Source organism: Alcaligenes phenolicus (assembly GCF_032063905.1).
In the GTDB taxonomy this organism is placed as follows: Bacteria; Pseudomonadota; Gammaproteobacteria; order Burkholderiales; family Burkholderiaceae_B; genus Alcaligenes; species Alcaligenes phenolicus.
In genome coordinates this window covers 285,378-343,048 of the sequence record NZ_DAMBOE010000002.1, presented here as the reverse complement: position 1 = coordinate 343,048, position 57,671 = coordinate 285,378, and the positions used below count along the sequence as shown (strand labels likewise).

Sequence of the window (57,671 nt, the reverse complement as noted above, 5' to 3'; positions counted from 1 at the left end):
CGATACTAAGTCTGCTGCTGCGGCCAATGCTGCTCCGTCTGCTTCATCGGCAGCAGAGCAAGCGAAGGCACAGGCTGGCACTCCCGAAAACGCAGCCGATAAAACAGCAAGCGCTCCCAAGGCACCCGAGCCCTTGGCTCCCTGGTCAGTGCGAGTTGGTGCCGGTACGTTGAGCACCACAGTCGATGGCGAACCCTGGATCAATCTGCGTCACCAGGAATCCAGTTACCAGCCTGGACAATGGGCCAGCCGTGGTGAGTTGTTGGATCTGGTGCTGTCCGAGCCTCGCATCGCGCGCTTGCTGCGCAAAGTCGGCGTAGAAGAAAACGCTGACAAGGCCAAGGGTGGTGTCAAGATTGCCAAGAACAAGAAAACCCAGCCGCCCGAAATTGATATCAAAGCGCGCTGGGACCTGAAATTTAATGGTGCCTTGTCCGGCCAGGTGCGCGTCGACCGCGTGGCGGGGGATGTACAGGTTTTTGCTGAGCCGCCCATGTCGCTGGGGCTGGAAGATCTGAGTATCGTCATCAATGCGAAACCTACCTCGGCCACGAGCAGCCGTCTGGATGCCCAGATGGATGTGCGTACCAAGGAAATGGGTTACGTCACAGCCAAGGCACAGACTCCCCTTCACGGGCTGGCCTTGAATGAGAACGATCGCAAAACGGTCAGCATACAAGCCAATATTGACGACTTGAGCTGGACGCGCCTGTTCCTGGGCGATGCCATGGAGCTAGGCGGTCGCTTGAATGCAGACGTGAATATTGATGTGGGTGCGAAATGGGCCTGGACCAGCCGTGGCACGGTAAGGGGCCGCGAGTTGCGTTTCACGCGTCTGGATGACGGCATCCGTCTAATTGACGGTCAGCTGGATGCCCGTTTCGACGGTGACATCTTCCGCCTGGAGTCCTTGACGTTCCCGGCCCGCCCACGAGTAGAGCCGCAGGAATGGCGTACCGCAACCTGGCTGAAAGAGAGCCCGGACGCCAAGGACGGCAAGCTGACTGTGTCGGGGCAGTGGAACCTGAGCACTCAGCAAGGGGCCTTTGACGTGGATATTTTCCGCTTCCCGATTCTGCAGCGCTCCGACCGTTACGCCATGATGTCCGGCAATATCAATCTGGATATGGAATTGCCGCGTATTGCCATTACCGGCAAGGTTGTTGCTGATGCGGGCTGGTTCAACCTGGACATGTTGGGTGGTATTCCCACTGTTGATAGCGATGTGGTGATTGTGCGGGCAGGCGACGAGCCGGCTTCCGAGCCTTCCCAGGCCGCAACCGACATGAGCATGGAAATTGATGTGGATCTGGGGCCGCGTTTTTACCTGACGGGTTATGGCGTGAACTCCGGTCTGGTTGGCAGCCTGAGGGTCACCATGATTGGCGGCAAGTTGACCGGTATGGGTGCCTTGCGCACTCGTGGTGGGCGAATTGAGCTCTATGGTCAGAAGTTGCTGCTCAAGCGCGGAACCGTGACTTTCCAGGGTGACATTACTTCGCCTATCCTGGACATCGAAGCCTTGCGTACCGGTCAGGCAGTAGAGGCAGGTGTTAAGGTAGCCGGTACGGCTCGCAAGCCCAGAATCGATTTGGTGTCCTACCCGGAGGTCAGCGAAGTTGAAAAACTGTCCTGGCTCCTGCTGGGCCACGGGCCGGATGATTCTGGTGGTGACATGGCCTTGCTGCTCAGTGTAGGGACATCCTTCCTGGGCGATGGCGAGCCCTTCTACCGCAAGTTCGGGATCGATGAAGTGGCCATGCGCTCGGGTGACCTGGGCAGTGCCGGTAGCATTTTGCCGGTGGAAAGTGTGGTCAAATCCCTGAACAGCGGCACCAGCAACGAAGAGCGCAAGTTTATTGCGATCACCAAGGCACTGACGGCGGATATTTCCGTTAGCCTGGAGCAGGCCATGGCCGATACCGGAACGGTGGGTCGAGCCAGCTACCGCCTGGCACGAGGCCTGACGGCTGAGGTCAGCGCCGGTACGGTAAACGGTCTGGCCCTGATTTACCGCTGGTTTTCGAAGGATTGATGCGGGCTTGCCCGGCGCAAAGCGGGCAGAGAATTGTGGCGCAAATGACATATTTGCGCCGCAATTGGCTTGTGTGTGTATCTAAACGATAAAATAACCGGTTACTGATTTAAGGCGGCTAATTTCTTATGAGTATCAAAAGCGACCGTTGGATTCGGCGGGCTGCTGCCCAGGGCATGATCGAGCCTTTCGAGCCAGGCCAAGTGCGCAATGTAGACGGACAACGTATCGTCAGCTACGGCACCAGCAGCTATGGCTACGATGTGCGTTGTGCCAACGAATTCAAGATTTTCACCAACATCAACTCGACCATCGTGGACCCCAAGGCCTTCGATGAAAAATCCTTCGTGGATTTTGTCGGTGATGTGTGCATTATTCCGCCCAATTCTTTCGCGCTGGCCCGCACGGTTGAGTACTTCCGTATTCCTCGCAGTGTGTTGACCATGTGTCTGGGCAAAAGTACTTATGCCCGTTGCGGCATCATCGTGAACGTAACTCCGCTGGAACCCGAGTGGGAAGGCCACGTCACCCTGGAGTTTTCCAATACCACCCCGCTGCCAGCCAAGATTTACGCCGGTGAAGGGTGTGCACAGATGTTGTTCTTTGAAAGCGATGAAGTGTGCGAAGTGTCGTACCGCGACCGCGGCGGCAAATATCAAGGTCAGCTAGGCGTTACCCTGCCTCGTACCTAGGAGTTCTGGATGAAGTTTCGTTTTCCCATCGTCATCATCGACGAAGACTACCGTTCCGAAAATACGTCGGGCCTGGGCATTCGAGCCCTGGCCTCGGCGATAGAGGCCGAAGGCGTAGAGGTTCTCGGGGTCACCAGCTATGGTGACCTTAGTTCTTTTGCGCAACAGCAAAGCCGCGCGAGCGCCTTCATTTTGTCGATTGATGATGAGGAATTCGATGTGGATTCCCCGGAGGATGTCGCCAATGCGATCAAGAACCTGCGCTCCTTTATTGGCGAGCTGCGGTTCCGCAACGAGGACATCCCCATCTATCTGTACGGCGAGACACGCACCTCGCAGCATATCCCCAACGATATTTTGCGCGAGCTGCACGGCTTCATTCACATGTTCGAGGACACGCCCGAGTTCGTGGCGCGCCACATCATCCGTGAAGCACGCTCCTACCTGGAAAGCCTGGCGCCGCCGTTTTTCCGCGAGCTGGTCAAGTACGCGTCTGACGGTTCCTATTCCTGGCACTGCCCAGGGCATTCGGGGGGCGTAGCCTTTCTGAAAAGCCCGGTTGGCCAGATGTTTCACCAGTTTTTTGGTGAAAACATGCTGCGTGCCGACGTCTGTAATGCGGTCGATGAATTGGGCCAGCTGCTGGACCACACCGGCCCGGTGGCCGAGGCCGAGCGCAATGCTGCCCGCATCTTCCATGCCGACCACTGCTTTTTCGTGACGAACGGCACGTCCACGTCCAACAAGATCGTCTGGCACGCCAATGTGGCCAATAACGACGTAGTGGTGGTGGACCGTAATTGCCACAAGTCGATTCTGCACGCCATTACCATGACGGGCGCTATCCCGGTGTTTCTGCGCCCCACGCGCAACCACCTGGGTATTATTGGCCCCATTCCGCAAGACGAGTTCCTGCCGGAAAACATTGCGCGCAAGATCGAGGCCAACCCGTTTGCCAGCAAGGCCAAGAACAAGAAGCCCCGTATTCTGACGCTGACGCAAAGTACCTATGACGGCGTGATCTACAACGTGGAAATGATCAAGGAAACCCTGGACTCCAAGATCCCCACGCTGCACTTTGATGAAGCCTGGTTGCCGCATGCGGCGTTCCACGATTTCTATCACGACATGCACGCCATTGGTGCGGACCGTCCGCGCACCAAAGACACCATGATTTACGCCACGCACTCCACGCATAAAATGCTGGCAGGCTTGTCGCAGGCGTCCCAAATTACGGTGCAGGATGCGGAAAACCGCCCCTTGGACCGCAACGTGTTCAATGAAGCCTACTTGATGCACACCAGCACCAGCCCGCAGTACGCGATTATTGCGTCCTGTGATGTGGCGGCGGCCATGATGGAGCCGCCCGGCGGCACCGCATTGGTCGAGGAAAGCATTTGCGAGGCCATGGACTTCCGTCGCGCCATGCGCAAGGTGTCCAAGGAATACGGCGAGAACGACTGGTGGTTCAAGGTCTGGGGACCGGACAATCTGCCTGAAGAAGGCATAGGCGAGCGCGACGACTGGATTCTGCGCTCCGATGCGGAATGGCACGGCTTTGGCAAGTTGTCGACCAACTTCAACATGCTGGATCCGGTCAAAGCCACGGTAGTGACTCCCGGCCTGGATATTTCCGGCACCTTTGCCGAACAAGGCATTCCTGCCGCTCTGGTCTCCAAGTATCTGGCCGAGCATGGCGTGGTGGTCGAGAAAACCGGCCTGTACTCCTTCTTTATTCTGTTCACCATTGGCATCACCAAGGGCCGCTGGAATACCTTGCTGACCGCCTTGCAGCAGTTCAAGGACGATTACGACCGTAATCAGCCCATGTGGCGCATTTTGCCGGACTTTTGCAAGACTCAGCCTACCTACGAGCGCATGGGCTTGCGTGATCTGTGTCAGCAGATTCACCAGGCCTACCGCAAGTACGATCTGGCTCGCCTGACGACCGAGGTGTACCTGAGCGACATGATTCCCGCTCTGAAGCCTTCGGATGCTTATGCCAAGATGGCGCATGGCGATATTGAGCGCGTGGGTATTGACGAGCTGGAAGGCCGTGTGACGGGTGTATTGCTGACGCCTTACCCTCCAGGCATCCCTTTGCTGATTCCTGGCGAACGCTTTAACTCGCGCATTGTGGAGTACCTGCAATTTGCGCGCGAGTTCAATGCCCGCTTCCCTGGCTTTGAGACCTATGTGCATGGACTGGCGCAGGATATCGGCCCCGATGGACTGCCGCGCTACTACGTAGATTGTGTGCTTGAGTCTGAAACCAACGAGTAAACCCGCGTGATCCCTTTTTTTGATGTTGCCGTCATCGGCGCAGGTGCGGCCGGTATGATGGCTGCCAGTATCGCAGGCCAGCGTGGCTTGCGAGTGGTACTGATTGATCACGCTGAAAAGCTGGCCGAGAAAATCCGTATTTCCGGTGGAGGGCGCTGCAACTTCACCAATACGGGCACCTCGCCAGAGAATTTTCTGTCCAAGAACCCGCATTTTTGCCGTTCTGCCTTGGCGGGCTATACCCCCCAGGATTTTCTGCAACTGGTGCGAGAGTACCGCATCGGCTTTCATGAAAAGCACAAAGGCCAGTTGTTCTGTGATGACTCCAGCGAGTCCATCATCCAGATGCTGCGCCAGGAGTGTTTGAAAGGACAGGTGTCCTGGCGCATGCCCTGTTCGGTGCAGTCCATTGGCCGTACCGAGGAAGGCTTTGTGCTGCGCACCAGTCAGGGGGATTTGAATGCCTTGCAGGTGGTGATTGCCACGGGTGGCATGGCGATTCCGCAGCTGGGTTCCACGGACTATGCCTTGCGCGTGGCGCGTCACTTTGGGTTGAAAGTGATCGAACCGCATCCGGCTTTGGTGCCTTTGACCTTTGATGGTCGGGATTGGAAGCCATTTTCTGCCTTGAGCGGAATGGCTCTGGAAGTGGAAGTCAGCACAGGGCAAGGCAGGCAACGCCAGGCCTTTTTGGAAGATCTGCTGTTCACGCACCGTGGCTTGTCCGGGCCGGGCATCTTGCAGATTTCCAGCTACTGGCAGTCGGGCGATACCATTAGTGTGGACCTGGCTCCCGGTCAGGACATCGCGCAACAATTATTGGATCTGAAAGCGGGTAACCGTCAGCAACTGGTCACGGTCTTGTCGACTTTGTGGCCGCGCCGTCTGGTTGAGCAATGGCTGGATACCTCGGACTTGTTGCCCAAAGGCGTGGGGCAGCAACGTCTGGCCGATCTGCCGGATCGTGTATTGCGCACGGTGGGACAGGTGATTAATGGCTGGGAGTTGAAACCTAGTGGCACCGCAGGCTATAAAAAGGCGGAAGTGATGAGCGGCGGCGTGGATACGCGCGAGCTCAATCAGAAGAGCATGGAAGCACGTAAAGTACCTGGTCTGTACTTCATCGGTGAAGCGGTCGATGTCACCGGCTGGCTGGGCGGGTATAACTTCCAATGGGCCTGGGCGTCGGCAGCAGCGTGTGCACGTGCTTTGAAGACACAGGCAGAGCAAGGTTAAGTATGCGAGCGGGAAGGGCAGTGGGCATGGTCTGCTGCCGTTTCTGAAATCATCGGGATTGTTGGCTGGTCAGTCAGGGAGGCGATATGCAGCTGCCAGGAGATAGAAAGTACGTAGTAAGCCACGAGTGGGCCAAAGATGAAGACGGTGTTGTGCTGGTTGGCATTACCGACTTTGCTCAAGATCAGTTGGGCGACCTGGTGTTTGTGGGTGACTTCACCCCAGGGACGCGTCTGGCTGCGGGTGCTACAGCGGGTGTGGTGGAGTCGGTGAAGGCCGCCTCCGATATTTACGCGCCTGTAGCGGGCGAGCTGGTGGAGTTCAACCAGGCCTTGTCCGATGCACCGCATCTGATCAATGAAGCTCCATTTGATACCTGGATTTTCAAGCTCAAGGCTGACAATCCGGCTGATCTGCAAGGTTTGCTGGATGGCCCTGCTTATGCAGCGGTGGCTGAGTAAGCTCAGATATTGAGTTAGCAGGAATACGCCTTGGTCTTGCCTGATTTCGGCGGACTGATCGCAAAAAAGACCTGAATCCGTGTCATCGGATTCAGGCCTTTTATTTGGTTTCGAGTATACGCGGTTAAGCGTGCAGTGAGACGGATAGCTTGGGCCAAGTAGCCGGTTTTCTTAACTACGGCGGCGATACGTCACGTAGTCGTAAGTGAAACCGTTTTCCTCAGGCTGAGGCAGGCGCTCCACTTCTTGCCACTCACCGGCGGGCAGTTCCGGAAAGAAAGTATCTCCATCCACATCAGCCTTGATCTCGGTCGCAATCAGTTCTTGCGCCACAGGCAGGGCCAGACGGAAAAGCTGTTCGCCACCAATCACACAAGCGGTTTCAAAGCCGGGGCACGCCGCCAGGGCATCGTCCAGATTGCTGAATACCTGCGCACCTTCTGCCCGGTAATCCGCATTGCGGCTGATCACCAGATTCGGGCGGCCGGGCAAGGGACGGCCCAGCGACTCCCAGGTTTTACGGCCCATGATGATGGGCAAACCCATGGTCACGCGCTTGAAGTGCTGCAAATCGGAAGGCAGGCGCCAGGGCAGGTCGTTATCCTTGCCTATGCAGCGATTGGCAGCATAGGCAACGACCAGGCGAATAAAAGGGGTAGAGCTCATACGGCAACAGGCGCCTTGATATGGGGATGAGGATCGTAGTCGGTGATTTCGAAGTCTTCGTACTCGTAATCGAACAGACTGGCGGGTTTGCGCTTGATCGTCAGCTTGGGGTAGGGGCGAGGCTCGCGCGAGAGCTGTAGCTCTGCTTGTTCGAAGTGGTTGGAGTACAGGTGACAGTCACCACCAGTCCAGATGAAATCACCCACTTCCAGATCACATTGCTGCGCCATCATGTGAGTCAGCAAGGCGTAGCTGGCGATATTGAAGGGCACGCCCAGGAAAATATCGGCACTGCGCTGGTAGAGCTGGCAAGATAGCTTGCCGTCTGCCACATAAAACTGGAACAGGGCGTGGCATGGGGGCAGGGCCATCTGGCCCACATCCGCTACGTTCCAGGCCGAAACAATCAGGCGGCGTGAGTCGGGATTCTTGCGGATCTGTTCCACTAACTGGCTGATCTGGTCAATATGACGGCCATCGGGAGTGGGCCAGGAACGCCATTGCACACCATAGACCGGGCCCAGATTGCCGTCCTTGTCGGCCCATTCGTCCCAGATGGTTACGCCGCGCTCTTGCAGCCAGCGCACATTGGACTCACCACGCAAAAACCACAGCAACTCAATAAAGATGCTGCGGGTATGCAGTTTCTTGGTGGTGATCAGCGGGAAACCCTGCGACAGATCGAAGCGCATTTGGTGGCCAAATACCGAGTTCGTGCCGGTGCCGGTGCGGTCCCCTTTGGGAGTGCCTTGGGTGTAGACCAGGCGCAGCAGGTCTTCGTAGGGATACAGGGACATGGTGGCCTCAGGCTTGCTGAATGTCGACGGAATAGGTGATCTCGGCAGTTTTGCCCAGCATGGCCGAAGCGGAGCAGTACTTGTCGTGCGACAGTTGTACGGCACGCTCAACGGCGGCCTGGGGCAGATCCTTGCCAGTGACCACAAAAGTGAAGTGAATTTTGGTAAAGACTTTGGGGTCGGTGTCGGCGCGTTCGGCCGTCAGCTTGACCTGGCAGCCGGTAATGGCGTGCCGACCACGTTTGAGGATCAGCACCACGTCGTAGGCTGCGCAGCCACCGGCGCCGGTCAGCAGCATTTCCATGGGGCGTGGAGCCAGGTTATTGCCGCCACCTTCGGGTGCACCGTCCATGGCCGTCACATGACCACTGCCTGTACGGGCAACGAACAACATTCCGTCTTTGCCGCCCCAGTCGATTGTGCATTCCATATGAATTCCTTTGTTTGCAGTGCGAGCCAAGACTCGTCAGTAGATTGATAGCGGTGATTGTACTTTTTGATGAGGGCTGTGTCGCGCCTGGATAGAAACCAGGTTTAGCGTGATTTGATGCGGATTTTTGCAGCTTTATTGCTCATTGAAATGTGAAGCCCGGATGAGGTGCTTGTTACTTCTCAGGGCATCTGATTGTGGCGGATGTGGAACCCGTATAAGAAATTCCATATGGACAAATCAGAGCAGAACCACGCTCTTTGTAAGATTTAGACTGGTTTTGTTGTTTGTCCTAGGATAAACTGCTGTGCGGTACACGGCATTTTGAAACAGATATGTCACAGGGGTTTACCCTCGCCTATAATGGCTGTCGCCCGTATACCAAAAAATGTCGTGCTCGTATTTGTTCTGTCTCAATAAACCTTGCTTTCAATGGGGGCTTTATTCGGACGTCACAAGCGGGTGTTTTAACATGACGGCTCTCGCGACCTAGGCAGTCGCAGATTTTTTGCGTCCATGCTCTTTTGATCTGCGACGCGTCAAGGTGCCGCCGAGCTGCTTGGCAGCTTCACATTAACCAGGCCTGGATCATTGTGAATACCGTTTCAATACTGCTACTAGCTTTCATATTGTCCGTTACAGGACTCTTTGTTTTCATCTGGTCGTTACGCCGTAACTTCTTTGACCACAGTCCCGCTGCTTCGCGAGAGATCTTCTCCAAAGGCGAAATCGGGCAGGTAGATGACCCTTCCGCCACCCCTGAACAACGTCAGGCACTTCAAGAAGAAATGGGCCGCAAGGCAATTTCGGCTGAAGATCGTCAGGCGCTGAGCCTTGAATTGGCAGAACGCGTGGAAGCCGACCGCTCCTCCGCCAAGGTCACTTTCATTTTGCTGGCCTGTTCGGTCTTCTGGCTGATCTTTGCCTCGACGGCAGGTTTGATCAGCTCGATCAAGCTGCACGATCCCGAATTTCTGACGCAACACGCCTGGATGACCTTTGGTCGCATGCGTACGCTGCACCTGAACGGTGTGGCTTACGGCTGGGCTCCAATGGCCGCTTTCGGCGTTGCCATGTGGATGCTGCCTCGTTTGCTCAAGACTCCCCTGATCGGTGCGCGTTATGCCATCACGGGCGGGATCTTGTGGAACATTGGCCTGGCTATCGGTCTTACATGTATCGCGATGGGTATCACCGACGGTATGGAATGGCTGGAAATGCCTTGGCAGGTTGATATCCTGATGGTTATCGGTGGTGCTCTGGCTGCCCTGCCTTTGGTCTTCACCTTGCAAAACCGTCGTGCTCACCACTTGTATGTATCGGTGTGGTACATGGGCGCAGCCCTGTTCTGGTTCCCCATCCTGTTCCTGGTCGGCAACCTGCCTGCCGTGCACGTGGGTGTTGAACAAGCAACCATGAACTGGTGGTTTGGCCACAACGTGCTGGGTCTGTTCTACACCCCGATGGCTCTGGCTTCGGTGTACTACTTCCTGCCCAAGATCATCGGTCAGCCTATCAGCTCCTACAACCTGTCTCTGGTGGGTTTCTGGGGCCTGGCATTTTTCTACGGTCAGGTCGGTGGTCACCACCTGGTTGGTGGTCCCGTGCCGCAGTGGATGGTTACCCTGTCCATCGTGCAAAGCATGATGATGATCATCCCTGTGCTGGCTTTCTCGATCAACCAGCACTACACCATGAAGGGTCACTTCCGTACCCTGATTCACTCGCCTACCCTGCGCTTTATCGTGCTGGGCGGCATGATGTACACCGTCAGCTCCATTCAAGGTTCTTTTGAAGCGCTGCGCAGCATCAACACGATTACCCACTTCACGCACTTCACGGTTGCCCACGCTCACATCGGCTTGTACGGCTTCTTTACCATCGTGATGTTCGGTGCCATCTACTACGTGATGCCACGCGTCATGTCCTGGGAATGGCCTTACCCCAAACTGATCTCCCTGCACTTCTGGCTGGTTGTGATTGGTTTCTCCATCTACGCTATTGGTCTGAGCATTGGCGGTTGGCTGCAAGGTCTGGCCATGCTTGATCCTGCCAAAGCCTTCATGGAATCGGTGTTTGTCACGATGCCTTACCTGAAGTCGCGCTCGATTGGTGGTGGTTTGATGACTCTGGGTCACCTTGTGTTTGCCTTCCACTTTGTGGCAATGGCTTTGCGCTATGGCAGCCGTCGTATTGGTCCAGCCCTGTTTCACCAGCGCTCGGCAACTCGCAATGTAGTGGAGGCATGATTTAGTCATGGAAAGCGAATACAAACTATTGGGCGGCGCCATGGTGACGCTCGCCCTGGCCACATCGGCTCTGGTCGTTGTCCCTTACCTGCAAGTTAAAAAGGTGGAGCCTTCACCAGGCCTCAAGCCCTACACGGAAGTGCAACTGCGCGGCCGTCAGCAATACATTGATATGGGCTGTGTCTACTGTCACTCGCAGCAGCCACGCAGCCAGAACCAGGCTCCTGACTTCCAGCGTGGCTGGGGTCGTGCCTCGGTAGCAGGCGACTACTTCTACGACACACCTCACCTGCTCGGCACCATGCGTACCGGTCCTGACCTGCTCAATATTGGTGCACGTCAGCCTAGCGTGGACTGGCACCTGGGCCACTTGTATCAGCCTCGTGCTTATACCCCTGGCAGCAATATGCCTTCTTACCCCTTCATGTTCGAGCTCAAGGACAAGGCAGAGGACGGCGACAAGGTTGTCAATTTGCCTGGTGATTTCGCACCCGAAGGCAAGGTGGTTGTGGCCAAGCAAGAGGCCCTGGACCTGGTTGAATACCTGTTGGCGCTGGATCGTACGTATCCCGTAGCGCCAGCCAGCGTTATCAAATAAACAGGCATTGCTGAGCTAGCGCGCCCCGCAGGGCGGGGCGCCTCGGAGAATTAGAATGAGCGACAATCGTAAATATGAAGCACAGCTGCGTGAGCATTCCGATCCGGAAGAAAACGCAGCACCGATCCCTTGGGTGGTTCTGCTGATCATTGCAGGTCTGTTCCTGTGGGGCATCTACTATATTTTCAGCAGTGACCTGAGCCATGACGCAACCGTGGGCGACAACCGTATCGTTGCCGACTTCGAATTGCCGGAAGGCGCGGTAGATGGTCAGCAGCTGTTCGTAGCCCAATGTGCCGCCTGTCACCAGGCAACGGGTGCCGGTGTTCCAGGCGTGTTCCCTCCGCTGGTGGGTTCCGAATGGGTACTGCGCAAGCCTGAAGTTTTGGTCCAGATCATGCTGCACGGTATTACGGGTGAGATCACGGTCAAGGGTAATAAGTACAATGGTGCGATGCCCGAGTTCCGCGAGAAGTTCAATGACGAGGAAATGACGGCCGTTGTTAATTACCTGCGTACAGAATTGGGTGGCAATAGCGCCGATCCTGTGGACGTGGCCTTTGTCAAAGCCGAACGTGAAAAAACAGCTGATAAAACCGATCATTGGAATGGGGACGCTGATCTGGCTCCCATGGAAGAGTAAGACTGAAATGATGGGCCAGCGATGAGACTATTTATAAGTATTCTCCTGGTCTTCGCCCTGGGTATTGGGGCACTGGCCCATTTGACGCAAGGGTTCTCCGCCCTGACAGCCGAGACGGCCCGTCGCAACGATGTTGCCGCCTCGCCGCGTCTGATCTCCGATGTCGAAGTACTGCTCCCTGCCGGGGGCAGTACCCAGCTAAGCTCTCTGCTGCAAAACGATGGCCGTATTACCATCGTCAATTTCATCTATACCCGCTGTGTCACGCTATGTCTGGCGATGGGCTCGGAGTATCAGCAACTGCAAAAAGCCATTGTGGACGAGGGCCTGCAGGACCGTATCCGCCTGCTGAGCATCAGTTTTGATCCCACCGATTCGCCCGATCACCTGCGCCGCTATAGCAAAACCATGAAGGCCAACCCGGACGTCTGGCAATTTGTCACCATGATGCCCGGCGAGCAGCGTCAGCGTGTGCTGGATGATTTTGGTATCGTCGTCATTCCCGCCCCTTTTGATGAGTACGAGCACAACGCGGCCTATCACGTTGTCAGTGCCGAACCGCGCCTGGGTCGTATCGTGGATTACGGTGAACCTATGTTGGCCCTGGCGTATGCCAAGCGTGCCCTCGAGGATCTGGATAAGAAGGGAGCGATGTAATGTCCTTAAAACGTGTCGTCGAATCCCCTAAAGTCCGTCCTTATTTTGGTAGTGCCCTGGCATTAGTGGCAGCTTTGCTGTTTGCTGCCGCAGCCTTCTGGGATCGCCCCCTGACAGCCTCCATGAGTCTGCATATGCTTGTGCATATTCCCTTGTTGGTCCTGTCGGGCATTAGCTTGCAACTGGCCTTGCGCTACCAGGGAGTTGGCCGTTCGGCTGCCATGCAGTCTTTACTACGCCCGTATTACGCCCTGAATGAGTATGGTTTGCCTGGTCTGATCATGGTCAGTTTTGCGGCGGCTTACTGGATGGTTCCCAAAGCACTGGACGATGTGTTGGTATCGCCTCCCATGGCTACTGCCAAATATATCGGTCTGGTCTTGATGGGCATGTTGTTCATGGAGTCCTGGCGCCGCGCTCATCTGGTGTTTCGTCTGTTCTTCTTTGGTAACTTCAGTTGGATGATGGCCATTGTTGGCTTGCTGTATTACGACAATCCGGTTCGGCTCTGTAATTTCTATCTGCAGTCTGACCAAGAGATTGCCGGCATAGGCCTGGTTATCATGGCTTGTGTGCTGCCATTGCTTTGGCTCTTGTCTGAGAGCAAGGCAGTAATCGCCTTTTTGCGGCAATAATACCCATCCATTTTGTTTTGCAGGTGTCCTCATGAGCCATACCGTTTCCAACAGCGATACCCGTCTGTACCGACGCAACAGCTTTTTTGACCAGATTCTGAGCGAGACGAATCGGGCCCTGGAAGTATTGGGACGTTCGGCACGCGCGTCGCGCCCGAATCCCGCTGGCAAGGAAGTGTCCGAGATCACGGCGGACGAAGCCCGCCATGCTGCCGGCTTGATGCGTGTGAACCATGTGGGCGAGATTTGCGCCCAGGCCTTGTATCGTAGCCAGGCCATGCTGTGCAAAGATCCCCAGGCAACTGAAGTACTGCTGCAAGCCGCCCAGGAAGAAGTCGACCACCTGGCGTGGTGCGATGATCGTTTGCGTGAACTGGACAGCCGTCCCAGCGTGTTCAACCCTTTGTGGTACGCCGGTTCCTTTGCCTTGGGCTTGCTCGCCAGCCGGGCAGGGGTACCGTATAACCTGGGCTTTATGGCCGAGACCGAGCGTCAGGTTGAGGAGCACCTGGAAAGCCATCTGGAGTCCTTGCCTGCTACAGACAATCGCTCGCGTCGGATCGTAGAAAAAATGCGCGATGACGAGATTGAGCATCGTCGTACCGCCGAGAATCATGGGGCTGTGGGTTTGCCTCCACCTGTCAAAACCTTGATGCGCATGATGTCCAAAGTCATGACGACAACGGCGTATCGCTTGTAAAAGGGGTTCTGGGCCTAGTCACTTCTTCGTGAGTGCTGAGCTTTCAGGGATGCAAGCAGTAATAACGGGTCAATTACTGACCCGTTTTTCTTTGTGGGTTTGGAGCTTGTTTGGCGGCTTAGGGTTAACGACTAGATACCTGGACTGTTATTTGCGTTAGGAAATTGATGCATTAATGCGACAAGATACGCATCTAAGGGTTTTCCAGAGCATTTATCTTGCATTGCACCATTTTTGTGGGTAGACTTTAGTTATTGGATGTTGAAAAGAAAGCGGGAAAAACAAGCGTAATAACCCTTAGCTTTCTGGCTCGATACTTTATCTAGTAGCCCAACTTGCCACGATTGTCTCCTCCACCCTCCTCCTTTGGTGGATTTGCCCGAGATCGCTAGATCTCGGGTTTTTTTTTGCCCGTCTCCTTTGTTTGTGAATGTCCTGCCTTGAAGGGCCAGCGTTTACGGGGCTTCTGGCCTTGTTGATGCCCGTGCGGCTTGCCGTCGCTGTTTTGGCTTCACATGAAAAAAAATACTGCACAGTCTGAATAAGAAAAGCCTTGCCCATCATTGTGGATGGACAAGGCTTTTTTATCGCCAAGGCTGAGCGAACTTACTTCTGTGGAACCGTGGCCACATGCAGCAGGTTGGTGCGACCGCTGGTGCCAAAAGGAACACCGGCAATCATCACGATGGTATCGCCCGCCTGAGCGAACTCATGCTGCGCTGCCATATCGGTAGCGTGGTCGATCATCTCGCCCAGATCGCTGACGTCCTCGCAAGGCACGGCATGAACACCCCAGGCCAGGCTCAGACGGCGTGCGGTTTCCACACGGGGTGTCAGTGCCAGGATAGGGGCGATGGGCCGTTCACGGCTGGCACGCAAGGCGCTAAAGCCAGTCGTGGTGTAGGCCACGTTCGTTGCCGGTTCCAGAATGCTGGCCACGCGACGCAGAGCGCAGCAGATCGCGTCTGCGGTGCTGGCTTCAGCGGTGCTGTGGTTGGCTTCCAGAATAGTGCGCCAGCTAGGATCGTTTTCGATTTCCTTGATGATGCTGTCCATGATGGACACCGCTTCCAGTGGAAACTGGCCGGAGGCCGATTCGGCGGACAGCATGACGGCATCTGCACCCGAATAGATGGCGGTAGCCACGTCGGAAGCTTCAGCACGTGTAGGCACAGGCGAGGTAATCATGGATTCCAGCATCTGTGTGGCAACGACCACCGGACGGCCTGCCGCACGGGCAGTACGCACGATTTGACGCTGCAACACAGGCACGCGCTGGGGTGGGACTTCCACGCCCAGGTCGCCACGTGCCACCATCACGCCGTCACACAGCTGGACGATTTCTTCCAGATGTTCCAGCGCTTGTGGTTTTTCCAGCTTGGCCATGATCCAGGCCTTCTCCCCGATCAGCTCGCGGGCTTCACGGATGTCGCCAGGACGTTGCACAAAGGACAGCGCAACCCAATCCACGCCCAATTCCAGTCCAAACTTCAGATCGATCAGGTCTTTTTCGGTCAAGGGCGAGATAGGCAGTACCACGCCGGGTACGTTCACGCCCTTGCGGTCGGACAGCGGGCCGCCGACCATGACCGTGGTTTCTGCAAAATCCGGACCGAAGCTGTCCACACGCAGACGCAGCTTGCCGTCATCGAGCAGCAGGTCTGTCCCATCTTCCAGTGCAGCGAAGATTTCGGGGTGAGGCAGGTAGGCACGCTGGCTGGTCCCCTCAGTGGGGTCCAGATCCAGACGGAATTTCTGGCCGGTTTCCAATGTCACGCGGCCATCTTGCATTTTGCCAACGCGCAGCTTGGGCCCTTGCAGGTCCATCAGAATACCGATACTGCGACCGGTTTCCTTTTCAATCTGACGAATGGTGTGATAGCGCGCGGCATGGTCTTCATGTGTGCCGTGGCTGAAGTTCAGGCGGAACACATCAGCGCCGGCCTCGAACAGTTCACGAATGCGTTCTGGCGTAGAACTGGCAGGACCCAGGGTAGCCAGAATGCGGGAATGACGTTGACGTTTCATGGGTTGTTGTCCTTAGGGGGATCGATAGCTCAAAGAGCAGCGATACCGGCGCGGGCGATCTGAGCGTCTTCAGGTGCCTTTACGCCGGACACGCCGACTGCACCAATGACTTGACCGTCCACCACAATCGGCTCGCCGCCTTCCAGTGGCGTGATGGGCATGGACAGAGCGGCAAAGCGACCATTGTTGACCATGTCTTCAAAAACCTTGCTGGGCTTGCCACCGCCCAGCACGCAGGTGTGTGCCTTGGCGGGAGCAACCTGGGCGCTCATCAAGGGAGCGCCGTCCATGCGTTGCATCCAGAGCGCGTGACCGCCTGCATCGCAAATGGCGATGCTGACAGCCCAGTTGTTCTTCAGCGCTTCTTGCTCGGCAGCAGCGGCAATTTTTTTAACATCGGCCAGGGTCAGTACTTTCGTGTCTCTCATGTCCAGTCCTTTAAGAAAAGCGTTAATCGCTAGGGGTTAAAACCAGAATTGCACGGAAATCGTTGACGTTGGTCAGGGTAGGGCCCGTAACCAAAGCGTCATCCAAGGCTTCAAAGAAGCCATGACCATCATTATTGTCCAGACTGGCCCTTGGGCGTATACCTTGTTGCCAGGCACGCTCCAAAGTGTCCGGACCGCAGAAGGCTCCGGCAATTTCTTCCTGGCCGTCCACACCGTCGGTATCGCCGGCCAAACCGTAGATACCGGGTGCCCCGTTCAAGGCAATGGCGGTGGACAACAGAAATTCCACATTGCGACCGCCACGGCCCTGGCCGCGCAAGGTCACGGTGGTTTCTCCGCCCGAGAGCAGCACGCAGGGGGCCTGGGCAGGCTGGCCATGCTGGGCAACGCTCAAGGCGATACCGGCCATGACTTTGCCTACATCGCGGGCTTCGCCTTCAATGCTGTCGCCCAGCAAGACGGGACGCACCCCACGGGCTTCAGCGACACGAGCTGCAGCCAGCAGGGCCAGTTGGGGTGTGGCGACCAGATGGGTGGTGACATGAGCCAGGCGTGGATCGTGAGGCTTGATGGTTTCGCCATCGCCGCTCTCCAGCAGGGCGCGGGCTGCGGCAGGAATTTCGATGCCGTAGCGGGTAATGATTTCCAGCGCTTGCTCGCATGTGGTGGGATCTGCCACCGTGGGGCCAGAAGCGATGTCCATGGGCTTGTCGCCGGGAACATCGGAAATCAACAGGTTCAGGACACGAGCAGGGGCACAAGCCGCTGCCAGACGGCCGCCTTTGATGGCGGACAGGTGGCGGCGTACCGTGTTCATCTCACCAATCGAAGCGCCCGATTTCAGCAGCGCTTTGTTGATGGCTTGTTTATCCGCCAGGGTGACACCTTCTCCGGCCAAAGGCAGCAGGGACGAGCCGCCACCGGAAATCAGGCAAATCACCAGATCGTCTTCGTTCAGATCGCTGACCGTGCGCAAAATTTCGCGGGCCGCGTCTTCACCGGCTTGATCGGGGACCGGGTGGGAGGCTTCCAGAATCTTGATGTGATCACAAGGCACGCCGTAGCCATAGCGGGTGACGACCACGCCGCTGATGGGGCCTTTGTCCCAGTGACGCTCCAGTGCCTGGGCCATCGCTGCCGATGCCTTGCCTGCGCCAATCACAATGGTGCGGCCTTTGGGCGCATCGGGCAGATAAGGTGGGATGCAATGTTCAGGCTGAGCCGCGTTGACGGCAGCTTGAAACATTTTGCTGAGTAAGTCTTGTGGCTCGATCTTCATGGGTCAATCCTAATGCAGAGGGACGGTAAGAAACCATCTTACTGCGCTACAACAGGCCTTCACATCCCCGCTTTGACTAGCCGTTCTCCGAGGGAGAGTTCGCTGTTTTGGGGAGGTTTGGCGGTAAAAAAAGCGGGCCGCAGCCCGCTTGCTGGATGCCCCGACCGTGGTGGCTTGATACATGGAAGAAACCAGCCCGGACAGGAGCATCCTTGCACCGATCTTATTGACCAATCTCGTAGTTGGCCATGATTTCCAGGGCACGGACCATGGCGGAGTGGTCTTGTGCTGCGCCACCGTGGGCGGCGCAGGTGTTGAACAGTTCCTGTGCCGTTGCGGTGTTGGGCAGAGCCACGCCCAGCTGACGTGCCGTGGTCAGGGCCAGGTTCAAGTCTTTCTGGTGCAGTTCGATGCGGAAGCCAGGATCAAACGTGCGCTTGACCATGCGCTCACCGTGAACTTCCAGAATACGGGAGTTCGCGAAACCGCCCATCAGGGCTTCACGTACCTTGCCTGCATCGGCACCGGCCTTGGAGGCCAGCAACAGGGCTTCGCCCACGGCTTCAATGGTCAAAGCCACAATGATCTGGTTGGCCACTTTGGTGATTTGACCGTCGCCGTAGCCGCCGACCAGGGTGATGTTCTTGCCCATCAGTTCAAACAGGGGCTTGACCTTGTCGAAGGCTTCTTGCTTGCCGCCGACCATGATGGTCAGCGAGCCAGCCTTGGCACCGACTTCGCCACCGGACACAGGAGCGTCCAGGTATTCGCAGCCCAGCTTGACGATGCGCTCGGCAAAGTCTTTGGTGGCCACGGGGGAGATGGAGCTCATGTCCACCACGATCTTGCCAGCGGTCAGACCGGCGGCAATGCCGTCTTCGCCAAACAGCGCATCTTCCACGTGCGGGGTGTCGGGCACCATGGTGATGATGATGTCAGCCTGACGGGTCACTTCGGTGCCGTTGGCGCAAACGGTTGCGCCGGCTTCTTTCACGCTTTTGGGGAAGTCGCCACGGGTGTAGGCAAACAGCTCATGACCACCCTTGATCAGGTTGACGGCCATGGGTGCACCCATGATGCCCAAACCAATAAAACCGATTTTAGCCATTGTGTAATCTCCTAATAATTATCTGCAGGTATTCGACGATCAGGCGGTGACTTCAGTCAGTTCAGTCATCCAGCCCAGGCCATCCTTGGTCACGCCGGCGGGTTTGTACTCGCCGCCGATCCAGCCCTGGTAGCCAATGCTGTCGATGTACTTGAACAGCCAGGCGTAGTTGATCTCGCCTGTGCCCGGTTCGTTGCGGCCTGGGTTATCCGCGATCTGGATGTGTGCAATCTTGTCCAGGTGCTTTTTCATGGTGGCAGCCAGCTCGCCTTCCATGCGCTGGGCGTGGTAGACGTCGTACTGGATGAACAGATTATCCGAACCCACGTCCTGCAACAGTGCCGCGGCCTGTTCGGTGCGGTTCAGGTAGAAACCTGGAATGTCGAAGGTATTGATAGGTTCAACCAGCAGGCGCAGACCAGCGTCTTTCAGCTTGGCGGCAGCAAACTGCAGATTGCTGACCAAGGTCTTGTGAGCCAGTTCACGGTCTGCGCCCTCGGCCAGCTTGCCCGCCAGGCAGTTGACTTGCTTGCAGCCCAGCGCAGTGGCGTATTCAATGGCACGGCCTATGCCGTCCTGAAATTCACCCACGCGCTCGGGCAGGATTGCAATGCCGCGCTCGCCGCCGTCCCAGTCGCCCGCAGGCAGGTTGTGCAACACTTGAGTCAGACCGTGTTGTTGCAGTTTGTCAGCCAGTTGCTGTTTGTCGTAGGCGTAGGGGAACAGGTACTCCACTCCCTTGAAACCGGCTTCGGCCGCTGCCTGGAAGCGATCCAGGAAGTCGTGCTCGTTAAACAGCATGGTCAGGTTGGCGGCAAATTTTGGCATAGTGCTACTCCGTTTTTTAAATCAGCAATCAGTCCATCAGCGAGATGGCGGTGGGGGCGTCAATACCCGCTTCGGCCAGGGACTCGAATTCCGTCACATTGTGCAGTTCGGTGCCCATGGCAATGTTGGTGACGCGCTCCAGGATCAGTTCGATCACAACCGGCACGCTGAACTCTTTCATCCATGCACGAGCCTGTTCAATGGCAGGCTGGATGTCTTCGGGTTTGTGTACGCGGATGGCCTTGCAACCCAGACCTTCCACCACGGTAATGTGATCGACACCATAACCTTCGGTTTCTGGGGCGTTGATGTTGTCAAAGGCCAGCTGTACACAATAGTCCATCTCAAAGCCGCGCTGTGCCTGACGGATCAGACCCAGGTAGGCGTTGTTGACCAGAATGTGCAGGTAAGGCAGCTTGAATTGTGCGCCTACGGCCAGCTCTTCAATCATGAACTGGAAGTCGTAGTCGCCCGAAATGGCTACCACTTCGCGACCGGGGTCAGCAGCAACGACACCCAGGGCGGCAGGAATCGTCCAGCCCAATGGGCCTGCCTGACCGCAGTTGATCCAGTGACGTGGCTTGTACACGTGCAGGAACTGGGCAGCAGCAATCTGCGACAGACCAATGGTGCTGACGTAGGTGGTCGAAGGACCAAAGGCGCGGTTCATTTCTTCGTAAACGCGCTGAGGCTTCAGGGGTACGTTGTCGAAATTGGTCTTGCGCTGCAAGGTGGCCTTGCGCTTCTGGCAGTCGGCTACCCAGGCGTCGCGGTCGCGCAGCTTGCCAGCAGCCTTGTATTCCTTGGCGACTTCAATGAATAGTTTCAATGCAGCGCCAGCGTCCGAGGCAATACCCAGATCAGGGCCAAATACACGGCCGATCTGTGTAGGCTCGATGTCCACGTGCACGAACTTGCGGCCTTCGGTGTAGACGTCCACGGAACCGGTGTGGCGGTTAGCCCAGCGGTTACCGATACCGAATACAAAGTCCGATGCCAGCAAGGTCTGGTTGCCGTAGCGGTGCGAGGTTTGCAGGCCAACCATGCCAGCCATCAAGGGGTGATCGTCGGCCACGGTGCCCCAGCCCATCAGGGTCGGGATAACAGGCACGTTGACCAGCTCGGCAAACTCCTGCAGCAGCTCGGATGCGTTGGCGTTGATCACGCCGCCACCGGATACGATCAGCGGACGCTCGGAAGCGTTCAGCAGTTCGATGGCTTTTTCAGCCTGGGCACGGGTGGCGGCAGGCTTGTAAGCTTCCAGCGGGGAGTAGGTGTCCAGATCAAATTCGATCTCGGCCATCTGTACGTCGATAGGCATATCGATCAGTACAGGACCAGGACGGCCAGAGCGCATGATGTGGAAAGCCTGCTGGAACACGCGTGGGATCAGATCGGGTTCGCGCACGGTGACGGCCCATTTGGTCACGGGCTTGGCAATGGATTCAATGTCCACGGCCTGGAAGTCTTCCTTGTACAGGCGGGCACGCGGGGCCTGACCGGTAATGCACAGAATTGGGATCGAGTCAGCCGATGCGGAGTACAGACCGGTGATCATGTCTGTGCCAGCGGGGCCGGAAGTACCGATACATACGCCGATATTGCCGGGATTGGCACGGGTAAAACCTTCGGCCATGTGGGAAGCGCCTTCCACGTGACGGGCGAGAATGTGATCAAAGCCACCTTCCTTGCGCAGTGCGGAGTAGAAGGGGTTGATTGCGGCGCCAGGCACGCCAAATACGGTGCTCACGCCTTCTTTACGTAAAATCGCGGCGGCGGCGTCCACTGCTCTCATTCGAGCCATTGATATCTCCTAGATCATCGTTTGACGAAATTCACAACTCGATAATAAGGAGTGATAGCCCTGCCTAGAAATGGTGGTACGATTGTTTCTATCGATACTTGGAGTATTGAATGAGCCGTTATACCGAAATTCGAAGTTTTGCGCTGGTCGCTGAAAAAGGCAGTTTTGCGGCTGCTTCCGTGATCGAAGGCGTTACCCCGGTGGTGATGGGTAGGCGCCTGGATGCCTTGGAGCAGAGACTGGGGGTGCGTTTGATGCACCGGTCCACGCGCGGGCTGACGTTGACTGATCTTGGCGAGCAGTTTCTGGAGCAGTGCAAACAAATTCTGAAGGACTTTGAAGAGGCCGAAGCCAGCATCAGCGCCCAGCGTAAAGTGGTGCGCGGGCACCTGGTGGTATCGGCTCCGGCCGCTTTTGGGCGCCGTCATGTGGCACCGCATGCCTTGTCCTTCAAGAAGCGTTACCCCGAGCTGAAACTGTCTTTTAACTTCACCGACAGCGTGGTGGATCTGGTGCGCGAAGGTTATGACATGGCCTTGCGTATTGGCGAGGTTACCGACCCTAACTATGTGGCGGTACGTCTGTATCCGAATCGCCGTGTGGTGTGTGGAACGCCTGAGTATTTCGAGCGTCACGGGGTGCCGCGCGTACCGGAAGATCTGGCTCGTCATAACTGCCTGGCCTTCAACTTGCAGGGTGGGCAGCAACGCGGCTGGACCTTTTTGCGTGATGGTCGACCTTTGGCGGTGCGCGTTGATGGTGATCTGGACTGCAATGACGGTGAACTGCTCTTCAATTGGGTCAAGCAAGGTTGGGGGATAGGCTGGCGATCGACCTGGGAGATTCAGCCCGAGCTCAAGCGGGGCGAGCTGGTGACGGTGCTGAACGAGTTCGAGATTCCCAGCTATGACATTCAGGCGGTGTATCAGCAGCAGCGCTATCTGCCGGCCAAGGTGCGGCGCTTTATTGATTATTTGCGTGCCATCTACAACACGCCGGGCTACTGGGACGGTGAGGTGCAGTTCTAGGATTTTTACGCTTTGGAATGAAAAAAACCGCTTCGAAAAGCGGTTTTTTTTGCTGCGTACGACTTAGAAATGCCATTCCAGCTGTACGGTTGGAGCGCTGGTTTTGATACCGGGTTTCAGGCTGCCGTCTGCCTTGTAGCGGTTACCGAACTTGTTGTACCAGTACTCGTAGCCAATCCCCACCCACAAGGTGTTCTTCTTGTCGAAGGCCACTTTACCCACGTCGGCCATCAGGGATGTACGGACCAGTACTTCAGACTTGGTGCTGATGCCCGCGTAGTCATCACCTTTGGGGCCGGCGTAGTTGGCAAAGCCCTGGAACTTCAAAGGCACTGAACCCAGATCAAAGGGCAGATTCCAGTTCAGGCTGGCTAAAAACTGGGTGTCGAAAGAGCGGCGGCTGTCCGGGCAGGCGGGAGCACCCAGACCGCAGTGGTTCCACTCCTTACCCACCATCAGGCTCAGGTCCACAAAGCCTCGGGGTACATCGAATTTGAAGGTTGGGCCCAGTACCAGCAGGCGTTTGCGCGGTGCAAAGGCGGTGTTTTTGGTGTTCAGGTCAAAGCCCGCTGTGATGGCTACATCTTTTACGGGGCCGAAGCTCAGATCCTTGTCGAACACCTTGCCCATGGAGAGCTGGTGACGATAGGTGGCGTAGAACTCGGTGGCGCCATTGCTGCCATTCCCGTTGGAGGGATCGTAGCGGTCCGACTGCAGGATATCCAGGTTGAAGAAGTTCTGGCCCAGGCTGTAGCCGTTGACGTGTGTCAGGCTCAGGATGTGCTTCTGGATAGTCCGATCGTTCATCGGCTCGGTGTACTGCGTGCTGAAGCGGTAGCCTAAAAAGGTGTCGCTCCAGTCAGCTGCCAAGGCGGGGCTGGACAGCAGGGCGGCGGCCAGCGGGGCGCATGCCCAGCGAGCAGGGTGTAGCTTTTTCATAGTGTCTCCTCTTTGTTTGAGCACAAGCAGGTCCCTGGGATCTGATGTCCCTTATGGCCTGCGGCTTTAGTTTTCTTTGAGTGGGTGTTACTGACCTTGCTTAGATTAATTATGGGAAGTCGATACTTTTATGAAGGTACTGCTGAAATTTGAACAGCCGCCCGTTTCAGGCAGGGCGGCTGTTCAAAAGGGGGGCTTAGCCGTTTTGCGAGGCCAGCTGGGTGCTGCTTTCTTCTGTTTCTTTTTGAACGCTTGCCTGTTTGCGAGCCTGGGTTGCAGCGGTGGACTCAACGGTGTGACCTTGATCGACGTATTTTTCCATGCCGTTGAAAAACAGGTTCAGCAAGATGGCAGATACGGCAGCCAACAAGATTCCGCTGTGCAGCAGGGGGGCCAGAGCAGGGGGCATCTTGTCCAGCAGGTGCTCGGCAACCAGGGGAATCATGCCAAAGCCCAGGCTGATGGCCACGATGTAGGGGTTGTAAGGGTTGCGGTTCAGATTGGCAGACATCAGGATCTTGATGCCGGTAGCGGCCACCATGCCAAACATCACGATGCCGGCACCACCCAGAACATAGTTGGGGATGGAAGCCACGATGAAAGCCATTTTGGGGAACAGGCCCAGCATGATCAGGAAGGCACCGCCCATGACACATACCCAGCGGCTGCGCACGCCGGTCACGCTGACCAGGCCCACGTTCTGCGAGAAAGAGCTGTGCGGGAAGGTGTTCATGATGCCGCCCACCAGGGTGCCCAGGCCGTCGGTGCGCAAACCACGTACCAGCGCTTCACGGTCAGTCGGACGGCCACAGATGGAGCCCAGTGCCAGGAACATGCCCAGCGATTCAACCATGATCACGACCATGATCAGGGACAGAACAGCGGCTGCACCCAGCAAGGCCCAGCTAAAGGTGGGAACGCCAAAGTGGAAGGGGGTGACGATTGCAAACCAGCTGGTCTGATCCAGGCCTTCAAAGGTGATGCGACCCATGGCCAAAGAGACGAAGAAACCGACCAGCAGGCCAATCAGCACCGCCACGTTTGCCAGGAAACCGCGGGCGAATTTGGTGATCAGCAAGATGACGGTCAGCACCATCAGGGCAATGCCCAGATTTTCCAGCGAACCGTATTCGGGGTTGGGGATGGACAGGCCGGTGGCCGGATCTGTAATCGTGGGAGCGCCGCCACCAATCCAGTTCAGACCTACACGCATCAGTGTCACACCAATAACGGTGATGATGATGCCGGTCACGACCGGGGGGAACAGGCCCATCAGACGGCTAAATACCGGAGCAATCAGAATACTGAAGATACCGGCCAGGATGGTGGCGCCAAAAATACCGGGCAGGCCCAGTTGCGGGTCCAGGCCGATGGCGATCATGGGGCTGACCGCCGCAAAAGACACACCCATCATGACGGGCAACTTGATGCCGAAGATACCAAGGCCTCGGGCCTGGATAATGGTAATCACGCCACAGCACAGCAGGTCAGCATTAATCAGGAATGCGATCTGTTCTTTGGTCAGGCCCAAGGCTGCACCAATGATCAGGGGGACAGCAACTGCGCCCGCGTACATCACCATGACGTGTTGCAAACCAAGGGTTGCCAGGCGCCCCGTTGGTAGGCGTTCGTCTACACCGTCACAAGCAGCAGGCGTAGACACTTCTGGGTTGGCGGACATCCGGGTCTCCTTATTAATACGTTATGCGCAGCCGATGCCTGGGCCGCGTAAGCATAAAGTTATCGGATGGGCCGTATCACTGGAAGGCAGTACGGCTTGATAAGTAGAATACGTAAAAGCGTATGGCAGGCGGATCCCCACAGGGGGGAAAGGATATAAGCCCTGTAGATGGGGGGCTGTGTTCAGGCTACGGCCTAGCAGATTCCTGCTTTTTTCATGCGTTTTTCAATGCTAGGGGTATTGCCCACCTAGTCCATCCTGAAAATCTATGTTAGCAGCCTCCAAACTACCTTTTTGTTCAGGTGTGAAGGACTGCCAAGTATCTGATAGATATAAAAAAAGCGGCCCTGTGGCCGCTTTTTCATGGGTCTGATTTACTTGTCCGACCACAGGACGCCGGCCGTGGCCCAGTCTTCGCGTTTGACGTCGGTAAAGACCACATCAACGGCGTCCGGGGTACAGCCAAGCACACGACAGGCTTCTTTGGTCAGGGCCTGGGCGAGTTCACGCTTGATTTCCACGGGACGGCCGTCGAATAGTTGTACGTTAATAGAAGGCATAAAAGCTCCGTAGGGGTGGAAAGGGTGTTAGCGGCAAAAATCCGGCTCGCTCTGATAGAGCTTGCGTAGCAAGGCTGGCCATTCTAACAAGCCCTCTGGCTCGCCCCCCGGTAAAAGCTGGCGATGTGTCAAATCCAGCACATCCGTCGGGGGCAGGTGCAGTTGCGGGCTGGCAGCCATGGCCGAGAGCTGAATGCGACAGGCGCGCTCCAAGGCATCCATCAGGACATAAGCTTCGGCAACAGTACGGCCACAGGTCAGGGCACCGTGATTGCGCAAGAGCAGGGCGGGATAGGAGCCTAATTGCTTGAGCAGGGTTTCCTGTTCCTGGGGCGGGAAGGCCAGACCGGCATAGTCGTGATAGCCAATATCCTGCCAGAACCGCATGGCGTGTTGCGACAGGGGCAGCAATCCACAGGACAGGGCCGAGACCGCAATCGAGGCATCTGTATGTAAATGAATGACACAGTGTGCATCGGCACGGGCGCGGTGGACGGCACCATGTATGGCAAAACCGCTGGGGTTGGCTCGACGGCCTGTGCCATCCACGACCTGGCCCTGGGTATCAATCAAGAGCAGATTGGAGGCGCAGATTTCATCAAAGCGCAAACCAAAGGGATTGATCAGGAAAATGCCGTCGTGGCCGGGCAGGCGCAGGGAAATATGGGTGTAGATGATATCGTCCCAGCCCTGGCGGGCCGCCAGCCGGTAGGCGGCGGCCAGATTGACACGGGCGCGCCAGTGCTCGGGATCAATATCGGCCGGACGATGGGCGTAAATGGCCGCTATGTCAGGCGTGATGGGACAGGAATGGCTCACGCTGCTGTGGTTTCCAGTTCAGCAATGATGGCTTTTTCTTCCAGCTGAATCACATCACAGTTGTCGCCGGGACCTTTGCGGTCAATCACGATGAAGTCGGCCACTTGATTCAGTGCCATCAAAGGGTGATGCCAAACGCCAGTTGCGTAGTTCACGCCCTGGTCGCCGCGGGCCAGGAACAGGCGCAGATCGCTTGCCTTGGGAGTTGGGCCAGCAGGGGCGACAATCACCAGATAGGGCTGGCCGGACTGGGGAATGAAGGCCTGGCTCCCTTTGGGGTGGCGCTCCATCATCTCTACGGTAAAGGGCAGGGTGCGCGGCTGACCACGGAAAATGGACACAATCGCTTGACCGTCTGCGCCGGGCTCGATCTTGGCCAGGTCGTGGTAGCGCTCGGTATTGCCTTCATTGATGGTGAAGTGCTGAACCGTGTCGGAGGCCTCGATGACATCACCAAAGGGGGCGAAGGCTTCGGCTGTCAGGGTTTCCAACTTCAATGTGATTGTCATGGCAGAGGTCCTTGATAAGGCAGACCCGCGTGGGGCTGAAAGCAGCCGCGCCACGAAGGGTCACAGGAAACAAAGGGCAGCGTGCCCGCAGGCTGGCGCTACCCCGTGAACTGGATGGGTCAACAAGACCCGGCAGGCAGCAAAATCAGCCCAGCAGCGCATCCAGACGGAAACGGGCAATCTTGCCGATTTCGGTCAGACAAGCTTGAAACTCGGTTTCAGCACTGTTGTTCAGGCGAGCTTCTACTGTATCCATGATTTGGTAACGGCTCAAACCCTTGACGGCAATGACGAAGGGAAAACCGAAGCGCTCACGGTATTGGGCATTCAGGCCACGCAGACGGGCCAGCTCTTGGGCCGAACACTGATCCAGGCCGGCACCACGTTGTTCGCCTGTCGAGGCGGTGGTCAGAGTCCCTTGCTCGGCTTCTTTACCAGCCAGCTCGGGGTGAGCACAGATCAGGCTCTTTTGTTCTTCGTGCGATGCTTCTTGGACCACTTGCACCATGCAGGCGTGCAACTGATCCACGCTTTCAAAGGGACGCTGGTTCCAGCTACGCTCAGGGACCCAAGGGGAGTGTTCAAAAATACCTTCGAGCTTTTCCACGAATTGGCTCTGATCCAGGCTGGAGAGTTCGGTGAGCGCCTGTGTGGTGGTAAGGGTTTGAGTAGTCATGTGTCAGTCCGATTATCTAAGCGTAAATAGTGCGAGCCGAGGCGGCTCCAGGACCAGGCCTGGGGGCCGTTTTATCAAGGGTAGTGGGTGGGCGTTTACACGGGATGTTTGATTTATTCAAACCCTTATAAACCACCGCCTGTGGGCTATGATTTTCTTATATGGGACCAGTTTAAGTTTTCTGTTTATAAATAAAATAGAATTAGGCGTATAAATGATATATGCCATCTCGTATTGTGCATGTATGTCATTATCATGCTGGAAAAAAGCGTAAGAAGGAGAGAATAAGATGGCCGCCCGACGTGGGGATAACCCGCTTGATACCTATCTCTTGAGGGTATTTTGCTTACTCGTTACCGAGCGCAGCGTCTCGCGTACCGCGTTCAAAATGAACCAGTCGCAGCCTGCTATCAGTGCGGCCTTACGACGCTTGCGTGACATTATTGGCGATCCTTTGCTGGTGCGTGAAAAAGGGGGCATGGTGCCCACCGAGCGCGCCATTGGCCTGCTGGCCCACGCTAAAGGAGCCCTGGCCGAGATCGACTGTATGGTTAATGCGCCCGACAGTTTCGACCCTCAGGTAAGTCGCAGTGAGTTTCATATCGGAGCGCCAGATTACCTGGCGCCTGTCTTTATTGGCGGAGTGGTCGAGCGCATGCGTCGCGAGGCACCGGGGGCACGCTTGAATCTGCATTCTCTGGATGCCAGCTTTGATTTTGAGCGTTCTTTGGCGGAAGGCGACCTGGATATGGTTATTGGGAACTGGCCCGAACCGCCCGATCGCATGCACCTGTCCGTGCTGCTGGAAGATCAGATTGTCTGCCTGGTAGCGGCAACGCACCCCTTGGCTCGCAAGGGGCTGACCATGGATGATTACGTGCGGGCGCGCCATGTGGTGCCCATGCCGTATTCCATCAACCAGCGCGGTGTCATCGATACGACCTTGGCGACCTTACGTATTCAGCGTGATGAAAGCGTGGCGGTGCAGTCCTTCTCGGCGGCACCGTATTTGCTACAGAATACAGACCTGATTTTTACGACTTCGCGTCATTTCGCCGAGTTTTATTGTCGACTATTGCCCCTGGCGATTCTGGAGGCCCCGCTGGAGTTTCCGCCCATGCGCTTTTATCAGCTCTGGCATGAACGTAACCGGCATTCGCCCAGCCATCGCTGGTTACGGCGACTCCTGACCGAGTGCGGCAATCAGCTGGCCTCGACAGAACCGTTGCCGCAACCCGATTCCTGAGCCCCAATCCCGCAAAATACTTGCTTTCGGGCTCGCGCTCGGGCAAATTAGCGAGCTACTCCTGCCTACACGAAAGTGATACGGGACTTGACGGAAATTGTTGCATTTAATGCGACTGGTCACGGACACAAGCCGGAAGGCAGGTTGATAATGTGCAGTTCCTAACCTAGCAGGTGTTTTGCGGTGTCTTTACCTCAGATGGGGGAATCTCTTACCTGGTTGTATATCTGTGTCGTGGCTTTTATGGTCGGCGGGCTGATCGTGGCCTCCGAACGTTGGCATGGCCGTCTGACCGGGGACAGCGACCTTAGTAAACCCCAAGCGTCCCATTCTCGTCCTACCCCGCGTGTGGGTGGTCTGGCCGTGGTGGCAGGCAGTTTGGCTGGCTTGTTGGTCCTTGGGCCCAGCAATATGACACTGACCTGGCTGTGGCCGGTCTTGTTTCTGGCTGCCATGCCGGTATTTGTGGCGGGTCTGGTCGAGGACATCACCAAGGACGTAGGTTCCCTGAAGCGCTTGCTGGCCGCTTTCCTGTCGGCCGCGATTGCCTGGTGGTTGCTGGGCGGCGTGTCGCGTGTAGGGGTGAGCTGGGCTGATTGGGTCCTGGGTTTCTGGCCCATTTCGCTGCTCTTTACCATGATTGCGGTAGGCGGCTGCACCCATGCCCTGAATATTATTGACGGTATGAACGGTCTGGCCGGCATGATCGCCACCTTGATGGCGTTGTCGCTGGCCCTGGTAGCCTTGCAGGTGCAAGATATTCCAATTTTCCTGATTGCCGCCTCGCTGGCGTCGGCCACCCTGGGCTTTCTGGTATGGAATTTTCCTTTCGGACGGGTCTTTCTAGGGGATGGTGGCGCGTATTTCCTGGGCTTCATGCTGGCTGAGCTGGCTGTGCAACTGGTGGTACGTAACCCCAGTGTGTCGCCGTTTTATGCCCTGGCCGTGCTGTTTTACCCTGTTTTTGAAACCATGTTTTCGATCTGGCGTCGCCGTTTCAAACGCGGTGTGCCTGTGGATCAGCCGGACGCGCTGCACCTGCATCAACTGGTGTTCCGTCGTCTGGTGCGTTCCACGTTCAGTCGTGACAGTGGCGGAGCCTTGCCCGCGTTTTGTAATGCCATGACCTCGCCGTACCTGTGGGTACTGGCCTTGATCGGTTTGGTGCCGGCCACGATCTGGTGGGACAATACCTGGGCTTTGTGTGCCAGCATGCTGGCCTTCTCACTGGTTTATATCTGGCTCTATTCCCGTCTGGTTTCGTGGCGTCGCCCTTCCTGGCTGCTGCTGCCCTCAGTACGGCGGCGGATAGATCGGGACTGATACTGTCAGGCGTTCAAGATTATTCCTTGCGCATAGCGCTAACTGGAGAATGAAGTTGCAACTTGAGAATGTGAAACTGGCCGTCATCGGCTTGGGATATGTCGGTTTGCCTTTGGCTGTAGAGTTTGGCAAAAAGCGTTCCGTTATTGGTTTTGACATTAACGCGCGTCGTGTCGCCGAACTCAAGGAAGGGGTAGACCGCACGTTGGAGGTCGAGAGCGAAGAGCTGGCCCAGGCCAGTGGCTTGAGCTACTCCTGCGAGGCGGATGAACTGGCACAGGCCAATGTCTTCATCGTGACCGTGCCCACGCCTATCGATGAATTCAAGCAGCCTGATCTGACACCCCTGGTCCGAGCTTCCGAGACTATCGGTAAAGTGCTCAAGCGTGGTGACATCGTGGTTTACGAGTCCACGGTTTACCCCGGCGCGACCGAAGAAGTGTGTGTGCCTGTGCTGGAGCAAGTGTCTGGTCTGCGCTTCAACGAAGATTTCTACGCCGGCTACAGCCCGGAGCGTATCAATCCGGGTGACAAGGAACACCGCGTTTCCACCATCAAGAAAGTCACTTCCGGCTCGACCCCCGAAGTCGCTGAACTGGTGGATGCCCTGTACCGCGAGATCATTGTGGTGGGCACGTTCAAGGCCAGCTCCATTCGCGTGGCGGAAGCGGCCAAGGTGATCGAGAACACCCAGCGCGACGTGAACATCGCCCTGATCAACGAATTGGCCCTGATCTTCAACCGCCTGGGCATTGACACCCTGGACGTACTGGAAGCGGCGGGCACCAAGTGGAACTTCCTGCCTTTCCGTCCCGGTCTGGTTGGTGGTCACTGCATTGGCGTGGACCCCTACTATCTGACCCACAAGGCGCAAGCCATTGGTTACCACCCCGAGATCATTCTCGCTGGCCGTCGTCTGAACGACTCCATGGGCGGTTACGTAGCCTCCCAACTGGTTAAAGCCATGACCAAGCGCCGCATTCAGGTGCAAGGTTCGCGCGTTCTGCTGCTGGGTCTGGCCTTTAAAGAAAACTGCCCGGACCTGCGTAACACCCGTATTGTCGATATCGTGCATGAACTCAAGCAATACGATGTTCATGTAGACGTGTACGACCCCTGGGTTGACCCCAAAGAAGCGCAGCACGAATACGGCATTACGCCTGTCGAGACTCCCAAAGCGGGCGAGTACGACGGCGTCATCGTGGCCGTGGCTCACAAGCAGTTCAAGGAACTGGGTGTGGAAGGTGTGCGCCAATGGGGCAAGCCCGAGCATGTGCTCTACGACTTGAAGTATGTGTTTGATCGCGAACAATCCGATCTGCGTCTTTAATTTTGGAAAGTATTATGAGCGCTGCATTTGAACAGGCGAGCCAGCAACTGCGTAATCAGCCTAAAACCTGGCTGGTTACGGGTTGTGCCGGCTTTATCGGTTCCAACCTGCTGGAAGCCCTGCTGAAAATGGATCAGCAGGTGGTGGGTCTGGATAACTTTGCAACCGGCCATCAATACAATCTGGACGAAGTGCGCGATCAGGTTGGTGGCGAGCGCTGGGCTCGCTTTCGCTTTATTGAAGGCGATATCCGCAATCTGGATACCTGTCGCGAAGCGGTTAAAGGCGTGGACTATGTGCTGCACCAGGCCGCTTTGGGGTCGGTGCCTCGTTCCTTGAACGATCCGCTGACTTCCAACGAAGTCAACGTGAACGGCGCCTTGAACGTGATGGTGGCTGCGCGTGACGAACAGGTTAAAGCCTTTGTTTATGCGGCTTCCAGCTCCACCTATGGCGACCATCCCGGTTTGCCCAAGGTGGAGGATACGATTGGTCGTCCACTGTCTCCCTACGCCGTCACCAAGTTCGTGAACGAGCTGTATGCGGACGTGTTTGCCCGTGCCTATGGCTTTTCCAGCGTGGGCCTGCGTTACTTCAATGTATTTGGCAAACGTCAGGACCCTAACGGTGCTTACGCTGCGGTGATCCCCAAATGGGTATCGGCCATGATCCAGAACCAGGATGTGCAAATCAATGGGGATGGCCAAACCAGCCGTGACTTCTGCTTTATCGACAACGTTATTCAGATGAATATCCTGGCCGCCGTACAGCAAAAACCTGCTGTGGCTGAGGTCTATAACGTGGCCGTCAATGCTCGTACCAGTTTGAATGAGCTGTTCGAGCACTTGAAGCAGACCTTGGGTGCAAATGGTGTGCACTACACCAAGCAGCCCATCTATGCGGATTTCCGCGCGGGCGATGTGCTGCACTCTCAAGCCGATATCACTAAGGCTCGCACCCAATTGGGTTACGAGCCGACTCACACGATTTTGCAGGGCCTGAATACGGCCATGCCCTGGTACGTGGCGTTTCTGAGTTGATCTGGGCCGGCCTGAAAGCACGTCTGTCTAGTCTGCATGACGACCACCGTCGCATCGCCCTGGGGGCGATGCGGGTGGCGTTTTTTCTATTGCTGGGCAAGGCAGCGGGCGCTTTCAAAGAAATGGCGGTGGCGTATCGCTACGGTGTGAGCGATGTAGTCGATGCCTATCAGTTCACGATGGTCATGGCCAATTGGCTGCCAGTGACAATCGTCGGCTCCATGTCCGTTGTGCTGATTCCCGTTCTGGTGCGCTTGCATCGTCTGGAACCGGCAGCGCGCAGCCGTTTTCTGGGTGAACTCAAGGCCTGGTGCATTGTGCTGGGCTGCGTGCTGGGTGCATTGATCTGGATTAGCTGGCCCTGGGTGCTGCAATGGACGGGACAGGGTTTAAGCCCTGCAGTCCATGAAATGAGCCAGGAACTGCTGTTTGCCTTTGCGCCGGCGGCGGTTCTGACCCTGATGATTGGCCTGAGTGCCGCCCGTTTGCGGGCGCATGAGCGCCATATCAACACCTTGCTGGAAAGTGTTCCTGCCTTTGTCATCCTGATCTGGGTGCTGGCCGCAGGGGCCAATGCCGGCATTGGCCCCTTGTTGTGGGGCACCTTGCTGGGTATGACGATCCAGGCCGTGTGGCTGATGATTCTGGCTTCTCGGGCTGATCAGATCTGGGCTCGTCCCACGATCAGCTTGCGTGCCGAACAGTGGCCGGATTTGCTCAAGGCCGCCACCATCATGCTGGTGGGGCAGGTTGCCATGAGCTTTGTCGGCCCTATCGACCAATATACGGCGGCCAATCTGGGTGCCAATGCCAACGCGACCTTGGGTTATGCCACGCGCTTGCTGGCCCTGGTTCTAGGTGTGGGGGCGGCCTCTGTAGGCCGTGCTGCCTTGCCTGTGCTGGCTGATATTCAAAGCCGGGGCGATAACGCCCGTGCTCGTTCCATGGCCTTGAAATGGTCGGTCATGATGTTGGCGGCTGGTGGAGTGGCGGCAGCCATCGGTGTCCTGCTGGCTCCTTGGGGCGTGGCTCTGCTGTTTGAGCGTGGGGCATTCACGGCGCAGGATACGGCCACTGTCGCCCAAGTCTTTAGTTGGGGACTGGTGCAACTGCCTTTTTATTTTGGGGTGCTGATTCTGGTGCAGTTACTGGCCAGTCAGAACCGGTATAAATCCATGGCAATTATTGCCGTGATCAATTTTTTGGTGAAAGCGGCGCTTAACCCGATTCTGGCGGCGCGCATGGGCCCGTCGGGCATCATGCTGGCGACCAGCCTGATGTATGCGGCCTCTTTCACTTGTTATTTCATCTTGGCCTTGAGGCCAGCCAGTGCCTTCGCGTCTGGTTCGCAGGAATAGGAAAACGTGCACAGTCATTCGGTAGTTCGCCCTCATATCATGTTGCTTATCCACTCTTTGGGTGGGGGCGGGGCAGAACGTGTGGCAGTCGATTTAAGCGCAGCCTGGGTGGCACGCGGCTATCGAGTGTCTCTGGTGACTCAGGCCGGTCGTGAAAAAGATGCGTATACCGTGGCAGAGGGCGTAGAGCGCCACGTGCTGGGGACCGCAGGCAGCAGTCGTGGCCGCCTGGACGCCTTGTGGAAGAACTGGCGACGCGTCAGCCGCTTGCGCTCCCTGATACGCAAGAACAAGCCTGATGTGGTGCTGGGCATGATGACGACTTCCTCGGTGCTGGCCATTTCCGCCGCCAAGGGCTTGCCCTGCAAGGTCATTGCGACCGAGCATACACATCCGCCTTCTCAGTCCTTGTCCTCTTTCTGGCAGAAAGCCCGTTTGCGTACCTATCCGCAAGCTCATGCCGTGATCGCGTTGACCGCAGGTACTGCAGACTGGTTGCGCGAGCATGTGCCCGGCAGCCAGGTTCAGGTAATTCCTAATGCCGTACGTTGGCCTATGGATAGTGCCGAACCTGTCGTGCCGGTGCCCGAACTGCCAGAAGGCCGCAAACGTTTGCTGGCTGTGGGGCGACTGCACCCGGTTAAAGGGTTTGACACCCTGATCGAATCCTTTGCCATGTTGTCCAACTATTTCCCGGACTGGGACTTGGTGATTCTGGGCGAAGGCGAGCAGCGTGCTCCTCTGGAAGCACGAATTGAAGAGCTGGAGCTGCAAGAGCGGATTCAGTTGCCCGGCCGTGTCGGCAATATGGCGGACTGGTACCAGCAGTCTGATCTGTATGTACTCAGCTCCCGCATGGAGGGCTTGTCCAACAGCCTGCTGGAAGCCATGGCCAGTGGTTTGACCGCTGTTGCCTTTGATTGCGATACCGGCCCGCGCGAGATCATCCGCGCCAATATTGACGGCGTCTTGGTACGCCCGATTGAAGACGTGGAGGCCTTGGCGGCCCATTTGTCCGACTTGATGTCCAACGAAGACAAGCGCCAGCGATTGGCGCGCCGTGCCACGGATGTGCGCGACCGCTTTTCCTCGGCCCGAGTGCTGGCGCTGTGGCAGCAAGTGTTGGAACAGTGCTTGCGTCGGACTTAAAATGGCGCTTTGCTTAGTGCCAGCAGGTCCAAGCTACCCGGTCGATGAGCCCATGGAGGCCCAGTGAATATTCTGTTTTTCGTCAGCTCCCTGAACGCAGGCGGCGCCGAGCGCGTCGCTTCCACCCTGGCCAATGCCTGGGGTTTGCGGGGCGATCAGGTCACCCTGGTGCCTACTTATAGTGGAGGAGGCAGCGCCTTTTACCCTATTGACTCCAAGGTGGAGCTGGTGTGGCTGGCCCATCGCATGCGCGGTAGCTGGCTGCCCAAACCCTTGGCCAAGCTGCGTGCCATGCGCAAGCTGGTGCATGAAAAACAGCCTGATGTCATCGTGTCTTTTCTGACCAATGTGAATATCAATGTGTTGCTGGGGCTGGGCGGCATGGGCGTCCCTATTGTGGTGGGTGAGCGCACCAACCCGGCCTTTAGCAGCAGCGCAGGCAAGCTGTTGCAAAGCTTGCGTCGCCGTCTGTACCCCAAGGCGCAGGTAGTGACTGTGCAGACCCGAGCCAGTGTGGCTGCCTTCCAAGCCATGGTGCCAGGCATGAAACAGGTCATGGTTGTGCCCAACCCCTTGCCGCAGGCTTTGAATGCCGTGCAGCGCGAGGTGCGGGTGGAGGAGAACCGTCACTGCACTTTGATGGCCATGGGGCGTCTGGTGCCTTCCAAGCGCTTTGATGTCCTGATCCGCGTATTTTCAGGCCTGGCCGCCGATTATCCGGAATGGAAGTTGAAAATCTGGGGTGATGGCCCGCAGCGTGCCCAATTGGTGCAGCAGATTGCCATGTCCGGAGCCGCTGACCGTATTGAGCTGGCTGGAAAAACTGCCCAGCCCTGGCAGGAAATGGCGCGCTCCCATGCTTTTGTCATGACCTCGGAAGTAGAGGGTTTTCCGAATGTGTTGCTGGAAGCCATGGCCATGGGTCTGCCCGCTGTAACGGTGGATTGCCCCAGCGGCCCGCGCGAGATCAGCTCCGATGGCAAGGACGCCCTGCTGGTTCCTGTGGGAGATGAAGGCGCCCTGACTGCCGCCCTGGCCGACCTGATGGGGGACGGCGTCTTTCGGGGCGTCTTGGGCCGTCGTGCCGCTGCGGCGGTGCGTCAGCGTTATGAACTAGAGCAGGTTTTGCTTAACTGGGACCAGGTCTTTCAGGCCGCCCGTGGCGGTATCGAAGAGGGAGCCAAAGCATGAGTGCAATGCAGCCAAGGTCGTTCAATCAGGAAACAGACGCCGTGGATGACAAGCTGGAGAAAGTAACGCCGCCCTTGCGAGTCGTGCATATTATTGCGGGACTGGGGCAGGGTGGGGCAGAAACCGTCTTGTTCCGCTTGGTGACGGCGCCCGGTCAAGAGACCGAACATATTGTGATTTCTCTGGGCGAGGAAGATGTTTTCGGGCCGCAACTACGGGCTGCAGACATTCCTTTGTACTGCCTGCACATGCACTCGCCGCTGGGTTTTTTGAAAGGCCTGCGGTCGCTGACGCGCTTGCTGCGCGATTTGCAGCCCGATGTGGTGCAGACCTGGATGTATCACTCCGATCTGATCGGTGGTGCCGCAGCGCGACTGGTCGGCATTCCGGCTGTGTCCTGGGGTATTCGTAACTCCGGCGCGAATCTGTATCAAGGCAGCCCGAAAGCTCGTATGGTGGCCTGGCTGTGCGCCCGCCTGTCACGCTTTATTCCCAATTTGATTGTGTCCTGCGCAGAAAATGCCGCCCGACGTCACAAGCAGTGGGGTTATCGTGCGGACATCATGAAAGTGATTCCCAATGGCTACGATCTAAGCCGTTGGCATCCTGACCCACAGGCACGTGAAGAAGTGCGCGAAGAATTGGGCCTGTCACTGGATACGCCTGTCATTGGCAGTGTGGCCCGCTGGAATCCGCTGAAGGATCATCCCAATCTGCTGGCCGCCTTAGCTCGCAGCCTGCACCGTCATCCGGGCTTGCGTTGCCTTCTGATTGGCGACGGTATGGACAGCAGTAACGAAACTTTGATGCGCTTGCTGGATCAGCATCAGTTGCGTGAGAGCGTCATCCTGATGGGACGCCGTAGCGATGTCCCCCGCCTGATGAATGCGCTGGACGTGCATGTCTTGTCCAGCTCGGCAGAAGGCTTTCCCAACGTGGTCTGCGAAGCAATGGCTGCGGGGGTGTCCAATGTGGTCACCGATGTGGGTGATGCTGCCTTGATCGTCGGTAATGAGGGCTGGATTGTGCCCCCCAGCAATGCCGAAGCCTTGGCCGGCGCGATCAATAGCGCGGTTGATGAACTGGGTGCGCCTTCCTGGCAGGCTCGTCATGAGCATGCGCGTGAGCGGGTTGCCCGCCTGTTCTCCCTGGAAGGCATGGTCAAGAATTACACGCAGGCCTGGAAGACCTTGACGGCGCAGTATCCCCCCAAGCGCAAGCGCAGCCGCCAGGCCTTGAGTGCCTTGACGGACGATGCCAGCAAGAAAACGCGCATGCTGATGTTCGTGGTGAATAACCCCGCTTTTTTCCTGTCGCATCGTTTGCCTTTGGCGCAAGCCGCTCAACGTGAGGGTTATGACGTGCATGTCGCCACCATGGATGGCCCGGCGGTTGCAGAGATCGAGCGTCACGGCCTGCATCACCATGCTTTGCCCATGACACGCAGCGGGACCAATCCCTTGCAAGAGCTGCAAACTATTTGGGCCCTGTGGCGTTTGTTTCGCCGTGAGCGTCCGGAGCTGGTGCATGCGGTCACCATCAAGCCGGTTCTGTACGGCGGGATTGCAGCGCGACTGGCCGGTGTGCCTGGTTTTCTGGCCGCTGTATCCGGGCTGGGCTATGTATTTACCAAGCGCGACAAGTCCTTTGATCCGGTGCGCTGGATTGCCCTGCAGCTTTACCGCATTGCCTTGGGACATCCGAATAGCCGCGTGATTTTCCAGAACAGCAATGACCGTGATGTCTTGCTGGAAGACCGTGTTGTCAAACGCGATCAGTGTGTCCTGATTCGTGGCTCAGGCGTGGACTTGAACGAGTTTCAAGCTTTGCCAGAGCCTGAAGGCCCACCCGTCGCCCTGATGGTATCGCGCCTGTTGGTGGATAAAGGTGTGCGTGAGTTTGTTGAAGCCGCACGCATCAGTGCTGCTCAAGGTAGCCCGGTTAAATGGGTACTGGCTGGCAGTCCCGACCCCGGTAATCCGGCCAGTATCAGCGATCAGGAGTGGCAGAGCTGGCAAAAGCAGGGCGTGGTGAAGTGTCTGGGCGAACGTAGCGATATTGCGCAGCTTTACGCTCAATCACATATTGCCGTGCTGCCGTCCTACCGTGAGGGCCTGCCTAAGTCCTTGGTAGAAGCCGCTGCTTGTGGGCGGGCGGTGGTCACGACTGACGTACCCGGTTGCCGTGATGCCATCGAACCTGGCGTGACAGGTGTGCTGGTGCCAGTACGTAATGCACAGGCCTTGGCGGCGGCTGTGATGGACTTGGGTGAAGATACGACCAAGCGAAAAACCATGGGGGCGGAAAGCCGCCGCTTGGCTGAGGAGGCTTTTGATATAGGCCGCATCAGCGAGGCTCATCTGGATCTGTATCAGTATTTGAGCCGTTAAGGCTTTGACTGCCTTGGTCTTGAACCAAGGCATAAGAAATGGGCTGAATTGTCTGCTGTAACTTGGGTTTGAATCCAGGATTTCAGAGGCAGTTCAGCCCGTTTTTTATACTTTACTAGAGCCTGGAGCAGGGATGCCGGGCTCTAGTGAATCAACGCTGCTTTAGAAAGGCAATGCCGCATCCGGCTTCAAGGCCAGCAGTGCCGCTCGGAATTCTCCCTGGATCCGCTCCAGCGCATCTTGGGACTGGGCCTCAAAACGCAGCACAATCACCGGAGTGGTATTGGAGGCGCGAGCCAGACCGAAGCCGTCCGGATACTCTGCACGTACACCATCAATCGTGTTGAGCTGATTGGAACTGGGGAAACGGCCTTCTTTTTGCAGGCGGGCAATCAAGGCATGAGGCTCGCCTTCGGCCAGCGGCAGTTTCAGTTCCGGCGTGGACAGGTCTTGCGGCAAGGCTTCCAACTCTGCCGTCGGGTTGTCACCGCGCGAGAGAATCGCCAGCAGACGTGCGCCTGTGTACAAGCCATCATCAAAGCCGTACCAGCCTTCCTTGAAGAACACGTGGCCGCTCATTTCGCCAGCTAAAGGGGCACCCGTTTCGGCCAGTTTGGCCTTGATCAGCGAATGGCCGGTCTGCCACATCAAGGGCTCACCCCCGGCCTTGGCAATTTCCAGGGCAACGTGGCGGCTGCATTTCACGTCAAAAATAATCGTGGAGCCGGGCTCGCGCTGCAAAATATCGCGCGCGTACAGAATCAGCTGACGATCTGGCCAGATGATCTGACCCGATCGAGTCACCACACCCAGACGGTCGGCATCGCCGTCAAAGGCAAGACCCACTTCGCAGTCCGTGTTTTGAACATGGGCGATCAGGTCTTGCAGGTTGTGCGGCTCGGCCGGGTCCGGGTGGTGATTGGGGAAGCTGCCATCCACATCCTCAAACAGCATGTCCACTTCGCAACCCAGGGCCTTGAACAGGCGGGCGGCCACTACGCCACCCACGCCGTTGCCGCAGTCCAGGGCAATTTTCATGGGACGGGCCAGTTTGACACGTTCAGCGATAGTGCTGACGTACTGGTCCAGCAAGTCCCTTTTCTCGCCGGTACCTGCTTGAGCCGCAGGCTCAATACCGGCTTGCATGCGTTTCATCAGGCCCTGGATATCCTGGCCGTGCAAGGTCTTGCCGGCCATCATCATCTTGAAGCCGTTGTAGTTGGACGGATTATGGCTACCTGTGATGGCTACGCCCGAGCCGGTTTCCAGTACATTGGCCGCAAAATAGACGACGGGAGTAGGAACCATACCCAGATCGACTGTGTTGATTCCGCCTGCCTGGATCCCTTGTTGCAGGGCACGAGACAGAGCAGGGCTGCTGTGGCGGCCGTCGTAACCCACTACCAGGGTTTGCACGCTTTGTTCACGGGCCAAGGCCGCCAGGGCCAGACCTAATTGGTAGGCGAAGTCGGGATTCAGTTGCTCGGGAACGGTGCCCCGAATATCGTAGGCTTTGAATACAGCGGTCGGTAGAGCGGGAATGTGGGTCACTGTCGCGTCCTGAACGAATACACAAAGAAAGAAGTTTAGCGCGAATGCCACCGGCTTTCGTGAGTTACCATTAAGAGCTGTAGCGCGACAGCAAGAGCGCCTGATTGTTTTTCTTGAGTGGCTTGGGTCATGACTTTTCTGAACGAACTTGAACAGCGTATTGGTCAGCAGCATGTGCTGACAGGACAATCCATGCAGCAGTACCTGGAGGATTGGCGTGGACGCTATACCGGTACTGCCTTGGCGGTGGCCCGGCCTGCAACGACGGAAGAAGTGGCCCAGGTCGTGCGTCTATGTGCCGAGCATCGCGTGCCTATTGTCCCTCAAGGCGGCAATACCGGTTTGTGCGGGGGCGCAACGCCGGACAATAGCGCCACTGCGCTGGTGCTGTCTCTGGAGCGCCTGAACAAGATTCGCAGCGTGGATACCGACAACGACACCATGGTGGTGGAAGCTGGCTGCATTTTGCAAAATGTGCAGCAGGCCGCCCGTGATCATCAGCGTCTGTTTCCCTTGAGCCTGGCCGCAGAAGGCAGCTGCACGATTGGTGGCAATCTGGCTACCAATGCAGGCGGCACGCAGGTTCTGCGTTACGGCAATGCTCGCGACCTGACCCTGGGCCTGGAAGTGGTGACTGCCCAGGGCGAAATCTTGCATGGCCTGCTTGGTCTGCGCAAAGACAATACCGGTTACGACCTGCGCAACCTGTTTATTGGTAGCGAAGGCACCCTGGGTATCATCACCGCCGCGACCATCAAGCTCTATCCCCAGCCTGTAGCAGCGTGCACCGCCTTGCTGGCATTGAATACGATTGAAGATGCCGTTCAGGTGCTGGCATTGGCCCGTCAGGGTCTGGCGGCGTCCTTGACCGGCTTTGAGCTGATTGCAGGCAATTGTCTGCAAGCCGTGCTGCATTGCTACCCCGATCAACGCATGCCTTTCCAGGGCCCGGCTGAAAAAGCAGCCTGGTATGCCTTGCTGGAGCTGTCTGATAGCGAAAGCCTGGAGCATGCTCGCGAGCGTTTTGAGAGCGTGATCGGTCAGGCTCTGGAGCAAGATCTGGTGCAAGACGCCGTTATCGCCGAGACCATCGCACAAAGCAAGGCGCTCTGGCATTTGCGTGAAAGCATTCCACTGGCAGAGAAAGCCTATGGGAAAAGCATCAAGCATGATGTGTCCATCCCTGTGTCCGTGATGTCCCAGTTTGTGCACGAGACGGACAAGGCTTTGCAAGAAGCCTTCCCTGGTTTGGAGAATGTGACATTCGGGCACTTGGGTGATGGCAACCTGCACTACAACGTCGCGCGCGGCACCGCCTTCACGGAGGAAGAGCTGCTGAAGCGTCAGGACGAGATCTATGCACTGGTCCATGACAGCGTGCACCGTTTCCATGGCTCCATCAGTGCCGAACATGGCGTAGGCCAGCTCAAGCGCCAACTGCTGCCCCGTTATAAAGACCCGGTTTCCCTGGCCTTGATGAAGCAGATCAAGACGGCGCTGGATCCTTTGGGGATCATGAACCCCGGTAAAGTATTGCCCGACTGATTGAAGCTACTTGGTGTGTAGATGTTTTTTCGTCCTTATATCGTTGCCAGTGCCGTTTTTTTTACTGTTTTGGGAATCGTCGCGGCAGTGACGATGGGTTCAGCAACGGACCTGTCACTCAGTGCCTATTTCTATGACCCACAAGTCCAGGACTTTTCCTGGCGATTGCAGCCTTTTGTCGATTTATTCGGGCGCAGGCTGGTGTGGTTCGTTCCCTTTGGCGGCGCAGTGATATGGATGATCGTGGCCTGGCGGCAGCCCAAGGGCTCCCGCCGCCAACTGGCTTGGGCGGGGGCGGCTTTCTTTATGGGTAGTGGCCCTTTAATGGTAGGCGTACTGAAACATCTGACCGCCATGCCACGCCCCTTTAATCTGGCCATGTTTGGCGGTACAGAATCCATGCCCACCTACTTCTGGGCGCACTCCTGGGCTGAAGCAGGCAATGCCTTGCCCAGTGCTCATGCCGCATCCGGCTTTGTGCTCCTGTCCCTGTTCTTTGTGGGCGTCATGACAGGCTGCCGAAAATTGGCCGCCGGGGGCTTTGTGCTGGGTATCAGCGCCGGTTTGCTGTTCGGCTTTCTACGCATCATGCAGGGCTACCATTTTCTTAGCCAGGTGCTGGCTTCAGGCGCTGTTCTGGGGCTGTATGGCTGCGTGCTGTTTTATATCCTCTGGTCTTGGGCCAGACATAAGCAATTGCCTGCCTAGGGCTCTCTGAGTTTGCAAAAAGGGACTTCAAGTCCCTTTTTTGTTTTTGCGAGCCTGTTTCTATAGGTTTTACGTAACAACACCCCGAAGCCAGGTAGCGGCTGCGGGGTGTTGTTCACAAGCAAGCGTCTCTCGCCAATCAGACCTTCGCAGGTTTGGGTGCCTTGAACTTAAGGCACGGCAGGCAATACTCGACCAGCGCATTCACCAAAAGACAGGGTCGGGTAGCCATCTTGACGGCACAGGCCCTTCAAGATGATCTCGTCCTGATCTTCCAGGAATTTGCGCTGTTCGCCCCAAGGCAGATCAATGGGGTTCTTGCCGCCCTGGTTCATTTCCAGCAAGGAGCCTTCCTGACCTTTGGCCGGGCCGGACAAGGTGCCGGTGCCCAGCAGGTCTCCAGTTTGCAGATTGCAGCCGTTGACGCTGTGATGGGCGACCAGTTGGGCCACCGTCCAATACGCTTCTTTGAAGTTGCTGCGCGAGAGCAGAGCCGGATCTTTCTTTTGCTGGCGAGACTGCTCGGTGCTCAGGTACACCTCCAGTTCCACGTCCAGAACGCCACTTTCCTGGTTGGCCTGATCCTGCAAATAAGGCAGAGGTTGGGGATCGGAATCGGGACGGCTGAAGGGGCGACGGAAGGGAGCCAGGGCTTCCAGTGTCACTACCCAGGGGGAGATCGTCGAGGCAAAGTTCTTGGCCAGGAAAGGGCCCAGAGGCTGGTATTCCCAGGCTTGCAGATCGCGTGCCGACCAGTCATTGAACAGGCACAGACCAAAAACGTGTTCGTCTGCCTGAGCAATAGGAATACGGTGACCAGCTTCGTTGCCCTTGCCAATCAGAATGCCCATCTCCAGCTCGAAGTCCAGGCGCTGGCAAGGACCAAAGTTGGGCTGCTCCTGCCCCTCGGATGGGCGGGTCTGGCCGACGGGGCGCGGGAACTGCTGGCCGGATACCCCAATGCTGGAGGCGCGGCCGTGGTAGCCAATGGGTACCCACTTGTAGTTGGGCAGCAAGGGCGCATCGGGTCGGAACTGTTTACCCACTGCCGTTGCGTGGTGCACGGAAATATAGAAGTCGGTGTAGTCCCCAATCTGGGCGGGCAGGGCGTATTCCAGCTTGCTGCGCTCGATCAGCATGGGGCGCAGGCGCGACTCGGCTGAGGAGCCCTGGCGCAAGTCATGTGACAAGGCGGCACGCAGCGCGCTCCAGTATTCCTGACCCAAGGCCATCAGGCCGTTCAGGGCAGGTTTGACGCAAGCGGCCAGGGCGTCGGCGGCTTTGCCGTGCCAGGGGGTATCGCAGGCCAGCAGGCCCAGGTCCAGCGCGTAGGGGCCAATGGCCACCATGACGCGGAAGTCTTCCTGACTGTCACGGCGACGGGCCACGGCAAAGGGCAGGTTCTGGATGGGGAAACCGTTATCGGCCTCGTTGGCGCCGGGCACCCAGCTTTGCAGCTTGGGGTCGTGAGTGTCATTCAGATAAGGTCGGGTCATGCCTTTTGTTCCGTAGAGAAGTGTTTTTCCAGTCCGTCCCAGACGGCATCGTAATTGGCTTGCAGGCTGCCGCTTTGCAAGGCCTGTGGCGAGGGGCGGATGACTTTGCGGGTCTCGAACATAAAGGCCATGGTACCGCGCAGATAGTCTGCCTTGCTCAAGTCCGCACTGCTGGCCTTGTCGAAGGTGTTGGCATCGGGGCCATGCGGGCTCATGCAATTGTGCAGGCTGGAGCCGCCGGGTGCAAAGCCATCAGCCTTGGCATCGTACACACCCTGGATCAGGCCCATGAATTCGCTGGCGAAGTTACGGTGGAACCAAGGGGGGCGGAAGGTGTTTTCCATGGCCAGAATGCGTGGCGGGAAAATAGCAAAGTCCAGGTTGGCCGTGCCGGGGGTGTCGGAGGGCGAGGTCAATACGCTGAAAATGCAGGGATCGGGGTGATCGTAGCTGATCGAGCCGATCACATTGAAGTCGCGTAAATCATATTTGTAGGGGGCGTGCGTGCCATGCCAGGCCACCACGTCCAAGGGCGAGTGCGTCAATTGCGCAACCCAGAAGCCGCCTGTGAATTTGGTGACCAGCTCATGCGGCTCGCTGACATCTTCGTACCAGGCTACCGGCGTTTTGAAGTCACGGGCATTGGCCAGGCCGTTGGAGCCGATCGGACCCAGTTCGGGCAAACGCAGAGGGGCGCCGAAGTTTTCCAGCAAATAGCCACGGGCCACATCGTCCAGCAACTCCACCTTGAAGCGGACGCCACGCGGCATGACGGCAATCTCGCAAGGCTCGATTTCCATGATGCCCAGTTCGCTGACCAGCCGCAGGCGACCCTGTTCGGGCACGAACATCATTTCGGCGTCGGCGTTATAGAACACGCGCCGTCCCATGGACTGGTTGATGGCGTACAAATGGATGGCAACGCCGCTTTGCGAGTCGCTGCTGCCATTGCCTGCCCAGGTATGGACACCAGCCAGAAAATCGGTCGGCTTGCCGGGCAGATTCAGCGGGCTCCAGCGCAGGCGATTGGGGTTGGCCGGGCCTTGTCCAAAGTCTTCGTTCCAGTGAGGAGCGCCTTCAAATGCCGTAAATGCTCCTTGCTTGGCGCTGGGGCGAATGCGGTACAGCCAGGAGCGGCGGTTATCGGCGCGTGGCGCGGTAAAGGCCGTGCCGGACAACTGCTCGGCATACAGCCCGTAAGGGCAGCGCTGCGGCGAGTTGCGTCCCAGTGGCAGCGCGCCGGGCAGAGCCTCGGTGGCAAAAGCGTTACCAAAACCAATCTGATAATTCAAAGAGCTCATTAGGGGTCTCCAGATTCAGGCAGCCTGCTCCAGGCAGGTCTGGCGGGCGGCGTCCAAGGCTTGCTTGATCACATCCAGCGAGCCGACATGATTGCACAGCAACAGCACCAAAGCGGCATTCATGGCATGACTTTGTGCTGTGCTCAGGCCTTGGTGGGCATCGATCAACATTTGGTAGAAATCGTCAGCCCGTTCCAGGGGGGTATCGGTATTCAGTGTAGACATGAAGCACTCTCCAGGAAATGGCCACAGGCTTTGTGCAAGGCAGCCTGGACAGCTTGCCCATCCAGGTGACGCCAGCGGGCGCACAGGTGTTGATCGGGGCGAATCAGATAGCAGGAACCGGGCCGGGCGTCGTAACGCTGGCGCAGCATATCCTGGCTGTCAATAATGCCACCCTGGGCTTGGGCAGCGCTGGTGCCAGCGGGCCAGACACGCAGGCGGGTCAAGAGACCTTGGGCGACCAGTTCGTCTACCACTTCAGACTGGCTGGCCTGGCCTTCGCCAAATTCCAGCAGGGTGAAGCCGCTGCCCAATTGACCCAGCCACCAGCCTTGTTGACCGTCTTGCTCGATAGGCGCATCGGGGACGCAGGCTCCTAGCGGTGTGGCCGTGGCGGAGAATTCGTGTGTGTCAGCCGTATTCAAGGGGCTGTCCGGGTAGGCGCTGGGCAAGGACAGGCGGCCGCTATTGACCAGTACACGGGCAAAGGCGTGGCGACGCGCCAGAATCAGGGCCGCATCACGGAACAGGCGGCTGACTTCGCTTTTAGGCGTAATGAAATCTGTTGAGCGGCTGGAATGGCGAATGTTCTCGTCTGCAGCCAATTCACGTTCATGGCTGTAGCTGTCCAGCAGGCTGTCGGGAGCCTGGGCATTCAGAACCAGATTCAGCTTCCAGGCCAGGTTGTCGGCATCCTGGATACCGCTATTGGCGCCGCGTGCGCCAAAAGGCGAGACACGGTGAGCCGAGTCTCCGGCAAACAGAATACGGCCATGGCGGAAGCGCTCCATGCGCTCGCAGGCAAAGGTGTAAATGCTGACCCATTCCAGCTCAAAGGGGGCGTCGGCACCCAGAAGGGCGCGAATGCGGGGCAGCACGTTTTCGGGTTTGACGGCTTCAACCGGGTCGGCATCCCAGCCCAATTGAAAGTCGATACGCCAGACATTGTCCGGCTGGCTGTGCAGCAAGACCGATTGATTGGGGTGGAAGGGCGGGTCAAACCAGAACCAGCGCTCGGCGGGAAAGTCGGCCTGCATGCGCACGTCTGCAATCAGGAAACGGTCCTTGAACACACGCCCGCTGCTGCTTTCACCTAAGGCACGGCGAATGGCCGAGCGCGAGCCGTCGCAGGCCAGCAGCCATTCTGCTTCCAGGGTGTAATTGCCTTGCTGGGTTTCTACGTCCAGATGCACGCCTTCTGCCTGGTTCACCACGTTCAGCACCTTATGGCCGGAACGCAGCTCGATCAGGGGCTGGGCGCAGACGGCTTCGTAGAGATAGCCTTCGCAGTAATACTGCTGCAAATTGATAAAGGCGGGGCGCTGGTGGCCTTCTTCGGGCCGCAAATTGAAGCTCCAGACTTCCTGGTTGCGGAAAAAAACCTTGCCCACATTCCAGGACACGCCTTTGTCCATCATGCGCGAGCCCACGCCCAATCGGTCCCAGATATCCAGAGTGCGTTTGGCAAAGCAAATGGCCCGCGATCCTTTGGACAGCGTGGTGTCGTCGTCCAGAATCACGACCCGGTGGCCTTTGGCCGCCAGATCCAGAGCCATGGTCAGCCCCACCGGGCCAGCGCCCACCACCACAACCGGGTGGCGGGCATGGGTAGCCGGTGGGGGCGCTTGCGTCAGCTCCAGGGTCTGGTAATTAATGTCTCCCATCTTCTTTCTCCCTGGCCTTGCGTCTTACTGACCTTCGAGCTGTTTCCACATTTCCAGATCGCGCTCGGCGGTCCAGATGCGTGGGTCTTCGTGGCCGTTGACTTCGTCGTAGGCACGGGATACGTCAAAGGGCATGCAGTGATCAAAAATGACCCAGTCTGCGTAGCGAGGCTTCATGAAATCGTAGGTTTCGCGGTAAATGGTCTTCAGATCTTTACCGGCGGCTGCGCCTTGTTGCACGCTGGAGTACAGGTCTGTCAGAAACGCGCGTGTACCGGCCAGAGCCTGACGCACTTCGGTGGCGTTCTTCAGTGCCGGGCCACGGCCAGGAACCATTTGTTCGGCTTTGAAGTCACCCAGACGGTCCAGTGTGCGAGGCCATTCGCGGAAGTAGCAGTCGCCTGCGTACGGGGTGGATTGGTATTCAACCAGGTCACCGGCGAACAGGATTTTCTGCTTGGGCAGCCAGGCAATGGTGTCGCCCTTGGTGTGGCCACGACCCACTTGCATCAGGTGCACTTCCAGATTGCCCAGGTCCACCGTCATATGACCTTCAAAGGTCATGGTGGGCCAGGTCAGGCCGGGAGGAATGGATTCGGCGTTGCGGAACAGGCGGGGGAAACGGCCGATTTCGCTGGCCTTGTCTTGCTCGCCACGTTCCACGATCAGGTCGTAGGTGTCGCGGCTGGCCAGGATTTCCTGAGCGTTGTAGGCCGAGGCACCCAACACGCGTACGGCGTGGTAGTGCGACAGCAAGACATACTTGATGGGTTTGTCGCTGACTTCGCGGATGCGGCGAATCACATCTTCAGCCATGACCGGCGTGGCCTGGGTGTCGATCACCATAATGGCCTCGTCACCAATGATGATGCCCGTGTTGGGATCACCTTCAGCCGTGTAGGCGTAGGCGTTGTCGGACAGTTTTTCAAAGGCAACGACTTTGTCTTCCAGGTCGTTATGCGAGGCGAAGGACTTGCTCATGAAAATGACTCCACAGTCGATAGGGATGGTGCCAGATTAGTTTATGGCGAATCAGTTAGATATAGGTGAATACCTGAATAGGGCAGGCTTAATTGGAAAAAAGCGGACGAGCGCCTGCCTGCCGGAACCGGCATCAGACGCTGTCAGAAAAAAGGGGGAGGGTTTAGCGGCGCTGGCAGCGCGAGCAGTAATAGGTCGCGCGTTGGCCTTGGACTATCCGTTTGATAGGCTGTTGGCAGCGTGGGCAGGGTTTGCCGGCACGCTCATACACATTGGCGTGAATGTCGAAGTAAGCGCCCGGTTCACCACTGGCATTGACGTAATCGCGCAAGGTGCTGCCCCCTGAGTCCAGGGCGGATTGCAAGGTGTTCAAGATGGCCGAGTGCAGTTTTTCGCAACGATGCAAGGAAACTTCACCGGCGGGCAGTTCGGGGTGAATACCGGCCAGGAACAAGGATTCGGAAGCGTAGATATTGCCGACTCCCACCACAATCTTGCCGCCCAGCAGAGCCTGTTTGATGGCAACGCGCCGCCCTTGCAGATGTCGGTGCAGATACTCGGGGGTGAACAGGGGATCGAAAGGTTCTACGCCTAAAGTACGTAGTAAAAGGTGGTTTTCCAGCGGGCCGTCCCTATGGGCGTGCCATAATATCGCACCAAATCGTCGTGGGTCGTGCAGCAGGAAGCGGGCCTCATCAAAGATCCATTCCGCATGATCATGCTTGCGGCGTTCTTCATCCAGATCCACACGACGCAAGGAGCCGGACATTCCTAAATGGATGATCTGGACACCTTGTTCAAAATGCAACAACAAGTATTTGCCTCGACGCGTGCAATTCTGGACGGCCTGGCCTTCAATCCATTGCGGCAAGGAGGCAGGCACGGGCCAGCGCAAACGGGGCTCGTGAACCAGGAATTGTCGGACATTTTTTCCCTGGATAACCGTCGCAATTCCGCGACGAGTTGTTTCAACTTCTGGCAGTTCAGGCATGGGGGGGTGATACCATCAACAAATCTGATTCCTTTATTGTGCCATCGGGCGTTTTGTCGCGCGTATCAGGGCACGGGTTTTTCTGGATGAATGCTCTGACCTTAGCACTAAAGCTGGGCCTGATGTCGTTGCTTGCAGCGGTTTCGGTGCAAGCCCAACCCTCACTTCCCATACTCAAGGCGGAGCCGCCTGCTGACAAGATTCGTTTGCGCAGCGGGCAATTGCCTTTGGTCAGCCTGACTTCGGACATTCTGTATCGCATTCTGGTTGCCGAAGTGGCTGCTTCGCGTGGTGAATACGACGTTGCCAGCCAGACTTTCCTGTCTTTGGCGCGTGACACCAGCGATCCTCGCCTGGCTCAAAACGCCTTTCAATACGCCATGGCCGACCGTGATTTGGGTCGCGCGCTGCGTGCCGCTAAAGAATGGGCCTTGCTGGCCCCGAATGATCCCGAAGCTAAAGCAACGGCTCTGGCCCTGGAAGCCTCCAGCGGTCAGACCGAAGGCTTGGCCGATGCCTTGTGGCTGCGTATCTCTCGCGCCCAGGATAAAGAGCAGGCCGTGGTGCAAGCCATGAGCATGGTCAGCAAGATGGTGGATCGCCGTTTGGCGCTGGAAGTGCTGGACAAGGCCTTGCAGCAACCCGTGCGCTCCTTGCCCATTGCCCGTCTGGCCTTGGCGGATACCGCCTGGAGCGCCGGGGACATGAGCCGGGCCGAGCGCGAAGCACGGGAAGCCCTGAAGCTGGACCCGCATTCCGAAGCCGCCGCGCAGCGCGTGCTGGAATACGGTATCAAGATTGATCCTTCGGCTGCCTTGCAAAGTGCACGTACCTTTGTGCGAGCCAATCCGGATAGCCGCAAGTTGCAACTGCTGCTGGCCAACCGTCTGGTAGAGCGCCAGCAGTTCGACGAAGCTCAAGCCATCGTCAGCGCCTTGCAACGCGCCAATCCTGAAGATTTTGATCTGCTCTACACCCAGGCCGAAATTCATATTCGTGCCCAGGAGTTTGACCAGGCCCGTAAATTGCTGGAGCAATACATTGCGGTCCAGCAGCAGCGCCGCCAGTCCTTGAACGACGCCGTCAACACGGCTTTGGCCAGTATTTCTGAAGCCCGCTTGTCCTTGGTGCAAATTGCTGAAGCTCAGGGCGATATGAACGAAGCCATTCGCCAGCTGGACTTGATTGAAGAGCCCGCGCTGCGTTTCCAGGCCCAGATTCATAAAGCCGTCCTGCAGGCTCGCCAAGGCAATCTGCCGCAAGCACGTCGTACCCTGGAGAGCTCTCGCCCACGCGACATGAGCGAACAGGTCGTTGTGGCTTTGACGTATTCCTCTATCTACCAAGACAGCGGTCGTACCGACCAGGCTCTGGAAGTGCTGGAGCGGGCGGACCGTGAGTTGCCCGATAGCGCCGAGATCAAATACAACCTGGCCATGTTGTACGAGCAGCGCGCCAAGCACGACAAGTTTGAAACCTTGATGCGTCGTGTTATTGAGCTGCGCCCGGACCATGCCAATGCGTATAACGCCTTGGGATACACCTATGCGGATCAGAATCGCCGTCTGGACGAGGCCCAGGATTTGCTGGAACGCGCCATGGAGCTGGAGCCGGACAATCCTTATATTCTGGACAGCGTGGGCTGGTATCTGTTCCGTGTTGGCGATCTGCAAGCCGCGCTGGAATACTTGCAGCGTTCCTACGAGCGCCTGCCTGAAGCGGACGTTGCCGCCCACCTGGGTGAAGTGTTGTGGGTCAAAGGCCGTCGTGATGATGCCATGCTGGTCTTTCGGGCTGGCTTGAGCAAAGACCCCGAAAACCGAACACTGACAGAAACCATCAAGCGTCTGGGAGTACCGCTGCCGTGAGTATCTTGAAACAGCGGGCTTGGACCCGAGCAGGGGCTTTGGCCCTGGTTGCTTTGCTCAGTGCTTGTGCGACACCGCCCAAATCTGACCTTGGCAGCGTTACGGATGCGTCGCAAGCGGCAAGCGCCTTGTCTCGTTCAGGCCGTTTTGCGCTGAGCGTGACTCACTCCAGCTCGCAGGTCGAAGCCGTGCAGGGTGGTTTTTCCTGGCGTGATGATGGCCAAAAGCTGATGCTGGATTTGAGCAATCCCCTGGGTAATACCTTGGCGCGAGTCTGGGTGCTACCGGGGCGCGCCATTCTGGAACGCACAGACGGTAGTCAGGAAATGGCCTCCCATCCCGATGCCCTGGTTGAACAGGTCTTGGGCAGTCCCGTTCCTGTTGCAGGCTTGCGTGACTGGCTGCATGGCCGCACGGGTAGTGCTTCGGTTCAAAGCGAACGCCGGGATGATCAGCAAAAGCTAAGCAGTTTTGAACAGTCCGGCTGGCGTGTGACGCTGTCGCGTTACGACGAACAGGGCCCGCGCTTGCTGCAATTGAATCGTCATGAGGCCAATCGCTCCATCAGCGTGCGTTTGGTCGTGGATCAGTAAAGCCCCGAGCAGGTTTGTGTAATGGCGCTCTACAACGTCCCGGCTCCGGCCAAGATCAATCTGTTTTTGCACGTCACGGGTCGTCGTGAGGACGGCTACCATTTCTTGCAAACCGCTTTTCGTTTTGTCGACCTGAATGATTACCTGAGCTTCGTACCACGCAGCGATGGGCAGATCCATCGGGCACACAGTACCTTGAGCGATGTGGAGCCTGAGCAGGATCTGGTGATCAAAGCGGCTCGTGCCCTGCAGCAGGCGACGGGCACCCGCCAGGGCGTAGACATCTCTTGTATCAAGAATATTCCTTCGGGAGCGGGGATGGGCGGCGGCTCCAGCGATGCGGCCACCACCTTGATTGCCCTGAATCGTTTATGGAACTTGGGCCTGAGCCGTCAGGCCTTGATGGATATTGGCTTGCCCCTGGGCGCCGATGTACCGGTTTTTGTATTCGGACAGGCCGCATTTGCCCAAGGGGTGGGTGAGCAGTTGCAGGCCATTCAGATGCCGCCACGACACTACATCATCATCCGTCCGCCGCAATTTATATCCACGGGGGAAATATTTACCTCCGAATGCTTGACACGTGATCAAAAACCCATCACAATGACGTTCTTTACTGATTGGCAAGAAAAATTCTGGCAAGCCAAGGACGACAATCCTTATTTTGGCAGAAATAATCTGGAGTCAGTAGCATTCAGTCTTTACCCTGGTTTAAAAAATTTAAAACAGGGCTTGCAAAAATTAAAATTGAATGCTAGAATGACGGGCTCAGGTTCTTGTTTGTTTGTTGAGTGCAGAGACGAACAAAGCGCCAAGACAGGTCAGTTTGAAATTGACCAAAATAGCAGTAAAATAGATTTTTCTGGTAGCGAAGAATCAAATAGTGGTAAATTGCTGGTCGAACAAACTTGGGTTTGTTCAGGTTTGCAAGATCATCCGCTACGCGACTGGATTAAGTAAGTATTTGGGGAATCGCCAAGCTGGTTAAGGCACTGGATTTTGATTCCAGCATGCGAAGGTTCGAATCCTTCTTCCCCAGCCACCTTTCAGGCCTAGCCTGCGATAATGTAAAGCTGTTGAGTCGTTTCCTTGTAGGGGTTTCGATCAACAGCTTTGCTTTTCCTGCATCAAAATCTATCTCCCATCATGGCACAAGACCGATTCATGATCTTCACCGGCACGGCTAATCCTCGCCTTGCTGTCGATGTCGTCAACCACCTTGATATGTCGCTGGGGAAAATGACGGTGGGTCGCTTCTCTGATGGGGAAGCCATGGTTGAAATCAACGAGAACGTGCGCGGTCGCGATGTTTTCGTTCTGCAGCCCACCTGTGCTCCCACCAACGACAATCTGATGGAAATCATGGTGATGGTCGATGCCTTGCGCCGTGCTTCGGCCGGTCGCATCACCGCCGCCATCCCTTACTTTGGTTACGCCCGCCAGGATCGACGTCCCCGCTCGGCGCGTGTGTCGATCTCTGCCAAGGTCGTAGCCAATATGCTGCAAGTGGTCGGTGTTGATCGCGTCATGATGATGGATCTGCACGCTGACCAAATCCAGGGTTTCTTTGATATCCCTGTCGACAATATCTACGCTTCCCCCATTTTGCTGGGCGATATCTGGCGCTGTAACTACCAGGATATGGTTGTTGTCTCGCCTGACATCGGCGGTGTGGTGCGCGCACGTGCATTGGCCAAGCAACTGGAAGTGGACCTGGCCATTATCGACAAGCGTCGCCCACGTGCCAACGTATCCGAAGTCATGAACATCATTGGTGACGTCAACGGACGCACCTGCATCCTGATGGACGACATGGTGGATACGGCCGGCACGCTGTGCAAGGCGGCTGAAGCTCTGAAAGAGCGCGGTGCCAAGGCGGTTTACGCCTACTGTACGCACCCTGTGCTCTCGGGCGAAGCTATCGAACGTATTACGCAGTCCCAATTGAACGAGCTGGTTGTCACGGACACCATTCCTTTGTCCGCCAAGGCACGTGAATGCAGCAAGATCCGCCAGCTGTCCTGTGCAGCACTGTTGGGCGAGACCATCTTGCGTATCTCCAACGCCGAGTCCGTCAGCTCCTTGTTCACTGATTAAGTTTTTTAGCGTGCGCTGGTCGCGGCGCACGTCAACTTGGTAGTTCGCTACCACTTTCCGCAGTACGTATTAAGCGTTCTGCAATTGGAGTTCTACATGAAATTCACCGCTACTTCGCGTGATGTACAGGGTACGGGTGCGAGCCGCCGCCTGCGTCGCGCTGGCCAGGTTCCCGCTATCGTTTACGGTGGCGACGAACAACCCGTCGTGATCGCTCTGGATCACAACGAGACCTACCACAACCTGCGCAAAGAAGCCTTCCACGCTTCCATCCTGACGATGGAACTGGACGGTAAAGCTGAAAAAGTGCTGTTGCGCTCGGTTCAGTGGCACCCTTACAAGCAGCAAGTTCTGCACGTTGATTTCCAACGCGTTCTGGCTTCGCAAGCCATCACCACCAAAGTTCCTCTGAACTTTGAAGGTGGCGATGTGTCCCCAGCCGTCAAGCTGAGCAGCCAAGTTATCAGCCACATCCTGACTGAACTGGAAATCACCTGCTTGCCAGCTAACCTGCCAGCGTCCATCACTGTGGACCTGAGCGGCATGACTGCCAATGCCAACGTGCACCTGGACAGCATCAAGCTGCCACGTGGTGTTACTTACGCTGGCAACGAAGCCAACCCTCTGCTGGCTGCTGCTTTGCCAGTTGGCGGTGGTGCTGCTGCTTCGGAAGCAACAGAAGAAAGCGCCGAGTAATCAAGATTGCCAGCCGGCTTCGGTCGGCTTGCAGCTTGGCGAATCAACCCCTGTCAGCGTATGCTGGCGGGGGTTTGTTATTTGTGCCTGCGCCTTTGCCGGTGTAGGCGCTTTCTGCGAAAACATTCATGTCTGAGCCTATCCGTTTGATTGTTGGCCTGGGTAATCCTGGCCCTGAGTACGAAACCACCCGCCACAATGCGGGCTTTTGGTTGGCAGACCAGTTGGCTGATGATCTGCATGCAACGTTCAACCTGGAAAAATCCTTTTTCTCCTGGGTGGCCAAAGCACGTTTTGAAGGTGAAAACGTCATCATCGCCAAACCCATTACCTTCATGAACAAGTCCGGGCAAGCCGCCGGCGCCTTGATGCGTTTCTACAAGCTCAAGCCCGAGCAAGTCCTGGTCCTGCACGATGAGCTGGATTTGCTGCCCGGTCAGGTGAAGATGAAAAAAGGCGGTGGACACGCCGGGCATAACGGCCTGCGCGACATCCAGTCCGCCTTTGGTACACCGGATTTCTGGCGTTTGCGCCTGGGCATTGGTCACCCCCGCACCTTGGGCCTGGCTCAACAAGTGGTGAACTTTGTCCTGCATACCCCTCGCAATGAAGAGCTGCGCGAGATTGAAGACGGCATGAACCGTTGCCGGGTCATGATGCCTGCCTTGCTGCGTGGCGACTTTGAGCAGGCGACCCGCCAGCTTTACGCGCCCCAGAAGGCTTGACGCATGAAGCCAGCGCCAAGCAGCCAGATGCGTTTCCGGGACGAGCTTAAGGATTTCTTCTATTTTCTGCGTCACCCTCGCAGCGCCCGGCGCTTGCCTGGCCGAGTGCAGGGTGACGGCTGGTATCTGGACTGGTTTGCTCCCTTGCCCTGGAAGCGTCTGCTGCAATGGGCGGGCATGCTTTGGCTGATCAATGCGCTGGTACTGGGCCCGATCGCTGTCTCGGTTGCAGGTGTGGGTGGTGCGCAGCATCGCCTGGACCCGACGCGTATTCCCTGGGTGCAAGCCATTATCTGGGCACCTATTGTGGAAGAGCTGGTCTTTCGTTTCGTGCTGAGACGGCCATCACAATGGCTGACGGTTGTTCCGCTGGCGGTGTTTCTGATGTTTCAGGGACCAAACTGGTGGTTGATACAAGGCTTGCTGGTCTTGTGCCTGGCTGTCTGGATCAGCCGTTATACCGGCATGCCACGCCAAGCCTTGCCCGCCGGCAGTAGCTGGTGGCGCAAGCTGGTGGGTGCCTTGCAGGGAAGGGCATGGCGCTTTTCATCCATGCGACGCTATTGGCGTTTCTTTCCCTGGGTGTTTTATGGTGCAACGCTGGCTTTTGGAGCGCTGCATTTGTATAACTTCCAGCTCAACAGTATGAGCTGGTATTTGCTGCCCATGCTGGTGCTGCCCCAATGTTTGACAGGGTTGGTACTGGCCTGGCTGCGAGTGCGTCGAGGCATTGGGGCATCGATCGTGCTGCATGCCATCTTCAATGGTGGCCCGGTCTTGCTGATTATTGGCTTGCTCAAACTGTTTGACGGCATCCCAGTCTAGACAAGCCCGCGTTTCAAGGCGCTATCCTGTGTCCCCGGCACGACTGTTCTGATCTGTCTGCAGGCTCTGTAGCGCCCAAGGGCGCTACAATAGCGCATCGTTTATATAACTCTTTGATTTTCAGGATACTCATGGCACTGCAATGCGGCATCGTTGGCTTGCCCAACGTTGGTAAATCCACTCTGTTCAACGCTCTGACCAAAGCCGGCATTGCGGCTGAAAACTACCCCTTCTGCACCATCGAACCGAACGTCGGTGTGGTCGAAGTTCCTGACCAGCGTTTGCAAGATCTGGCCAAGATCGTGAACCCCGAGCGCATTTTGCCTGCCGTGGTGGAATTTGTAGACATCGCCGGTCTGGTCGCGGGTGCTTCCAAAGGCGAAGGCCTGGGTAATCAGTTCCTGGCCAATATCCGTGAAACCGACGCTACCGTGCATGTGGTGCGCTGTTTTGCCGATGACAACGTGATTCACGTTGCCGGTAAAGTGGATCCCCTGGCTGACATCGAAATCATCAACACCGAATTGGCTCTGGCTGACCTGGGCGTGGTTGAAAAAGCCGTGCATCGCAATCAAAAGCTGGCTCGCTCGGGCGATAAAGATGCCGCCAAGCTGGTGGCCTTGCTGGAGCGTATTGAAAAAGCCCTGGGCGAAGGCAAGTCCGTGCGTTCGTTGAAATTGGACGCTGAAGAGCTGCATCAGATCAAATCTTACGGTTTCATCACCGCCAAGCCCACCATGTACGTGGCCAACGTGAAAGAAGACGGTTTCACTAACAACCCACACCTGGAAGCTGTACAGAATTACGCTGCTGCCGATGGTGCTCCTGTTGTGGCTGTATGTGCTGCCGTAGAAGCTGAAATCGCTGAGCTGGATGATGCAGACAAGCTCGAATTCCTGTCTGATCTGGGCATGGAAGAGCCTGGCCTGAACCGCGTTATCCGCGCTGCCTACAGCCTGCTGGGCCTGCAAACTTACTTCACTGCAGGTGTTAAAGAAGTCCGCGCCTGGACCATCCGCGTGGGCGATACCGCCCCTCAAGCTGCAGGCGTGATCCACACCGACTTCGAGCGCGGCTTTATCCGTGCACAGACCATCGCTTTTGATGACTTTGTGGCCTGCAAGGGCGAACAAGGTGCCAAGGAAGCGGGCAAGATGCGCGCTGAAGGTAAGGAATATGTCGTGAAAGATGGCGACGTGCTGAACTTCTTGTTCAACGTCTAAGCTTCTTGCAAGTGTTGTAGATGTGGCCGGTGCCTGGGATCAGGCACCGGCCATTTTTCTGCTATTATCTATAACACTTAGTGTTATAAATTACGCTTGAGGCTGTGGTGAGAGTTTTCAAAAATGCATGGTTCGAGCGGTTCGCCCGCAAACAGGGCATTGCGGACCTGGCGCTTTTGGACGCGATTACACGAGCCGAGCGTGGACTTGTCGATGCGGATCTAGGCGGGGGCTTGGTCAAGCAACGTGTCGCCCGTAGTGGTCAGGGCAAATCGGGCGGGTTTCGGAGCATTATTTTCTACCGTACAAACGAGCGTGCTTTCTTTGTATATGGTTTTGCTAAAAGTGATCGCGCCAATATCGATGCG

53 protein-coding genes, 1 tRNA gene and 1 pseudogene (2 of these 55 cut by a window edge) are annotated in these 57,671 nt (G+C 56.9%); 33 read left to right on the top strand and 22 right to left on the bottom strand.

The window, feature by feature from the left end; genetic code table 11:
* The 5 genes from U2949_RS04985 to gcvH form a co-directional block, all read left to right on the top strand.
* Positions 1–2,035: the 3' portion of a translocation/assembly module TamB domain-containing protein gene (locus U2949_RS04985; protein ID WP_026485018.1), read on the top strand. 2,024 nt of this gene lie to the left of the window's left edge; only the last 2,035 of its 4,059 coding nucleotides appear in the window; its start codon lies beyond the left edge, outside the window; its stop codon occupies positions 2,033–2,035.
* A gap of 128 nt (positions 2,036–2,163) precedes the next feature.
* On the top strand, positions 2,164–2,727 hold the full coding sequence (gene dcd, locus U2949_RS04980) for a dCTP deaminase (protein ID WP_009461128.1): 564 nt from the start codon (positions 2,164–2,166) through the stop codon (positions 2,725–2,727).
* Positions 2,728–2,736: 9 nt separating this feature from the next.
* Complete coding sequence (locus tag U2949_RS04975) at positions 2,737–5,010, top strand: arginine/lysine/ornithine decarboxylase (RefSeq protein ID WP_026485019.1); 2,274 nt, start codon at positions 2,737–2,739, stop codon at positions 5,008–5,010.
* Positions 5,011–5,016: 6 nt separating this feature from the next.
* A complete protein-coding gene (locus tag U2949_RS04970) occupies positions 5,017–6,246 on the top strand; it encodes a BaiN/RdsA family NAD(P)/FAD-dependent oxidoreductase (RefSeq protein WP_026485020.1) in 1,230 nt (409 codons plus the stop codon).
* A gap of 86 nt (positions 6,247–6,332) precedes the next feature.
* A complete protein-coding gene (gene gcvH / locus U2949_RS04965; protein WP_021446974.1) occupies positions 6,333–6,707 on the top strand; it encodes a glycine cleavage system protein GcvH in 375 nt (124 codons plus the stop codon).
* A 171-nt stretch (positions 6,708–6,878) separates the two neighbouring features.
* Here gcvH and U2949_RS04960 read toward each other — a convergent pair whose 3' ends face one another.
* From U2949_RS04960 to U2949_RS04950, 3 genes are read right to left on the bottom strand one after another with little or no spacing between them, the layout of a single operon-like run.
* Complete coding sequence (locus U2949_RS04960; protein WP_026485021.1) at positions 6,879–7,373, bottom strand: dihydrofolate reductase; 495 nt, start codon at positions 7,371–7,373, stop codon at positions 6,879–6,881.
* Entirely contained in the window at positions 7,370–8,170 is an 801-nt protein-coding gene (locus U2949_RS04955) for a thymidylate synthase (protein WP_035275513.1), read from the bottom strand. Before U2949_RS04955 ends, U2949_RS04960 begins: the two co-directional genes overlap by 4 nt.
* A gap of 7 nt (positions 8,171–8,177) precedes the next feature.
* Entirely contained in the window at positions 8,178–8,600 is a 423-nt protein-coding gene (locus U2949_RS04950) for an OsmC family protein (protein ID WP_009461122.1), read from the bottom strand.
* A gap of 593 nt (positions 8,601–9,193) precedes the next feature.
* Here U2949_RS04950 and U2949_RS04945 point away from each other — a divergent pair.
* From U2949_RS04945 to coq7, 6 genes are read left to right on the top strand one after another with little or no spacing between them, the layout of a single operon-like run.
* Entirely contained in the window at positions 9,194–10,849 is a 1,656-nt protein-coding gene (locus U2949_RS04945) for a cbb3-type cytochrome c oxidase subunit I (RefSeq protein ID WP_026485024.1), read from the top strand.
* A 7-nt stretch (positions 10,850–10,856) separates the two neighbouring features.
* A complete protein-coding gene (locus U2949_RS04940; RefSeq protein ID WP_321286450.1) occupies positions 10,857–11,447 on the top strand; it encodes a cbb3-type cytochrome c oxidase subunit II in 591 nt (196 codons plus the stop codon).
* 55 nt (positions 11,448–11,502) lie between these two features.
* On the top strand, positions 11,503–12,090 hold the full coding sequence (locus U2949_RS04935; protein WP_026485026.1) for a c-type cytochrome: 588 nt from the start codon (positions 11,503–11,505) through the stop codon (positions 12,088–12,090).
* A 21-nt stretch (positions 12,091–12,111) separates the two neighbouring features.
* Positions 12,112–12,747 (top strand): SCO family protein, encoded by a 636-nt coding sequence (locus U2949_RS04930; RefSeq protein WP_009461119.1) that lies wholly within the window; start codon positions 12,112–12,114, stop codon positions 12,745–12,747.
* Positions 12,747–13,382, top strand: a complete 636-nt coding sequence (locus tag U2949_RS04925; RefSeq protein WP_009461118.1) for a hypothetical protein — start codon at positions 12,747–12,749, stop codon at positions 13,380–13,382. The genes U2949_RS04930 and U2949_RS04925 overlap by 1 nt, the downstream gene beginning before the upstream one ends.
* A 31-nt stretch (positions 13,383–13,413) precedes the next feature.
* Positions 13,414–14,082: a 2-polyprenyl-3-methyl-6-methoxy-1,4-benzoquinone monooxygenase gene (gene coq7, locus U2949_RS04920; protein WP_321286449.1), complete on the top strand. Its 669-nt coding sequence runs from the start codon at positions 13,414–13,416 to the stop codon at positions 14,080–14,082.
* Between the two features lie 606 nt (positions 14,083–14,688).
* On the opposite strand, the gene pyk is transcribed toward coq7, so the two are convergent.
* The 6 genes from pyk to gcl all read right to left on the bottom strand — a co-directional run bounded on the left by pyk (position 14,689) and on the right by gcl (position 21,578).
* Positions 14,689–16,110: a pyruvate kinase gene (gene pyk, locus U2949_RS04915; protein ID WP_321286448.1), complete on the bottom strand. Its 1,422-nt coding sequence runs from the start codon at positions 16,108–16,110 to the stop codon at positions 14,689–14,691.
* 29 nt (positions 16,111–16,139) lie between these two features.
* A complete protein-coding gene (locus U2949_RS04910) occupies positions 16,140–16,538 on the bottom strand; it encodes a GlcG/HbpS family heme-binding protein (protein ID WP_009461115.1) in 399 nt (132 codons plus the stop codon).
* Between the two features lie 22 nt (positions 16,539–16,560).
* Positions 16,561–17,838, bottom strand: coding sequence for a glycerate kinase type-2 family protein (locus U2949_RS04905; RefSeq protein ID WP_321286446.1), 1,278 nt, complete (start codon positions 17,836–17,838; stop codon positions 16,561–16,563).
* A gap of 223 nt (positions 17,839–18,061) precedes the next feature.
* Positions 18,062–18,946 carry a 2-hydroxy-3-oxopropionate reductase gene (locus tag U2949_RS04900; RefSeq protein ID WP_009461114.1) on the bottom strand — a complete coding sequence of 295 codons (885 nt, stop codon included), beginning with the start codon at positions 18,944–18,946 and terminating at the stop codon, positions 18,062–18,064.
* Positions 18,947–18,985: 39 nt separating this feature from the next.
* Positions 18,986–19,774: a hydroxypyruvate isomerase gene (hyi, locus tag U2949_RS04895; RefSeq protein WP_321286441.1), complete on the bottom strand. Its 789-nt coding sequence runs from the start codon at positions 19,772–19,774 to the stop codon at positions 18,986–18,988.
* A gap of 28 nt (positions 19,775–19,802) precedes the next feature.
* Positions 19,803–21,578 carry a glyoxylate carboligase gene (gene gcl, locus U2949_RS04890; RefSeq protein ID WP_026485031.1) on the bottom strand — a complete coding sequence of 592 codons (1,776 nt, stop codon included), beginning with the start codon at positions 21,576–21,578 and terminating at the stop codon, positions 19,803–19,805.
* Positions 21,579–21,688: 110 nt separating this feature from the next.
* Between gcl and U2949_RS04885 the strand changes: the two genes are divergently transcribed.
* On the top strand, positions 21,689–22,606 hold the full coding sequence (locus U2949_RS04885; RefSeq protein WP_026485032.1) for a LysR family transcriptional regulator: 918 nt from the start codon (positions 21,689–21,691) through the stop codon (positions 22,604–22,606).
* 63 nt (positions 22,607–22,669) lie between these two features.
* Here U2949_RS04885 and U2949_RS04880 read toward each other — a convergent pair whose 3' ends face one another.
* From U2949_RS04880 to uraD, 6 genes are all read right to left on the bottom strand, one after another.
* Complete coding sequence (locus U2949_RS04880) at positions 22,670–23,545, bottom strand: outer membrane protein OmpK (RefSeq protein WP_026485033.1); 876 nt, start codon at positions 23,543–23,545, stop codon at positions 22,670–22,672.
* Positions 23,546–23,741: 196 nt separating this feature from the next.
* Positions 23,742–25,226 carry a nucleobase:cation symporter-2 family protein gene (locus U2949_RS04875; RefSeq protein ID WP_321286438.1) on the bottom strand — a complete coding sequence of 495 codons (1,485 nt, stop codon included), beginning with the start codon at positions 25,224–25,226 and terminating at the stop codon, positions 23,742–23,744.
* A gap of 374 nt (positions 25,227–25,600) precedes the next feature.
* Complete coding sequence (locus tag U2949_RS04870; RefSeq protein ID WP_026485035.1) at positions 25,601–25,786, bottom strand: 4-oxalocrotonate tautomerase; 186 nt, start codon at positions 25,784–25,786, stop codon at positions 25,601–25,603.
* A 27-nt stretch (positions 25,787–25,813) separates the two neighbouring features.
* Entirely contained in the window at positions 25,814–26,605 is a 792-nt protein-coding gene (locus U2949_RS04865; protein ID WP_321286436.1) for a class II aldolase/adducin family protein, read from the bottom strand.
* A complete protein-coding gene (locus U2949_RS04860; protein ID WP_009461105.1) occupies positions 26,602–27,114 on the bottom strand; it encodes an ureidoglycolate lyase in 513 nt (170 codons plus the stop codon). Before U2949_RS04860 ends, U2949_RS04865 begins: the two co-directional genes overlap by 4 nt.
* 145 nt (positions 27,115–27,259) lie before the next feature.
* Positions 27,260–27,790 carry a 2-oxo-4-hydroxy-4-carboxy-5-ureidoimidazoline decarboxylase gene (gene uraD / locus U2949_RS04855; protein ID WP_257723962.1) on the bottom strand — a complete coding sequence of 177 codons (531 nt, stop codon included), beginning with the start codon at positions 27,788–27,790 and terminating at the stop codon, positions 27,260–27,262.
* Between the two features lie 289 nt (positions 27,791–28,079).
* Between uraD and U2949_RS04850 the strand changes: the two genes are divergently transcribed.
* From U2949_RS04850 to U2949_RS04810, 9 genes and pseudogenes are all read left to right on the top strand, one after another.
* A complete protein-coding gene (locus U2949_RS04850) occupies positions 28,080–29,036 on the top strand; it encodes a LysR family transcriptional regulator (RefSeq protein ID WP_009461103.1) in 957 nt (318 codons plus the stop codon).
* 198 nt (positions 29,037–29,234) lie between these two features.
* Entirely contained in the window at positions 29,235–30,359 is a 1,125-nt protein-coding gene (locus U2949_RS04845) for an MraY family glycosyltransferase (RefSeq protein ID WP_009461102.1), read from the top strand.
* A 49-nt stretch (positions 30,360–30,408) separates the two neighbouring features.
* Positions 30,409–31,689, top strand: a complete 1,281-nt coding sequence (tviB, locus tag U2949_RS04840) for a Vi polysaccharide biosynthesis UDP-N-acetylglucosamine C-6 dehydrogenase TviB (protein WP_022983251.1) — start codon at positions 30,409–30,411, stop codon at positions 31,687–31,689.
* Between the two features lie 14 nt (positions 31,690–31,703).
* Positions 31,704–32,729 carry an SDR family oxidoreductase gene (locus U2949_RS04835; protein ID WP_321286433.1) on the top strand — a complete coding sequence of 342 codons (1,026 nt, stop codon included), beginning with the start codon at positions 31,704–31,706 and terminating at the stop codon, positions 32,727–32,729.
* Complete coding sequence (gene murJ / locus U2949_RS04830) at positions 32,726–34,087, top strand: murein biosynthesis integral membrane protein MurJ (protein WP_321286431.1); 1,362 nt, start codon at positions 32,726–32,728, stop codon at positions 34,085–34,087. Before U2949_RS04835 ends, murJ begins: the two co-directional genes overlap by 4 nt.
* Positions 34,088–34,126: 39 nt before the next feature.
* On the top strand, positions 34,127–35,236 hold the full coding sequence (locus U2949_RS04825) for a glycosyltransferase family 4 protein (RefSeq protein WP_035275579.1): 1,110 nt from the start codon (positions 34,127–34,129) through the stop codon (positions 35,234–35,236).
* Between the two features lie 63 nt (positions 35,237–35,299).
* Positions 35,300–36,427 (top strand): glycosyltransferase family 4 protein, encoded by a 1,128-nt coding sequence (locus tag U2949_RS04820; protein ID WP_321286430.1) that lies wholly within the window; start codon positions 35,300–35,302, stop codon positions 36,425–36,427.
* Positions 36,424–37,494 (top strand): annotated as a pseudogene (locus tag U2949_RS04815) (glycosyltransferase family 4 protein); the annotation flags it as partial. The gene U2949_RS04820 and the pseudogene U2949_RS04815, both read left to right, overlap by 4 nt.
* A 207-nt stretch (positions 37,495–37,701) precedes the next feature.
* Positions 37,702–38,817, top strand: coding sequence for a glycosyltransferase family 4 protein (locus U2949_RS04810; protein ID WP_321286773.1), 1,116 nt, complete (start codon positions 37,702–37,704; stop codon positions 38,815–38,817).
* A gap of 162 nt (positions 38,818–38,979) precedes the next feature.
* On the opposite strand, the gene U2949_RS04805 is transcribed toward U2949_RS04810, so the two are convergent.
* A complete protein-coding gene (locus tag U2949_RS04805; protein WP_321286428.1) occupies positions 38,980–40,368 on the bottom strand; it encodes a phosphomannomutase/phosphoglucomutase in 1,389 nt (462 codons plus the stop codon).
* Between the two features lie 129 nt (positions 40,369–40,497).
* Here U2949_RS04805 and U2949_RS04800 point away from each other — a divergent pair, with 129 nt between their 5' ends.
* Both U2949_RS04800 and U2949_RS04795 read left to right on the top strand, forming a co-directional pair.
* The gene (locus U2949_RS04800) at positions 40,498–41,913 is read left to right on the top strand and encodes an FAD-binding oxidoreductase (protein WP_026485046.1); all 1,416 of its coding nucleotides are present in this window, start codon (positions 40,498–40,500) and stop codon (positions 41,911–41,913) included.
* Between the two features lie 21 nt (positions 41,914–41,934).
* Complete coding sequence (locus U2949_RS04795) at positions 41,935–42,621, top strand: phosphatase PAP2 family protein (protein ID WP_321286426.1); 687 nt, start codon at positions 41,935–41,937, stop codon at positions 42,619–42,621.
* Between the two features lie 170 nt (positions 42,622–42,791).
* On the opposite strand, the gene fahA is transcribed toward U2949_RS04795, so the two are convergent.
* The 6 genes from fahA to mutM form a co-directional block, all read right to left on the bottom strand.
* Positions 42,792–44,117, bottom strand: a complete 1,326-nt coding sequence (gene fahA, locus U2949_RS04790; RefSeq protein WP_321286424.1) for a fumarylacetoacetase — start codon at positions 44,115–44,117, stop codon at positions 42,792–42,794.
* Positions 44,114–45,418 carry a homogentisate 1,2-dioxygenase gene (gene hmgA / locus U2949_RS04785; protein ID WP_026485049.1) on the bottom strand — a complete coding sequence of 435 codons (1,305 nt, stop codon included), beginning with the start codon at positions 45,416–45,418 and terminating at the stop codon, positions 44,114–44,116. Before hmgA ends, fahA begins: the two co-directional genes overlap by 4 nt.
* A 15-nt stretch (positions 45,419–45,433) precedes the next feature.
* Entirely contained in the window at positions 45,434–45,643 is a 210-nt protein-coding gene (locus U2949_RS04780) for a DUF2783 domain-containing protein (protein WP_009461092.1), read from the bottom strand.
* Positions 45,631–47,304, bottom strand: a complete 1,674-nt coding sequence (locus U2949_RS04775) for an FAD-dependent oxidoreductase (RefSeq protein ID WP_321286423.1) — start codon at positions 47,302–47,304, stop codon at positions 45,631–45,633. The genes U2949_RS04780 and U2949_RS04775 overlap by 13 nt, the downstream gene beginning before the upstream one ends.
* 24 nt (positions 47,305–47,328) lie before the next feature.
* Complete coding sequence (locus U2949_RS04770; RefSeq protein WP_009461090.1) at positions 47,329–48,285, bottom strand: MBL fold metallo-hydrolase; 957 nt, start codon at positions 48,283–48,285, stop codon at positions 47,329–47,331.
* 163 nt (positions 48,286–48,448) lie between these two features.
* Entirely contained in the window at positions 48,449–49,276 is an 828-nt protein-coding gene (gene mutM, locus U2949_RS04765; protein ID WP_026485051.1) for a bifunctional DNA-formamidopyrimidine glycosylase/DNA-(apurinic or apyrimidinic site) lyase, read from the bottom strand.
* 122 nt (positions 49,277–49,398) lie between these two features.
* Here mutM and U2949_RS04760 point away from each other — a divergent pair, with 122 nt between their 5' ends.
* The 10 genes from U2949_RS04760 to U2949_RS04715 form a co-directional block, all read left to right on the top strand.
* Positions 49,399–51,144, top strand: a complete 1,746-nt coding sequence (locus U2949_RS04760; protein ID WP_257723954.1) for a tetratricopeptide repeat protein — start codon at positions 49,399–49,401, stop codon at positions 51,142–51,144.
* A 2-nt stretch (positions 51,145–51,146) separates the two neighbouring features.
* The gene (gene lolB, locus U2949_RS04755) at positions 51,147–51,737 is read left to right on the top strand and encodes a lipoprotein insertase outer membrane protein LolB (protein ID WP_407654166.1); all 591 of its coding nucleotides are present in this window, start codon (positions 51,147–51,149) and stop codon (positions 51,735–51,737) included.
* Positions 51,738–51,758: 21 nt separating this feature from the next.
* A complete protein-coding gene (gene ispE / locus U2949_RS04750; protein WP_321286420.1) occupies positions 51,759–52,697 on the top strand; it encodes a 4-(cytidine 5'-diphospho)-2-C-methyl-D-erythritol kinase in 939 nt (312 codons plus the stop codon).
* Between the two features lie 5 nt (positions 52,698–52,702).
* Positions 52,703–52,779, top strand: a tRNA-Gln gene (locus tag U2949_RS04745).
* 104 nt (positions 52,780–52,883) lie between these two features.
* The gene (locus U2949_RS04740; protein ID WP_009461085.1) at positions 52,884–53,834 is read left to right on the top strand and encodes a ribose-phosphate pyrophosphokinase; all 951 of its coding nucleotides are present in this window, start codon (positions 52,884–52,886) and stop codon (positions 53,832–53,834) included.
* A gap of 96 nt (positions 53,835–53,930) precedes the next feature.
* Complete coding sequence (locus tag U2949_RS04735; RefSeq protein ID WP_009461084.1) at positions 53,931–54,530, top strand: 50S ribosomal protein L25/general stress protein Ctc; 600 nt, start codon at positions 53,931–53,933, stop codon at positions 54,528–54,530.
* 128 nt (positions 54,531–54,658) lie between these two features.
* Positions 54,659–55,255 (top strand): aminoacyl-tRNA hydrolase, encoded by a 597-nt coding sequence (pth, locus tag U2949_RS04730; protein WP_009461083.1) that lies wholly within the window; start codon positions 54,659–54,661, stop codon positions 55,253–55,255.
* 3 nt (positions 55,256–55,258) lie between these two features.
* Positions 55,259–56,080: a CPBP family glutamic-type intramembrane protease gene (locus tag U2949_RS04725; RefSeq protein WP_321286416.1), complete on the top strand. Its 822-nt coding sequence runs from the start codon at positions 55,259–55,261 to the stop codon at positions 56,078–56,080.
* 131 nt (positions 56,081–56,211) lie between these two features.
* Complete coding sequence (ychF, locus tag U2949_RS04720; protein ID WP_026485056.1) at positions 56,212–57,303, top strand: redox-regulated ATPase YchF; 1,092 nt, start codon at positions 56,212–56,214, stop codon at positions 57,301–57,303.
* Between the two features lie 107 nt (positions 57,304–57,410).
* A protein-coding gene (locus U2949_RS04715; protein WP_257723951.1) for a type II toxin-antitoxin system RelE/ParE family toxin crosses the window boundary here: on the top strand, positions 57,411–57,671 show its 5' portion. 129 nt of this gene lie beyond the right edge of the window; the window shows 261 of its 390 coding nt (coding positions 1–261); its start codon is at positions 57,411–57,413; its stop codon lies off the right edge, out of view.

Bases quoted from the DNA above. Each gene is read 5' to 3' on its own strand.
- dcd (WP_009461128.1), top strand. From the start codon at position 2,164: ATGAGTATCAAAAGCGACCGTTGGATTCGGCGGGCTGCTGCCCAGGGC.
- U2949_RS04975 (WP_026485019.1), top strand. From the start codon at position 2,737: ATGAAGTTTCGTTTTCCCATCGTCATCATCGACGAAGACTACCGTTCC.
- gcvH (WP_021446974.1), top strand. From the start codon at position 6,333: ATGCAGCTGCCAGGAGATAGAAAGTACGTAGTAAGCCACGAGTGGGCC.
- U2949_RS04960 (WP_026485021.1), bottom strand. From the start codon at position 7,373: ATGAGCTCTACCCCTTTTATTCGCCTGGTCGTTGCCTATGCTGCCAAT.
- U2949_RS04955 (WP_035275513.1), bottom strand. From the start codon at position 8,170: ATGTCCCTGTATCCCTACGAAGACCTGCTGCGCCTGGTCTACACCCAA.
- U2949_RS04950 (WP_009461122.1), bottom strand. From the start codon at position 8,600: ATGGAATGCACAATCGACTGGGGCGGCAAAGACGGAATGTTGTTCGTT.
- U2949_RS04940 (WP_321286450.1), top strand. From the start codon at position 10,857: ATGGAAAGCGAATACAAACTATTGGGCGGCGCCATGGTGACGCTCGCC.
- U2949_RS04935 (WP_026485026.1), top strand. From the start codon at position 11,503: ATGAGCGACAATCGTAAATATGAAGCACAGCTGCGTGAGCATTCCGAT.
- U2949_RS04930 (WP_009461119.1), top strand. From the start codon at position 12,112: ATGAGACTATTTATAAGTATTCTCCTGGTCTTCGCCCTGGGTATTGGG.
- U2949_RS04925 (WP_009461118.1), top strand. From the start codon at position 12,747: ATGTCCTTAAAACGTGTCGTCGAATCCCCTAAAGTCCGTCCTTATTTT.
- coq7 (WP_321286449.1), top strand. From the start codon at position 13,414: ATGAGCCATACCGTTTCCAACAGCGATACCCGTCTGTACCGACGCAAC.
- pyk (WP_321286448.1), bottom strand. From the start codon at position 16,110: ATGAAACGTCAACGTCATTCCCGCATTCTGGCTACCCTGGGTCCTGCC.
- U2949_RS04910 (WP_009461115.1), bottom strand. From the start codon at position 16,538: ATGAGAGACACGAAAGTACTGACCCTGGCCGATGTTAAAAAAATTGCC.
- U2949_RS04905 (WP_321286446.1), bottom strand. From the start codon at position 17,838: ATGAAGATCGAGCCACAAGACTTACTCAGCAAAATGTTTCAAGCTGCC.
- U2949_RS04900 (WP_009461114.1), bottom strand. From the start codon at position 18,946: ATGGCTAAAATCGGTTTTATTGGTTTGGGCATCATGGGTGCACCCATG.
- hyi (WP_321286441.1), bottom strand. From the start codon at position 19,774: ATGCCAAAATTTGCCGCCAACCTGACCATGCTGTTTAACGAGCACGAC.
- gcl (WP_026485031.1), bottom strand. From the start codon at position 21,578: ATGGCTCGAATGAGAGCAGTGGACGCCGCCGCCGCGATTTTACGTAAA.
- U2949_RS04885 (WP_026485032.1), top strand. From the start codon at position 21,689: ATGAGCCGTTATACCGAAATTCGAAGTTTTGCGCTGGTCGCTGAAAAA.
- U2949_RS04880 (WP_026485033.1), bottom strand. From the start codon at position 23,545: ATGAAAAAGCTACACCCTGCTCGCTGGGCATGCGCCCCGCTGGCCGCC.
- U2949_RS04875 (WP_321286438.1), bottom strand. From the start codon at position 25,226: ATGTCCGCCAACCCAGAAGTGTCTACGCCTGCTGCTTGTGACGGTGTA.
- U2949_RS04870 (WP_026485035.1), bottom strand. From the start codon at position 25,786: ATGCCTTCTATTAACGTACAACTATTCGACGGCCGTCCCGTGGAAATC.
- U2949_RS04860 (WP_009461105.1), bottom strand. From the start codon at position 27,114: ATGACAATCACATTGAAGTTGGAAACCCTGACAGCCGAAGCCTTCGCC.
- uraD (WP_257723962.1), bottom strand. From the start codon at position 27,790: ATGACTACTCAAACCCTTACCACCACACAGGCGCTCACCGAACTCTCC.
- U2949_RS04850 (WP_009461103.1), top strand. From the start codon at position 28,080: ATGGCCGCCCGACGTGGGGATAACCCGCTTGATACCTATCTCTTGAGG.
- U2949_RS04845 (WP_009461102.1), top strand. From the start codon at position 29,235: ATGGGGGAATCTCTTACCTGGTTGTATATCTGTGTCGTGGCTTTTATG.
- tviB (WP_022983251.1), top strand. From the start codon at position 30,409: ATGAAGTTGCAACTTGAGAATGTGAAACTGGCCGTCATCGGCTTGGGA.
- U2949_RS04835 (WP_321286433.1), top strand. From the start codon at position 31,704: ATGAGCGCTGCATTTGAACAGGCGAGCCAGCAACTGCGTAATCAGCCT.
- U2949_RS04825 (WP_035275579.1), top strand. From the start codon at position 34,127: ATGTTGCTTATCCACTCTTTGGGTGGGGGCGGGGCAGAACGTGTGGCA.
- U2949_RS04810 (WP_321286773.1), top strand. From the start codon at position 37,702: ATGCTGATGTTCGTGGTGAATAACCCCGCTTTTTTCCTGTCGCATCGT.
- U2949_RS04800 (WP_026485046.1), top strand. From the start codon at position 40,498: ATGACTTTTCTGAACGAACTTGAACAGCGTATTGGTCAGCAGCATGTG.
- U2949_RS04795 (WP_321286426.1), top strand. From the start codon at position 41,935: ATGTTTTTTCGTCCTTATATCGTTGCCAGTGCCGTTTTTTTTACTGTT.
- fahA (WP_321286424.1), bottom strand. From the start codon at position 44,117: ATGACCCGACCTTATCTGAATGACACTCACGACCCCAAGCTGCAAAGC.
- hmgA (WP_026485049.1), bottom strand. From the start codon at position 45,418: ATGAGCTCTTTGAATTATCAGATTGGTTTTGGTAACGCTTTTGCCACC.
- U2949_RS04780 (WP_009461092.1), bottom strand. From the start codon at position 45,643: ATGTCTACACTGAATACCGATACCCCCCTGGAACGGGCTGACGATTTC.
- U2949_RS04775 (WP_321286423.1), bottom strand. From the start codon at position 47,304: ATGGGAGACATTAATTACCAGACCCTGGAGCTGACGCAAGCGCCCCCA.
- U2949_RS04770 (WP_009461090.1), bottom strand. From the start codon at position 48,285: ATGAGCAAGTCCTTCGCCTCGCATAACGACCTGGAAGACAAAGTCGTT.
- mutM (WP_026485051.1), bottom strand. From the start codon at position 49,276: ATGCCTGAACTGCCAGAAGTTGAAACAACTCGTCGCGGAATTGCGACG.
- U2949_RS04760 (WP_257723954.1), top strand. From the start codon at position 49,399: ATGTCGTTGCTTGCAGCGGTTTCGGTGCAAGCCCAACCCTCACTTCCC.
- ispE (WP_321286420.1), top strand. From the start codon at position 51,759: ATGGCGCTCTACAACGTCCCGGCTCCGGCCAAGATCAATCTGTTTTTG.
- U2949_RS04740 (WP_009461085.1), top strand. From the start codon at position 52,884: ATGGCACAAGACCGATTCATGATCTTCACCGGCACGGCTAATCCTCGC.
- U2949_RS04735 (WP_009461084.1), top strand. From the start codon at position 53,931: ATGAAATTCACCGCTACTTCGCGTGATGTACAGGGTACGGGTGCGAGC.
- pth (WP_009461083.1), top strand. From the start codon at position 54,659: ATGTCTGAGCCTATCCGTTTGATTGTTGGCCTGGGTAATCCTGGCCCT.
- U2949_RS04725 (WP_321286416.1), top strand. From the start codon at position 55,259: ATGAAGCCAGCGCCAAGCAGCCAGATGCGTTTCCGGGACGAGCTTAAG.
- ychF (WP_026485056.1), top strand. From the start codon at position 56,212: ATGGCACTGCAATGCGGCATCGTTGGCTTGCCCAACGTTGGTAAATCC.